The 55736-nt window shown below is 73.3% G+C and carries 54 protein-coding genes (1 of these 54 running past the window's edge); 21 read left to right on the top strand and 33 right to left on the bottom strand.

Annotation, left to right across the window (positions count from 1 at the left end):
- Together ACME2J_RS03040 and ACME2J_RS03035 are read left to right on the top strand one after the other, a co-directional pair.
- On the top strand, window positions 1-879 hold the 3' portion of the coding sequence (locus tag ACME2J_RS03040) for a pyruvate, phosphate dikinase (RefSeq protein ID WP_495543396.1). 714 nt of this gene lie to the left of the window's left edge; 879 of the gene's 1593 nt are visible here — the last part of the coding sequence; the start codon falls outside the window, past its left edge; the stop codon is at window positions 877-879.
- Window positions 876-1961, top strand: a complete 1086-nt coding sequence (locus tag ACME2J_RS03035; protein WP_495543395.1) for a TIGR03857 family LLM class F420-dependent oxidoreductase — start codon at window positions 876-878, stop codon at window positions 1959-1961. The genes ACME2J_RS03040 and ACME2J_RS03035 overlap by 4 nt, the downstream gene beginning before the upstream one ends.
- Window positions 1962-1985: 24 nt before the next feature.
- Here the strand turns inward: ACME2J_RS03035 and ACME2J_RS03030 are convergent, their stop codons facing one another.
- Window positions 1986-3596 carry a GMC family oxidoreductase gene (locus ACME2J_RS03030; RefSeq protein ID WP_495543394.1) on the bottom strand — a complete coding sequence of 537 codons (1611 nt, stop codon included), beginning with the start codon at window positions 3594-3596 and terminating at the stop codon, window positions 1986-1988.
- A gap of 109 nt (window positions 3597-3705) precedes the next feature.
- Between ACME2J_RS03030 and ACME2J_RS03025 the strand changes: the two genes are divergently transcribed.
- The 3 genes from ACME2J_RS03025 to ACME2J_RS03015 all read left to right on the top strand — a co-directional run bounded on the left by ACME2J_RS03025 (window position 3706) and on the right by ACME2J_RS03015 (window position 7436).
- Window positions 3706-4992 (top strand): PucR family transcriptional regulator, encoded by a 1287-nt coding sequence (locus ACME2J_RS03025; protein WP_495543393.1) that lies wholly within the window; start codon window positions 3706-3708, stop codon window positions 4990-4992.
- 120 nt (window positions 4993-5112) lie between these two features.
- Window positions 5113-6372, top strand: a complete 1260-nt coding sequence (locus tag ACME2J_RS03020; RefSeq protein WP_495543392.1) for a cytochrome P450 — start codon at window positions 5113-5115, stop codon at window positions 6370-6372.
- A gap of 38 nt (window positions 6373-6410) precedes the next feature.
- Window positions 6411-7436: an LLM class flavin-dependent oxidoreductase gene (locus ACME2J_RS03015; protein WP_495543391.1), complete on the top strand. Its 1026-nt coding sequence runs from the start codon at window positions 6411-6413 to the stop codon at window positions 7434-7436.
- A gap of 45 nt (window positions 7437-7481) precedes the next feature.
- On the opposite strand, the gene ACME2J_RS03010 is transcribed toward ACME2J_RS03015, so the two are convergent.
- The 7 genes from ACME2J_RS03010 to ACME2J_RS02980 all read right to left on the bottom strand — a co-directional run bounded on the left by ACME2J_RS03010 (window position 7482) and on the right by ACME2J_RS02980 (window position 15419).
- Complete coding sequence (locus ACME2J_RS03010; RefSeq protein WP_495543390.1) at window positions 7482-8402, bottom strand: DUF7064 domain-containing protein; 921 nt, start codon at window positions 8400-8402, stop codon at window positions 7482-7484.
- A complete protein-coding gene (locus ACME2J_RS03005; protein WP_495543389.1) occupies window positions 8402-10186 on the bottom strand; it encodes a PEP-utilizing enzyme in 1785 nt (594 codons plus the stop codon). Before ACME2J_RS03005 ends, ACME2J_RS03010 begins: the two co-directional genes overlap by 1 nt.
- A complete protein-coding gene (locus ACME2J_RS03000) occupies window positions 10183-10800 on the bottom strand; it encodes an HAD-IA family hydrolase (RefSeq protein ID WP_495543388.1) in 618 nt (205 codons plus the stop codon). The genes ACME2J_RS03005 and ACME2J_RS03000 overlap by 4 nt, the downstream gene beginning before the upstream one ends.
- Complete coding sequence (locus ACME2J_RS02995; RefSeq protein ID WP_495543387.1) at window positions 10797-11906, bottom strand: Rv3169 family protein; 1110 nt, start codon at window positions 11904-11906, stop codon at window positions 10797-10799. The genes ACME2J_RS03000 and ACME2J_RS02995 overlap by 4 nt, the downstream gene beginning before the upstream one ends.
- An 84-nt stretch (window positions 11907-11990) precedes the next feature.
- Window positions 11991-12764, bottom strand: a complete 774-nt coding sequence (locus ACME2J_RS02990) for an SDR family oxidoreductase (RefSeq protein ID WP_495543386.1) — start codon at window positions 12762-12764, stop codon at window positions 11991-11993.
- On the bottom strand, window positions 12757-14199 hold the full coding sequence (locus tag ACME2J_RS02985; RefSeq protein WP_495543385.1) for an aldehyde dehydrogenase family protein: 1443 nt from the start codon (window positions 14197-14199) through the stop codon (window positions 12757-12759). Before ACME2J_RS02985 ends, ACME2J_RS02990 begins: the two co-directional genes overlap by 8 nt.
- On the bottom strand, window positions 14196-15419 hold the full coding sequence (locus tag ACME2J_RS02980) for a cytochrome P450 (RefSeq protein WP_495543384.1): 1224 nt from the start codon (window positions 15417-15419) through the stop codon (window positions 14196-14198). Before ACME2J_RS02980 ends, ACME2J_RS02985 begins: the two co-directional genes overlap by 4 nt.
- A 118-nt stretch (window positions 15420-15537) precedes the next feature.
- Here ACME2J_RS02980 and ACME2J_RS02975 point away from each other — a divergent pair, with 118 nt between their 5' ends.
- Entirely contained in the window at window positions 15538-17070 is a 1533-nt protein-coding gene (locus ACME2J_RS02975; RefSeq protein WP_495543383.1) for an AMP-binding protein, read from the top strand.
- Window positions 17071-17106: 36 nt separating this feature from the next.
- Entirely contained in the window at window positions 17107-18405 is a 1299-nt protein-coding gene (locus ACME2J_RS02970; protein WP_495543382.1) for a PucR family transcriptional regulator, read from the top strand.
- Window positions 18406-18472: 67 nt separating this feature from the next.
- Here the strand turns inward: ACME2J_RS02970 and ACME2J_RS02965 are convergent, their stop codons facing one another.
- Window positions 18473-19177 carry a glutathione S-transferase family protein gene (locus ACME2J_RS02965; protein ID WP_495543381.1) on the bottom strand — a complete coding sequence of 235 codons (705 nt, stop codon included), beginning with the start codon at window positions 19175-19177 and terminating at the stop codon, window positions 18473-18475.
- A gap of 141 nt (window positions 19178-19318) precedes the next feature.
- Here ACME2J_RS02965 and ACME2J_RS02960 point away from each other — a divergent pair, with 141 nt between their 5' ends.
- Together ACME2J_RS02960 and ACME2J_RS02955 are read left to right on the top strand one after the other, a co-directional pair.
- Window positions 19319-19954 (top strand): hypothetical protein, encoded by a 636-nt coding sequence (locus tag ACME2J_RS02960; protein WP_495543380.1) that lies wholly within the window; start codon window positions 19319-19321, stop codon window positions 19952-19954.
- 99 nt (window positions 19955-20053) lie between these two features.
- Window positions 20054-21607: a DUF11 domain-containing protein gene (locus ACME2J_RS02955; RefSeq protein ID WP_495543379.1), complete on the top strand. Its 1554-nt coding sequence runs from the start codon at window positions 20054-20056 to the stop codon at window positions 21605-21607.
- A 163-nt stretch (window positions 21608-21770) separates the two neighbouring features.
- On the opposite strand, the gene ACME2J_RS02950 is transcribed toward ACME2J_RS02955, so the two are convergent.
- The 11 genes from ACME2J_RS02950 to ACME2J_RS02900 form a co-directional block, all read right to left on the bottom strand.
- Window positions 21771-22571 carry a hypothetical protein gene (locus ACME2J_RS02950; RefSeq protein ID WP_495543378.1) on the bottom strand — a complete coding sequence of 267 codons (801 nt, stop codon included), beginning with the start codon at window positions 22569-22571 and terminating at the stop codon, window positions 21771-21773.
- Window positions 22571-24133 (bottom strand): AMP-binding protein, encoded by a 1563-nt coding sequence (locus ACME2J_RS02945; RefSeq protein WP_495543377.1) that lies wholly within the window; start codon window positions 24131-24133, stop codon window positions 22571-22573. The genes ACME2J_RS02950 and ACME2J_RS02945 overlap by 1 nt, the downstream gene beginning before the upstream one ends.
- Window positions 24134-24136: 3 nt before the next feature.
- A complete protein-coding gene (locus ACME2J_RS02940; protein ID WP_495543376.1) occupies window positions 24137-24913 on the bottom strand; it encodes a nitroreductase family protein in 777 nt (258 codons plus the stop codon).
- On the bottom strand, window positions 24910-27069 hold the full coding sequence (locus tag ACME2J_RS02935; protein ID WP_495543375.1) for a hydantoinase B/oxoprolinase family protein: 2160 nt from the start codon (window positions 27067-27069) through the stop codon (window positions 24910-24912). Before ACME2J_RS02935 ends, ACME2J_RS02940 begins: the two co-directional genes overlap by 4 nt.
- Window positions 27066-29198 (bottom strand): hydantoinase/oxoprolinase family protein, encoded by a 2133-nt coding sequence (locus ACME2J_RS02930; protein WP_495543374.1) that lies wholly within the window; start codon window positions 29196-29198, stop codon window positions 27066-27068. Before ACME2J_RS02930 ends, ACME2J_RS02935 begins: the two co-directional genes overlap by 4 nt.
- On the bottom strand, window positions 29198-29581 hold the full coding sequence (locus ACME2J_RS02925; RefSeq protein WP_495543373.1) for an acetone carboxylase subunit gamma: 384 nt from the start codon (window positions 29579-29581) through the stop codon (window positions 29198-29200). The genes ACME2J_RS02930 and ACME2J_RS02925 overlap by 1 nt, the downstream gene beginning before the upstream one ends.
- 16 nt (window positions 29582-29597) lie before the next feature.
- Entirely contained in the window at window positions 29598-31403 is a 1806-nt protein-coding gene (locus tag ACME2J_RS02920; protein ID WP_495543372.1) for a hydantoinase/oxoprolinase family protein, read from the bottom strand.
- 195 nt (window positions 31404-31598) lie between these two features.
- Window positions 31599-32219 carry an HAD family hydrolase gene (locus ACME2J_RS02915; protein ID WP_495543371.1) on the bottom strand — a complete coding sequence of 207 codons (621 nt, stop codon included), beginning with the start codon at window positions 32217-32219 and terminating at the stop codon, window positions 31599-31601.
- Window positions 32206-33300, bottom strand: coding sequence for a phosphotransferase family protein (locus ACME2J_RS02910; RefSeq protein ID WP_495543370.1), 1095 nt, complete (start codon window positions 33298-33300; stop codon window positions 32206-32208). The genes ACME2J_RS02915 and ACME2J_RS02910 overlap by 14 nt, the downstream gene beginning before the upstream one ends.
- Window positions 33300-34556 (bottom strand): acyl-CoA dehydrogenase family protein, encoded by a 1257-nt coding sequence (locus tag ACME2J_RS02905; RefSeq protein ID WP_495543369.1) that lies wholly within the window; start codon window positions 34554-34556, stop codon window positions 33300-33302. The genes ACME2J_RS02910 and ACME2J_RS02905 overlap by 1 nt, the downstream gene beginning before the upstream one ends.
- On the bottom strand, window positions 34553-35161 hold the full coding sequence (locus ACME2J_RS02900; RefSeq protein ID WP_495543368.1) for a TetR/AcrR family transcriptional regulator: 609 nt from the start codon (window positions 35159-35161) through the stop codon (window positions 34553-34555). The genes ACME2J_RS02905 and ACME2J_RS02900 overlap by 4 nt, the downstream gene beginning before the upstream one ends.
- A gap of 90 nt (window positions 35162-35251) precedes the next feature.
- Between ACME2J_RS02900 and ACME2J_RS02895 the strand changes: the two genes are divergently transcribed.
- Both ACME2J_RS02895 and ACME2J_RS02890 read left to right on the top strand, forming a co-directional pair.
- Complete coding sequence (locus ACME2J_RS02895) at window positions 35252-35731, top strand: SixA phosphatase family protein (RefSeq protein WP_495543367.1); 480 nt, start codon at window positions 35252-35254, stop codon at window positions 35729-35731.
- Window positions 35724-36590: a DNA-formamidopyrimidine glycosylase family protein gene (locus ACME2J_RS02890; RefSeq protein WP_495543366.1), complete on the top strand. Its 867-nt coding sequence runs from the start codon at window positions 35724-35726 to the stop codon at window positions 36588-36590. The genes ACME2J_RS02895 and ACME2J_RS02890 overlap by 8 nt, the downstream gene beginning before the upstream one ends.
- 148 nt (window positions 36591-36738) lie before the next feature.
- Here ACME2J_RS02890 and ACME2J_RS02885 read toward each other — a convergent pair whose 3' ends face one another.
- Together ACME2J_RS02885 and ACME2J_RS02880 are read right to left on the bottom strand one after the other, a co-directional pair.
- The gene (locus ACME2J_RS02885; RefSeq protein ID WP_495543365.1) at window positions 36739-36933 is read right to left on the bottom strand and encodes a type II toxin-antitoxin system HicA family toxin; all 195 of its coding nucleotides are present in this window, start codon (window positions 36931-36933) and stop codon (window positions 36739-36741) included.
- Window positions 36930-37157, bottom strand: coding sequence for a type II toxin-antitoxin system HicB family antitoxin (locus ACME2J_RS02880; protein WP_495543364.1), 228 nt, complete (start codon window positions 37155-37157; stop codon window positions 36930-36932). Before ACME2J_RS02880 ends, ACME2J_RS02885 begins: the two co-directional genes overlap by 4 nt.
- Window positions 37158-37201: 44 nt before the next feature.
- Here ACME2J_RS02880 and bcp point away from each other — a divergent pair, with 44 nt between their 5' ends.
- Window positions 37202-37666, top strand: coding sequence for a thioredoxin-dependent thiol peroxidase (gene bcp / locus ACME2J_RS02875; protein WP_495543363.1), 465 nt, complete (start codon window positions 37202-37204; stop codon window positions 37664-37666).
- Here the strand turns inward: bcp and ACME2J_RS02870 are convergent.
- Genes ACME2J_RS02870 through ACME2J_RS02850 form a run of 5 tightly spaced genes read right to left on the bottom strand, consistent with a single transcriptional unit; the run spans window position 37663 to window position 42457 of the window.
- Entirely contained in the window at window positions 37663-38670 is a 1008-nt protein-coding gene (locus ACME2J_RS02870; protein ID WP_495543362.1) for a Gfo/Idh/MocA family protein, read from the bottom strand. The genes bcp and ACME2J_RS02870 overlap by 4 nt on opposite strands.
- Window positions 38671-38701: 31 nt before the next feature.
- Window positions 38702-39967: an organoarsenical effux MFS transporter ArsJ gene (gene arsJ, locus ACME2J_RS02865; RefSeq protein ID WP_495543361.1), complete on the bottom strand. Its 1266-nt coding sequence runs from the start codon at window positions 39965-39967 to the stop codon at window positions 38702-38704.
- Complete coding sequence (locus ACME2J_RS02860) at window positions 39967-40989, bottom strand: ArsJ-associated glyceraldehyde-3-phosphate dehydrogenase (protein WP_495543360.1); 1023 nt, start codon at window positions 40987-40989, stop codon at window positions 39967-39969. Before ACME2J_RS02860 ends, arsJ begins: the two co-directional genes overlap by 1 nt.
- Window positions 40986-42095: an ACR3 family arsenite efflux transporter gene (arsB, locus tag ACME2J_RS02855; protein WP_495543359.1), complete on the bottom strand. Its 1110-nt coding sequence runs from the start codon at window positions 42093-42095 to the stop codon at window positions 40986-40988. Before arsB ends, ACME2J_RS02860 begins: the two co-directional genes overlap by 4 nt.
- Entirely contained in the window at window positions 42092-42457 is a 366-nt protein-coding gene (locus tag ACME2J_RS02850) for an ArsR/SmtB family transcription factor (protein WP_495543358.1), read from the bottom strand. Before ACME2J_RS02850 ends, arsB begins: the two co-directional genes overlap by 4 nt.
- A gap of 120 nt (window positions 42458-42577) precedes the next feature.
- On the opposite strand from ACME2J_RS02850, the gene ACME2J_RS02845 reads away from it, so the two are divergent.
- The 5 genes from ACME2J_RS02845 to ACME2J_RS02825 are packed head-to-tail and all read left to right on the top strand — an operon-like array spanning window position 42578 to window position 45906.
- On the top strand, window positions 42578-42877 hold the full coding sequence (locus tag ACME2J_RS02845) for a hypothetical protein (RefSeq protein ID WP_495543357.1): 300 nt from the start codon (window positions 42578-42580) through the stop codon (window positions 42875-42877).
- A 36-nt stretch (window positions 42878-42913) separates the two neighbouring features.
- A complete protein-coding gene (locus ACME2J_RS02840) occupies window positions 42914-43549 on the top strand; it encodes an iron transporter (protein ID WP_495543356.1) in 636 nt (211 codons plus the stop codon).
- Window positions 43546-44763, top strand: coding sequence for a DUF7405 family protein (locus tag ACME2J_RS02835; RefSeq protein WP_495543355.1), 1218 nt, complete (start codon window positions 43546-43548; stop codon window positions 44761-44763). Before ACME2J_RS02840 ends, ACME2J_RS02835 begins: the two co-directional genes overlap by 4 nt.
- Complete coding sequence (locus ACME2J_RS02830; protein ID WP_495543354.1) at window positions 44760-45260, top strand: hypothetical protein; 501 nt, start codon at window positions 44760-44762, stop codon at window positions 45258-45260. Before ACME2J_RS02835 ends, ACME2J_RS02830 begins: the two co-directional genes overlap by 4 nt.
- A gap of 13 nt (window positions 45261-45273) precedes the next feature.
- Window positions 45274-45906, top strand: a complete 633-nt coding sequence (locus tag ACME2J_RS02825) for a hypothetical protein (RefSeq protein WP_495543353.1) — start codon at window positions 45274-45276, stop codon at window positions 45904-45906.
- A gap of 71 nt (window positions 45907-45977) precedes the next feature.
- Here the strand turns inward: ACME2J_RS02825 and ACME2J_RS02820 are convergent, their stop codons facing one another.
- From ACME2J_RS02820 to trkA, 4 genes are read right to left on the bottom strand one after another with little or no spacing between them, the layout of a single operon-like run.
- Window positions 45978-47012 (bottom strand): chymotrypsin family serine protease, encoded by a 1035-nt coding sequence (locus ACME2J_RS02820; protein WP_495543352.1) that lies wholly within the window; start codon window positions 47010-47012, stop codon window positions 45978-45980.
- Between the two features lie 36 nt (window positions 47013-47048).
- Window positions 47049-47774, bottom strand: coding sequence for a class I SAM-dependent methyltransferase (locus tag ACME2J_RS02815; RefSeq protein WP_495543351.1), 726 nt, complete (start codon window positions 47772-47774; stop codon window positions 47049-47051).
- Window positions 47771-49264 carry a TrkH family potassium uptake protein gene (locus ACME2J_RS02810; RefSeq protein WP_495543350.1) on the bottom strand — a complete coding sequence of 498 codons (1494 nt, stop codon included), beginning with the start codon at window positions 49262-49264 and terminating at the stop codon, window positions 47771-47773. The genes ACME2J_RS02815 and ACME2J_RS02810 overlap by 4 nt, the downstream gene beginning before the upstream one ends.
- Window positions 49261-50592, bottom strand: a complete 1332-nt coding sequence (gene trkA / locus ACME2J_RS02805; protein ID WP_495543349.1) for a Trk system potassium transporter TrkA — start codon at window positions 50590-50592, stop codon at window positions 49261-49263. The genes ACME2J_RS02810 and trkA overlap by 4 nt, the downstream gene beginning before the upstream one ends.
- A gap of 68 nt (window positions 50593-50660) precedes the next feature.
- Between trkA and ACME2J_RS02800 the strand changes: the two genes are divergently transcribed.
- A complete protein-coding gene (locus ACME2J_RS02800) occupies window positions 50661-51371 on the top strand; it encodes an HAD family hydrolase (RefSeq protein ID WP_495543348.1) in 711 nt (236 codons plus the stop codon).
- Here ACME2J_RS02800 and purT read toward each other — a convergent pair.
- On the bottom strand, window positions 51355-52578 hold the full coding sequence (purT, locus tag ACME2J_RS02795; RefSeq protein WP_495543347.1) for a formate-dependent phosphoribosylglycinamide formyltransferase: 1224 nt from the start codon (window positions 52576-52578) through the stop codon (window positions 51355-51357). The two genes, ACME2J_RS02800 and purT, sit on opposite strands and share 17 nt — an antisense overlap.
- Window positions 52579-52625: 47 nt before the next feature.
- Between purT and ACME2J_RS02790 the strand changes: the two genes are divergently transcribed.
- Window positions 52626-53723: a lysylphosphatidylglycerol synthase transmembrane domain-containing protein gene (locus ACME2J_RS02790; protein ID WP_495543346.1), complete on the top strand. Its 1098-nt coding sequence runs from the start codon at window positions 52626-52628 to the stop codon at window positions 53721-53723.
- A gap of 16 nt (window positions 53724-53739) precedes the next feature.
- On the opposite strand, the gene ACME2J_RS02785 is transcribed toward ACME2J_RS02790, so the two are convergent.
- The gene (locus ACME2J_RS02785) at window positions 53740-54006 is read right to left on the bottom strand and encodes a hypothetical protein (RefSeq protein ID WP_495543345.1); all 267 of its coding nucleotides are present in this window, start codon (window positions 54004-54006) and stop codon (window positions 53740-53742) included.
- Between ACME2J_RS02785 and ACME2J_RS02780 the strand changes: the two genes are divergently transcribed.
- Window positions 54005-54787 carry an SGNH/GDSL hydrolase family protein gene (locus ACME2J_RS02780; RefSeq protein ID WP_495543344.1) on the top strand — a complete coding sequence of 261 codons (783 nt, stop codon included), beginning with the start codon at window positions 54005-54007 and terminating at the stop codon, window positions 54785-54787. The genes ACME2J_RS02785 and ACME2J_RS02780 overlap by 2 nt on opposite strands.
- Window positions 54788-54816: 29 nt before the next feature.
- On the top strand, window positions 54817-55593 hold the full coding sequence (locus tag ACME2J_RS02775; RefSeq protein ID WP_495543343.1) for an SGNH/GDSL hydrolase family protein: 777 nt from the start codon (window positions 54817-54819) through the stop codon (window positions 55591-55593).
- Window positions 55594-55736: the final 143 nt, after the last annotated feature.

Genomic DNA, 55736 nt, shown 5'->3' with positions numbered 1-55736 from the left:
GTCTTCGGCAACCGCGGCCCGACCTCGGGGAGCGGCGTCGCGTTCTCGCGCGATCCGTCGACGGGCGAGCCGGGCGTCTACGGCGACGTCCTCTTCGACGCCCAGGGCGAGGACGTCGTCGCCGGCACGGCCGACCCGGTCCCGGTCGCCGAGCTCGAGGGGCGCCTCCCGGAGGTCGCGCGCGACCTCCACGACGCGATCGCGACGCTCGAGCGCGAGCAGGGCGACCTCATCGAGTGCGAGTTCACGATCGAGGAGGGCCGGCTCTGGATCCTCCAGTACCGCGCCGCGCAGCGCAGCGGCCGCGCCGCGGTGCGGGTCGCCGTCGACCTCGTCGACGAGGGCGTCATCGACGAGGCGACCGCCGCCTCGCACCTCACCGACGAGCAGCTCGACAGCGCGCGGGCGCCCCGCTTCGCGGAGCCTGCCGCCGAGGAGGACGTCGTCGCGCGCGGCCTCGCCGCCTCGCCGGGCGCGAGCGTCGGCAAGGCGGTCTTCGACGCGAGCCGCGCGCAGGCGCTGCGGGAGCAGGGCGACGACGCCGTCCTCGTGCGCCCGACGACCTCGCCCGCGGACATCCACGGCTTCATCGCGAGCGTCGCCGTCGTGACGGGCCGCGGAGGGCGCACGTCGCACGCGGCCGTCGTCGCCCGCGGGATGGACCGCGTCGCGGTCTGCGGGGTCGGCGAGGTGCGCTTCTCCGCCGGGCCCGACGGCGTCCCCGTCGCGACGATCGGCGACGCCGAGGTCCGGGAGGGCGACCTCCTCGCCGTCGACGGCGACCGCGGGATCGTGAGCCGCACCGCGCCGCCGCTCGCCTCGGCCGAGGACGACGAGCGCTTGCAGCGGCTGATCGCCTGGCGGGGCGCGCGCCCGTGAGCGCGGCGGCGGGGGCGGGTGGGCCGGATCTCCCCGAGCTCGGCTGCTACCTCCTCGCGGGAGCAGCGCCGTCGGCCCGCGCGATCGTCGACGAGGCCCGCGAGGCCGACGGGCTCGGCCTCGGGACGGCGTTCGTCAGCGAGCGCTGGAACGTGAAGGAGGCCGCGACCCTGTGCGGCGCCGCGGGCGCCGTCACCGAGCGGATCCGGATCGCGACGGGCGCCACGCACCACTCGACGCGCCACCCGCTCGTCACGACGTCGTTCGCGTCGACGATGCACTCGCTCACCGACGGTCGCTTCATGCTCGGGCTCGGCCGCGGCGTCAAGCTCATGTTCGACACCTTCGGACTCCCGGGCATCACGAGCGCCCAGATGGAGGACTTCGCGAGCGTCGCCCGGCGGCTGTGGAAGGGCGAGACGATCGTCGGGCACGACGGTCCCATCGGCCGGCATCCCCTCCTGCAGCTCGACAGCAGGTTCGACCTCGACATCCCGCTCGCCCTCATGGCGTTCGGCCCGAAGACGCTCGCGCTCGGCGGCCGCGTCTTCGACGAGGTCGTCCTCCACACGTTCTTCACCGACGAGACGCTCCAGCGCTGCGTGCGGACGGTGAAGGAGGCTGCCGAGCAGGCGGGCCGCGACCCCGACGCGGTGAAGGTGTGGTCGGTCTTCGCGACCGTGGCCGACAGCGTCCCGCCCGACGAGCAGCTCCTGAAGATGGTCGGGCGTCTCGCGACCTACCTCCAGCTGTACGGCGACCTCATGGTCCGCACGAACGACTGGGACCCCGCCGTCCTCGCGCAGTTCCGGGAGGACGACGTCGTCGCGTCGTTCGGCCGCCAGTTCATCGACGGCGTCGCGACGACCGACCAGCTCGAGCACATCGCGGCCCTCCTTCCCGACGAGTGGCTCGCGCCCGCGGCGACCGGCACCCCGCAGGAGTGCGCGGCCGCCGCGCGCCGCCAGCTCGACCTCGGCGCGGACGGCGTCGTCCTCCACGGCGTCGCGCCGCGCGAGCTGCGCGGGGTCGTCGGGGCGTGGCGCGAGACCTCCGCGCCCGCCGACCCGACGACCCGCTGACGCTCGGAGCCCGTCGAGGGGCTCTCAGCCCGCGACCTGGGCGCCGCGCCTGTGCGGGACGCGCGTCTGCGACGCCTCGTCGCGGATGAAGGCCGCGCAGCGCTCGCCCATGAGGATCGCCGGCCCGTTCGTGTTCGCGCGCGTGATCCGCGGGAGCGCGCTCGCATCGGCGACGCGGAGGTTCTCGACGCCGTGGACGCGCATCTCGTGGTCGAGGACCGCCTCGCCCTCGGCGCCCATCCGCGCCGTGCACGACGGGTGGTAGGTCGTCTCGACGTGCCGGCGCACCCAGCGCTCGAGGTCCTCGTCGCTCTGGACCGACGCGCCCGGGGTGATCTCGAGGCTCACCATGTCGCGCAGCGGGGCCTGCTCGACGATCTCGCGGGTGCGGCGGATGCCGCGCACCATCGCCTCGACGTCGCTGCGCTCGGTGAGCATGCCGAGCTGCACGGCGGGCTTCGCCCGCGGGTCGGGCGAGACCGCCTTCACCCACCCGGTCGACTCCGGCGTCCAGTAGGACTGCGCGATCGCGAAGGCCGGCCGCGGATGGTCGCCCTCCCCGTTCTCCCAGAAGTAGACGGGGGCGTGGACGAGCTGCATGTCCGGAGCCGGCAGGTCGTCGCGCGTGCGGATGTGGGCGAGCGCCTCGGCGACGTTGCTCGCGAGCTTGCCGCGGCGCGAGAGGAGCCAGCGCAGCACCTCGGCGGGCTTGTCCGCGCCCATGAGGCCCGTGTGCGGGTCGCGCAGCTCGAAGTTGCAGAACGTGAACGGGTGCTCCTGGAGGTGCCGGCCCACGGCGGGGCTCTCGACGACGGGGGTGACCCCCGCCTCGCGCAGGTCCTCCGCGGCGCCGATGCCCGAGAGCTGGAGGAGGTGCGGCGTGTTGAACGCGCCGGCGCTGAGGACGATGTCCCGCGTCGACGTGAACTCGCGGAGCTGCCCCTTGTGCTCGACCTCGACGCCGACGGCCCGGCCCTCCCGGAGGACGACCCGGTGCACGAGGGCGTTCGTGAGGACGGTCAGGTTGCTCCGGCGACGCGCGGTGTCGAGGTAGGCGCGCACCGTGCTCCAGCGCCGGCCGGCGTCGGTCGTCGTCGGGGAGAGGTTGACGCCGTCGAGGTCCGGCCCGCTGAGGTCCTCGGTCGGCGCGACGCCCGCGGCGACGGCGGAGGCCACGAAGGCCTTCGCGACCGGGTTCGGGTCGCGAAGGCGCCGCACCCGCACCGGCCCGCCGTGGCCGTGGTCGGGACCGGGGAGGAAGTGGTCCTCGATCTTCTTGTAGAAGGGCTCGACCTCCTCCCACGACCAGCCGGGGAGACCCCAGCCGTCGAAGTCGAGCGCGCTGCCGCGGATCCACAGCATCGCGTTCATCGTCGAGCAGCCGCCGAGGACCTTCCCCCGGGGCGAGAAGATGCGCCGCCGATCGCAGCCGGGCTCCGGCTCCGTGTAGTAGTCCCAGTCGGCCTTGCCGTGGAACTGCTCGGGGAAGCCCGCGGGCGCCCTGGCCTCGAGCCGGAGGTCGGAGCCGCCGGCCTCGATGAGGAGGACGCGCCGCGCGGGGTCCTCGCTGAGGCGCGCGGCGACCGCGCACCCCGCGGACCCGGCGCCGACGACGATGTGGTCGTAGATCGGCATGGCGTGATGCTCACGGACCCGCGGACCGCCGTCATCGTGGCGACCGCGAACGAGGCGCGACACGCTTCGTGGGTCCCACAAACCCGCGGCGATGTGGGAGGCTCCGCAGGTGCCCGACGCTCCGCGCTCGCTCCCCCTCGGCGCCGTCCCGGCGCGCTCGGCGGGGTGCGAGGAGCTCATCACGCGGACCGCGACGCGGATCGAGCCGCGGGTCGAGGAGATCGCGGGTCTCCTCATCGACCGCGTCACCGGCGAGATGGGGTTCGACCCGGCGGACGAGGAGCTCCGCGAGCAGCTCCTCGCGGCCGCACGGGGCAGCGTCGCGCTCATCACCGTCATGGCGCGGTCGTGGACCGACGCCCGCATCGTCCCGCCGCCGCACGATGCGCTCGTGTGGGCGCGCGGCCTCGTCTCGCGCGGGCTCACGATCGACGCCCTCCTGCGCGTCTACCGCATCGGCCAGTCCGGGTACGAGGCGATCTGGTTCCGCGAGCTCGCGGAGAGCGGCGCCGAGCACGACGTCGTCATCGAGGCGATCACCGCCGTGAGCGCGTTCATCGCGACGTGGATCGACGCGATCTCGACCCCGCTCGTCGAGGCCTACGAGGACGAGCGCGCGCGCCGCTCCGGCGGCTCGTCCGCGATCCGGCTGGAGACCATCGAGCGGATCCTCGACGGCCAGCCGATCGACATCCCGGTCGCGAGCGCGAGGCTCGGCTACGACCTCGACCGCCGGCACGTCGCCCTCGTCGGATGGGCGTCCGACGAGGGGGTCGACACGAGCGACGGGTCGCTCGACGCGCGCGTCGGCGAGGTCGCCGCCACCCTCGAGGCCGAGGGCGGCCGGCCGCTCGTCGTGCGCCTCGGCCCGCAGGTCGCGGCGGCCTGGGTGGCCGGCGACGAGCCGCCCGAGGACGTGCTCGCCGAAGCGCGCACGCGCGCGGGCGCGCTCGGCCTCCGCGTGGCGCTCGGCGGCGGTGGACTCGGCCTCGAGGGGTTCCGCCGCGGCCACGACCACGCGCTCCGCGCGCGGCGCGTCGCGCGCCTCCTGCGGCGCACGAGCCCGCTCACGCGCTACGCCGACGTCGCCGTCCTCGACCTCCTCACGCGCGATCCCGCGGCGGCGAGGGAGTTCGCCTCGGCGACGCTCGGGCCGCTCGCGCGCGACGACGACGGCGCGCGGCGCCTCGTGGCGACGCTGCGGGTGTTCCTCGACGAGAGCCAGAACTACGCGCGTGCCGCTCGCCGCCTCGGCGTCCACGAGAACACGGTCGCCTACCGCGTGCGACGAGCGCTGGAGATCTCCGGCTCCTCGGAGTCCGACGCCCATGCGCTCCGCACGGCGATCGCGCTCGCGCCGCTCCTCTCCGGCGGCGCGACCGGCGCCGACGACTGACCTCCGCAGGATGGTTGTGGAGTCCCCAAACGGGCTCGGATCGCCGGCGAGGAATGCCCGATGACACGGTGTCGAGTCCGTGGCATCGTGGGAGGCGTCCACGAGTGAGGAGACGTGACGATGTCGACGACCACAGACCGCATCCCGATCGCCGCGAAGGCCTTCTGGGCCCAGCACCCCGACGTCCGCGACGAGGAGTTCGCGCGGCTGCGCGCGGAGACGCCGGTGTTCTGGAGCGGACCCGCGGAGTCGGACCTCCTCCCGCCCGAGGAGAACACGCGCGGCTTCTGGTCCCTCACGAAGTACGAGGACATCCAGAAGGCGAGCCGCACGCCCAAGGTGTTCTCCTCCGCCGACGGCATCACGATGGAGGATTTCGGTCCCGAGATGACCGAGATCGCCCAGTCGTTCATCGCCATGGACGCGCCGCGCCACACGCAGCTGCGCGGCATCACGATGGACGCCTTCAAGCCCGGCAACATGCGCAAGCTCGAGGGCTGGGTCCGCGGCCACGCCCGCGACCTCATCGACGAGATGGCGCAGCTCGGGAAGGGCGACTTCGTCGAGCTCGTCTCCGAGCCGCTGCCCGGCCGCATCTTCGGCAGCTTCTTCGGCCTGCACGAGGGCGAGCAGCACCAGGAGACGATCCGCGCCGCGCAGGATCTCCTCGCCTGGACGGACCCCGCGGTCTGCAAGGGCCTCGAGCCGCTCGAGCACTTCGCCAACTGCGTCATGACGCTGCGTCTCACGGCCGCCGAGCTCGCGGAGGAGCGCCGGGAGAACCCGGGCGAGGACCTCATGACCTGGCTCGTCCAGGCCGAGTGGGAGGGCGAGAAGATGAGCGACGACGAGATCGGCGCGTTCTTCGTGCTCCTCGCCGTCGCCGCTAACGACACGACCCGCCACGCCTCCGCCGGCGCGATCCACGCGATGACGCGCTTCCCGGACCAGCGCCGCCTCCTCATGGAGGACATGGACGGCCGCATCGAGGGCGCGGTCGAGGAGGTCCTGCGCTGGGTCTCGCCGCTCATCCACATGCGCCGCACGGCGACGACGGACTTCGAGGTCCGGGGCGAGCAGATCAAGGCCGGCGACAAGGTCGTCCTCTGGTACTGCTCGAGCAACCGCGACGAGGAGTACTGGACCAACCCGTTCGACTTCGACATCTTCCGCAGCCCGAACCGCCACCAGGCGTTCGGCGGCGGCGGCCCGCACTACTGCCTCGGCGCCGCCCTCGCGCGCACGATGCTCAAGTCGCTCCTCACCGAGGTCTACACGCGGATCCCGGACATCGAGGCGCCCGAGCCCGACTGGCTCGTCGCGAACTTCATCAACGGCATCAAGGCGCTCCCCTGCGAGTGGACGCCCGAGAAGCGCTGACCCAGCCGGCCGTCTGAACGGTCGATAAGGTCCGGGCCATGCGGATCGGCATCTCCCTCGCCTACTGGCCCTGGTTCACCTACGAGGAGCAGATCATGCTCGCGCGCCTCGCCGACGAGGCGCGCCTCGACAGCGTGTGGGTGAGCGAGGCGTGGGGGCAGGACGTCGTGTCGATGCTCGGTCTCCTCGCGGGACAGACCGAGCACGTCGACCTCGGCACGGCGATCATGCAGATGCCGGCGCGCACGCCGACCGCGGCGGCGATGGCCGCCGCGACCGTCGACGTCATGTCGGGCGGGCGGCTGCGCCTCGGCCTCGGGCCGAGCGGCCCGCAGGTCTCCGAGGGGTGGTACGGCGTCGCGTTCGACAAGCCGCTGAAGCGGACGCGCGAGTACGTCGAGACGATCCGCACCGCGATCTCCGGGCAGCCCGTCCCCGTGCAGGTGCCCGAGGGCGTGGGCACCGGGCTCGGCAAGTCGCTGCGCCTCCTCGCGAAGCCGGTCCGCAAGGAGATCCCCATCTACCTCGGCGCGACCGGCCCGAAGGCGCTCGAGCAGTGCGGCGAGATCGCCGACGGCTGGATCGGGGCGTTCGTCGACCCGTCGCGGCCAGAGGTCGGCCTGCGCCCGGTCCTCGACGCCCTCGAGAAGGCGGGTCGCGCGCGGGAGGACTTCGACGCGTGCGCGCTCATCCCCGCGTGCGTCGCGGACACCGAGGAGGAGGCCCTCGACGCGGTCCGCGACTGGATCGCCTTCTACCTCGGCGCGATGGGCGCGAAGGGCAAGAACTTCTACGTCGAGATGGCCGCCCGCGCCGGCTTCGGCGCCGAGGCCGAGAAGGTGCAGGACCTCTACCTGGGCGGCGACCGCGCCGGCGCCGCCGAGGCGCTCCCCGTCGAGTTCCTGCGCGGCGTGACCATCGCGGTCACCGAGGACGGGCTCGACGCGCGCCTCGCCGAGTTCGCCGATGCGGGCGTCGACACGGTCATCGCGATCCCGAGCGGCGATCGCCGCCGCACCGTCGAGCACCTCGGCGCAGCGGCGACGGCCACCCCGTCCGCGTGAGTGTCGCTCCACCCCGCCTCGGCGTGGGTGGATCGACGCTCACCGTCAGGCCACGGCGCCCGCCGCCTCCGTGTACTGCTTCACGTAGGCCTGCGGCCAGCCGAGCTCGACGTGCGCGACCGCGCTCGCGCCGTCGATCTCCGCGTGCATGCCGATCTCGTTCATGAAGAGGTGCTCGACCGGCACCTGCCAGCCCGCGGCGTACGTCGCCTCGAGCCGCGTCTCGCGACCCTCGGCGTCGGTGATGACCGCGCGCACGACGCGGTGGACGAGGCGGTCGTCCAGCTCGACCGAGACGTCGATGTCCTCGATGAGGCTGACCTCGCCGCCGCGGTTCACGTACCCGAGGATCTGCCGGTTGCCGAGCGCGAGCGAGTCCCAGGCGTGCAGCGAGACCTCGCCGTCGTCGGTCGCGGCGTTCATCCACTTCCAGTGCTGCAGCGCGCGCCAGTCGCGCGTCCCCCACGAGTGGTCGCGGTGGCCGTGGCCGGCGATCGTCACGTCGCGGCCGGCGACGCGGAGCCGCCCCTCGGTCGCGACGGACTGCTCGTAGCGGTCGTCGGCCGCCCACGCCGGGCAGCCGCCGCGGTTCTCGTGCCACGAGAACGGCGCGTGCAGGCCGGTGAAGCGGCACGCGTAGTCGACGTCGTCGGACGCGAAGGCGACCTCGGCGACCGTCAGCGGCTCCGGCTGGCGGATGCGCAGCCCGCCGACGACGCAGTCGTCGAGGTCCTCCCCCTCGAGCGCGAGGCCGTCGTCGAAGGCGAGCGCGAGCGGCCGGTCGATGTCCTCCCCGCCGACGGCGAGGAGCCGGCCCCAGTCGCCCGTGTCCGCGTGGCGCCACGCGTAGGCGAAGACGAGGAGCTTCTCGTCGGGGATCGGCGAGGTCCAGAGGAGGCTCTCCCGGCCGTGCGGGGAGCCGCTGATGTCGTGAAGGAGATCGTCCTGCGGCGTGAAGCGCGACATCAGGCCGTCACGCCCGCATCGAGCGACGTGATCTCCGGGAAGCCCTGGCCGGTGAGGAAGAGCTGCGGGACGAGCTTCATCGCCGTCCCGTCCTTCACGAGCTCGTAGTAGGCCTCCGAGGCCTTCGGGTGCAGCTCGTGGAAGTCGAGCTCGTCGACGAGCCGGTCCCACACCCCGGCGAGCCTCGCCACGGGGAGGATGAAGTCCGTCCAGTAGACCTGGGCGCCGGACATGATCTTCTCCCGCTTCGGCATCCCCGCGATCCGCTTGTAGAGACGGGAGGTCGCCGCGTCGCAGCGGTCGAGGATCTCCTGCATCCCCTCGCGGTCGAGGACGCGGAGGTCCTCCATCGGCGTGTCCCAGCGGTCCCTCGCGAACACCGCGACCTCGCTCAGGTGCTGGAGGTAGTTCGCCGGCTGCGTGAAGAGCGTCCCGATGTCGACGAGCTGCGTCGCGAGCGGCGCGGTCGGCCGGAACACCATCACCTCCGTCACGCAGTGCGGCAGCCCCTCGGCGACGTCGGCCCAGTGGTAGACCTCGTCGTAGAGGAAGTGGTCGCGGACGATCGCGAAGGCGCCGTCGTCCCCGATCGGGTACGGCCCGGTGTCCGACAGCCCCGACCGGTTGTCGAAGTGCATGAGGAAGCCGAGCATCTCCGTGCTCGCGTTGAAGCGCTGGAACAGCGTCCGGTCCTCCGGCGTCTCGAACGCGCGGACCTCGCCGAGCAGCCGGTCGAGGACGTCGTCGTCGAGGATCTCGGCGCGGTATCCGCGCATCGAGGTGAACATGCCGCCACCGGGCTCGGACCAGAGCCCCGCGTAGAGCCGGCGCATGAACTGCCAGCCCTCCGCGACGTCCTCGCCGCGCTCCGACGGGTCGGTCTGCCCGAGGCCGATCGAGACGCCGCGCCCGAACGCGATCGCGAAGCCGGTCGCCCAGGCCCGCAGGATGTTCATCTTCGTGCCGACCTCGCGACGCGCGGTCGCCCCGATCTCGATGAGACCGTCCGCGCCCACCTCGCGGGTGATGAGGCGCACGACCTCGGGGTACTTCTCCCAGATCTGGATGAAGGAGACCGACTCGTACTCCTGCCGCGGGATGAGCCCCGACTCGCCCTCGGTCGCCCGCGCGGCGAGGCAGTCCCACATGTTCCAGCCGGCGTACCTCGAGAGGTCGTTGCACTCCTCGACCGTGAGGTCGCGGTGCAGGGACGCCTCGTCGAGGTGGAGCACCTGGGTGGAGAGTCCCGCGCGGAACTGCGCGTCCCCCTCGCTGCCGTGCGGGACCTCTCCGCCGAACTTCGTGAGGAGGAGCTGGATCTGCTCCATCTCCTCCGGGCTCATGGCGGGGGCGGCCGTCGGCGCGTCGTCGCCCGCGACGGGAGCGCCCGGCTCGATCGCGACCCTGCCCTTGGGCGAGGAGTCGAGGTGGAGGCGGACCCGCGCCCCGTCGGCGGGGATCACCTCGCCGCGCGCGCTCCGCATCCCCTCCTCGAACTGCACGCCCATGAGGCACGGGATGCCGTACTCGCGGGACAGGATGCCGAGGTGGCTCTCGGGCGCGCCCTGGAGGGTCATGATCCCCTTCACCCCTGCGGTGAGGGCGGGCGTGAGGAAGGTCGTCGTCCCTCCGCGGACGAGGACGATCGTCCCGGCGACGTCTCCGGAGGCGACGAACTCGAGCACCTCCTGCGGCGAGTCGAGCCAGCGCACCGGCCCCTCGACCGGCTCGGCGACCTCGAAGACGACGAGACCCTCGCCGACCGTGCGGTACTCCTCGCTCATGTCCTGCTCCTCTCCGGGGTGAACAGCTCGTCGAGCGCGGCGACCGTCGCCGCGCGATCCGTGTGGTGGACGACGTGGATGCCGAGCTCGCGGGCGGGCGCGAGGTTGCGCTCCTGGTCGTCGACGAACACGCACTCGTGCGGGGCGACCCCTGCGGCCTCGACGGCGACCGGGTAGATCTCCGGCTCCGGCTTGCGGGCGCCGACGACCTCGCTCAGGACCTCGGCGTCGAACGCCGCGCGGACCTCGGGGTCGTAGATCTCGAGGCCCCACGAGTTCGAGAAGAGGACGGTCCGCGCCCCGGCCGCCCGGACGCGCGCGACGGCGTCGACGACGTCGTGGGCGAGCGGCACGTCCGCGAAGACGCGCTGGAGGACGCCCTCGTGATCCTCGATCCCGAGCGTGCCGGCGAAGACGGGGGCGAACTCGTCGGTGCTCAGCCGGCCGCACTCGTACTCGGCCGCCGCCGCATGGAGGTCGCCGCCCGGCAGGTAGGCCTCCATGAGCCGGCCCTCCGGCAGGCCCTCGCGCGCGCAGAACGCGCTCATGATCTTGGCCATGTCCGCGGTGAGGACGCCCGCGTAGTCGCAGAGGAGGGCGCGGGGCCGGCTCATGGCGCGGGGTCGAGGACGCCGGTGAGGCCGAGCGGCGCGTACTCGCCGATGAAGAGCTGCTCGAGGACCGCGACGACCGTCTCGTCGGGACGGCCCTCCTCCTCGACGGTCACCTCGCACACCGCCTGGATGTGCGTGTCGTGCGGCCTGGGCGGATCGGCGTCGGCGAGCGCGATGTCCTCGCGCTCGACGGCGAGGACGCCGTGGTTCGTGCCGTGCGACCACGTCGGGTGGCTGTAGCCGATCCCCCGCATGAGGAACGGGAAGAGCGGCCGGTACGTCGCCCGGATCCCCGGGGCGCCGACCGGTTCGACGGCGAGCGCCGCGGATTCCGCCCACCGCGTCCCCGACCGCATCTCGATCTCCATGCGCGGCATCGCGACCTCGGTCATCTCCTCGGGGCCTGCGGCGCCGTCGGGGCAGATGACGGACCGCCGGTTCCACGGCCGCCCCTCCGCATCGTCGTTGGTGTGGAAGTAGAGGCCCCGGTCCGCGAGGTTGACCGGGCTCCACATCCAGAAGAACTGGGGCGGCGGCGGGACCGGCAGCGGCTGCGGCTCGGGTGCCCCGACCGGACGGATCCCCCACGAGCGGTCGCGCGTCCCGACCGACCCGGCGGCGAGGTCGCGGCGATCGCCGTCCACCGACACCCAGCCCGAGCAGCGGACGTTCTGGCTGAGGCGGGTCGAGTCCATCCAGATCTTCGGCCCGACGCGGTGGATGAAGCGCGGCTCCTCGATGGGGAACGCGCGGCCCTCGAACGTGATGTCGAGCGCGAGCCCGTCGGTGTCGTCGACCGTCACCCGCACGCGCTGCAGCGGCTCGAGCACCTCGATCGCGATCGGGCCGACGCGGAGGTCGAGCCGCTCGGAGGCGAGGTGGCGTGAGGCGTGCAGGCACGTCTCCGCCCCGTCGCGGACGACGGCGACGTGCGCGTCGGCGACGTCGAGGTTGGGATACATCCCGAACGCGATCGCGAGGTACTGCGAGGCGTCCGGGGCGAGGACGCTGAAGAAGTAGCGGTCGTAGAAGTTGCGGTCGCTCATCGCGTGGGCGACCGGCTCGGGGGTCTGATGGACGGGGAAGTCGTCGGCGCGGGTCAGCATCGGCGCGAGCCTCTCCCGCCCGGGCGCCCGCCGCCAGTTCCCGTCGGGATAGCCGTGCGTCCCCTCATGTCCTCCGGCGGCAGGTCACGCCGCCACCTCGGGGGCGAGCCGCGTCGCGATGAGCCCTCCGTCGACGCGGACGTCGACGCCGTTGACCCAGCGGGCGGCGTCGGAGAGGAGGAACGCGACGACCCCCGCGACGTCGTCGGGCGTCGCGTGCCGCCCGACCGCGGCCTCGGCCGCGGCGACGCGGTCCTCGCCCATCGTCGCGGCGAAGTCGGCGAGGATCGGCGTGTCGGTCGTCCCCGGGCTCACGCTCACCGAGCGCACGCGGTGCGGGAGGAAGCGGCCGACGTGCAGGAGCGTGAGCGCGACGAGGGCCTTCTTCGAGAAGTCGTAGGCCTGCGTGCCGTCGAGACCGGCGTCGGCGAGCCACGTCAGGGCGTCGTCGTCGTCGAGGCCCAGCACGGTCGCGACGTCCTCGTCGCCGCGGTCGCTGCGCAGCGCGGCGACCGATGCGATGTCGACGACGGCGCCCCCCGGCGCGATCGCGGCGACGAGCGCGCGGGAGAGCCGCCGGGGCGCGAGGAGGTTCACCGCGAGGACGCGGTCCGGCGGGTGGGTGCCGGGCAGGCCCGCGCAGTTGACGAGACCGCCGAGCGCGCGGCCGGCGAGCCCGGCCGCGAGTCCGTCGACCGCGGACCCGTCGGCGAGATCGCAGACGAGCGGCTCGGCGCCCTCGACGTCCGTCTCGCGCAGGTCGACCCCGAGGACCGGCGTGCCGCGCGCGACGAGCGTCTCGGCGACCGCCCGGCCGATGCCGGACGCGGCGCCGGTGACGACGACGGTCTCAGGCACCGAGCACCGCCTTCACCTCGAGGAACTCCTCGATGCCGAAGCGGCCGAGCTCGCGGCCGACCCCCGACAGGCCGCGGCCGCCGAACGGCGCGTCGAGCGTGTCGCGGGTGCGGACCCCGTTGAGCTTCACCTGGCCGGCGCGGAGTCGCCGCGCGACGCGCTGCGCGCGCTCGTGGTCCCGAGTCCACAGCTCGGCCGCGAGCCCGTAGGGCGTGTCGTTCGCGAGCGCGACCGCGTCGTCCTCGCCGTCGTGGCCGAAGAGGCAGAGGACCGGGCCGAAGACCTCCTCGCGCGCGATCCGCGCGTCGCGCGGGACGTCCGAGAAGAGCGTCGGCGCGACGAACGCGCCGCGGTCGAGGCCCGTCGGCCGCTCCGGTCCGCCGCACACGAGCCGCGCGCCCGCGGCGAGGCCGTCCTCGATGAAGCCGAGGACCCGGTCGCGCTGCGCGTCGGAGACGACCGGCCCCATCGTCACGCCGTCGGCGAACGCGGGACCGACGACGATCGACGAGGCGGCGGCGGCGGCGATCTCCTCCGCCTCGGCGAGCCGCTCGGCCGGGACGAGGACGCGCGTCGAGGCGTTGCACGCCTGCCCCGAGTTGAGCATCCCGCGGGTCACCGCGTCGCGGACCGCCTCCTCGAGGTCCGCGTCGTCGAGGACGACGCTCGGCGACTTGCCGCCGAGCTCGAGGCACACGCGCTTCACGCCCTCGCCGGCGAGCGCGCCGACGCGGCGGCCGGCGCGCAGCGAGCCGGTGAACGAGACGACGTCGACCGCTGGATGGGCGACGAGCGCCTCGCCCGCCTGCGGGCCCGTGCCGGTGACGAGCCCGAGGACCCCGGGCGGGACGCCGGCCCGCGCCGCGAGATCGGCGAAGAGGAACGCGTTGAACGGCGCCACCTCGCTCGGCTTGAGGACGACCGCACAGCCCGCGGCGAGGGCGGGGGCGACCTTCGCCGCGATCTGGTGGAGCGGGAAGTTCCACGGGGTGATCGCCGCGACGACGCCCGCCGGCTCGCGCAGCACGGTCGCGGCGCCGACCTCCTCGGCGAACGGCAGCTCGCGCGCGGCGCGGACGGTGAGCCGCAGATCGGCGACCGGGAGCGCCGCCTGGATCGACGTCGCCTGCGCGACCGGCATGCCGACCTCGTGGGCGATGACGTCGCCGATCTCCTCGGCCGCCGCCTCGACGAGGTCGGCGAGGCGCTCGAGGACGGCGCAGCGCTCGTCGAGGGCGGTCGCGCCCCACGCGTCCTGCGCGCGGCGAGCGGCGCGGACGGCGACGTCGACGCCCTCGGCGGTGACGTCGGGGACGTGGCCGAGCGTCGCCTCCGTGCTCGGGTCGACGACCGCGATCGTCCCGTCGGACTGCAGGGTCACCCACTCCCCGCCGACGAAGAGGTCCGTGCGGTCCCCGAGCGCCCCGGCGATCATGCTCCACCCCTCTCCGTCACCCGCACGGGCAGGCGCTTGATGCCGCGGAAGAAGTTCGACCGCAGGCGGTCGGGCGGGCCGAGCACCTCGATGTCGATGCCGCGCTCGATGATGCGCGTGAAGAGCAGTTCGGTCTCGAGCCGGGCGAGATGGGACCCGAGGCAGAAGTGCCGCCCCCACCCGAACGCGACGTGGCGGTTCGGCGAGCGCGTGATGTCGAAGCGGTCAGGGTCGTCGAACGCCTCGGGGTCACGGCAGGCCGCCGTCCACCACAGGACGACCTTGTCCCCCTCGCGGATCGTCCGGCCGTGGAGGTCGATGTCCCGCGTCGCGACGCGGCGCATGCAGTAGACGGGCGTCGCGTAGCGCAGCAGCTCCTCGATCGCGTCCGAGACGCGGCCCGCCGGATCCTCGCGCAGCAGCTCCCACTGGTCGGGGTGACGGTCGAACTCGTGGACGCCCCAGCTCACGAGGTTGCGCGTCGTGTCGTTGCCGGCGAACGCGAGGAGCTGGTACGTCGGGAGCCGGCGCGCCTCGAGGCTGAGCGGCCGGCCGTCGACCTCGGCGTTCGCGAAGAGGCTCACGAGGTCGTCGCGGGGCTCGGCGCGGCGACGGACGTCGAGCTCGGTGAAGTACGCGAAGAGGCCGGCGCGCGCCTGCTCCATCGCCTCCGGCGTCGGCGCGTACTCGGGGTCCTCCTGGCCGCCGATGACGTTCACCCAGTCGACGATGCGCGACAGGTCCTCGCGCTCGACGCCGAGCCACGTCCCGAACACGAGGAGGGGGAGCTGCACGGAGACCGTCTCGACCCAGTCGCACTCGCCCGCCGCGACGGCGCGGTCGAGGAGGTCGTCGACGACCTCGCGGGCGCGCCGGGACGACGCCGACTCGACGTGCGCACGCGTGAAGTGGTCCACGAAGATCTGCCGGATCTTCTTGTGCTCGGGGTCGTCGAGGTTGATCATCGATCGCGCCTCGCCCTCCCCCTCGGCGCGGCGGCTCTGGATCTGCGTGCCCTGCGAGCTCGAGAGGAGGCCGTCCTTGTCCTGGCCGGCCCAGCGGACGTCGTCGTAGCGCGTGAGCGACCAGAAGCCTGGGCCGCCCGCGGGCTCGTCGTTCCAGTGGAGCGGGTCCTCCGCGCGCAGGCGGGCGAAGATCTCGTGCTCGCGGCCCTCGACGAAGGCGTCGAGGTCCATGAGGTCGATGGTCGCTGCGGACATGGGGTGAGACTCGCCGGGGCGGCGCGGCGCGGCAAGCTCCGCACGGGACAACGCGCGGCGCCTCCCCGCTCCGGGACGGCTATGGCGACCGCGCGACCGACGACGCAGAGTGCGTCACGTGCATCCCGGAGTCCACGCCACGTCACGCCCGGACCATCCGGCGCTCGTCATGAGCGACGGGAGCCGGACGACCTACGCCGAGCTCGACCGCGACTCGCGACGACTCGCGCGGCTGCTGCGCGCGCGGGGCGTCGCGCACGGGGACACGCTCGCGATCGTCATGGAGAACCGCGTCGAGTGGGGCGCGGCGCTGTGGGCGGGGATGCGGTCGGGCCTCTTCGTCGCCCCGCTCAACTCGCATCTCACGGCGGGCGAGCTGTCGTACCTGCTCGCCGACTCGGGCGCGACGGCGGTGCTCACGTCGGCGTCGCGCGAGGACGCGGTCGCGGAGGCGATCGACGAGGCGGGCGTCACGCCGCGGGTCGCGCTCACCGCGGACGGGGCGGGCCGACTCGAGCGCTGGGAGGACGCGGTCGCGGGCGTCGACGACGGGCCGCTCGACGGCGAGCGCCTCGGCGCGCGGATGCTCTACAGCTCGGGGACGACCGGCCGGCCGAAGGGCATCCGCCAGCCGCTGCGCGACCTCCATCCCGCCGACGCGCCGCCGAGGCTCGGACCGCTCATGGAGCGCCTGCGGGTCGACGGCGACACGGTGTTCCTCTCGCCGGCGCCCAACTACCACGCCGCGCCGTTCACCTTCATGCTCGTCGTCCACATGCTCGGCGGGACGCTCGTCTCGATGCCGAGGTTCGACGCCGGGGAGGTCCTCGCGGCGATCGAGCGCGAGCGCTGCACGCACGCGCAGTTCGTCCCGACGATGCTCTCGCGGCTCCTGCGGCTGCCCGAGGAGGAGCGCACGCGGCACGACCTCTCCTCGCTGCAGGTGGCGATGACGTCCGGCGCGCCGTGCCCCGAGGCCGTGAAGCGCGGGGTCGTCGACTGGTGGGGACCCGTGCTCCACGAGTACTACGGTGCGAGCGAGGGCTACGGGCAGACGCACATCACCGCCGAGGAGTGGCTCGAGCGACCGGGCTCGGTCGGCCGGGCGCTCAAGGGGACGATCCACATCACCGACCCGGACAGCGGCGAGGAGCTGCCGACCGGCGAGGTGGGCCGCATCTGGTTCGAAGGCACCGACCCGGTCGCCTACCACGGCGACGAGGAGAAGTCCCGCCGGGCGCGCAACGAGCGCGGCTGGAGCACGGTCGGCGACCTCGGCCGGCTCGACGCCGACGGCTACCTCTTCCTCGCGGGCCGCGAGAGCCACACGATCATCTCGGGCGGGGTCAACGTCTACCCGCAGGAGATCGAGGACGTCCTCGCCTCGCACCCGGACGTCGCCGACGTCGCGGTCGTCGGCGTCCCCGACGACGACCTCGGCGAGGCCGTCCGGGCGGTCGTCGTGCCGTCCGCGGACGCCGACCGCGAGGCGCTCCCCGATGCGCTCGTCGCGCACTGCCGCGAGCGGCTCGCCGGGTTCAAGCGCCCGCGCGGCGTCGATCTCGTCGAGGAGCTGCCGCGCAACGCGGCGGGCAAGCTCCTCAAGGACGAGGTCCGCCGCGTCTACTGGCCTGCCGCACGCGCGGGCTGACGCGGTCCACCGGCCGGCGGGCTCGACGCCTGGACTATGCTCGTCACCGAGGAGATGGAGCCCACCGGGGTCGCAGCCACGGGCGCAGGGGCGCCCCGCATCGCGCTCGATGCGAGCGCGCGGTCCGCGACGCGCCTCCCGCCCGAGCTCGCGGCGCGGATGGAGCAGCTCGCGGTCATGCTGCTGCCGCACGCGGGCGAGATCGCCGACGTCGTCAACGCCCGCGCGATCGACACCGAGCCGGAGCTCGTCGACCCCGACGACCCGACGACGGTCGAGCCCGTCGCTCACTCGACGCACGCGAACGTCGGGGCGATCCTCTCGATGATCGCCTACGGCGTGCCGGGGTCGGCGTCGCGCCCGTCCGTCGGCGCCCTCGAGCTCTTCGAGCGGCTCGCCGACCGCGAGGACGGGCTCGCGGTCGTCCTGCGCGGCTACCGCATCGGCCTCGCGGAGCTGTGGCAGATCTGGGCGCGGCACGTCGCGGAGCACGTCGAGGACGCGGCCGAGCTCGCGGCGATCCTCGCGGCGAGCACGAGCCACATGTTCGACGCGGTCGACCGCGTCTGCCTCGAGCTCGCGGAGCAGTGGGCCGAGACGCACCGCCGGCGCAGCCGGGGCCTCGACGTCTCGCCCGACGAGCTCGTGCGAGCGGCGCTCGCGTCGGGTGACACCGCGGAGGAGGCGCTGGGCAAGCTCGGCTACGACGTCGGCGCGACGCACGTCGCGCTCGCGCTGCCGCCCGAGGTGGACGAGCGAGCGCTCGCGCAGCTCGCGAGCCGGCTGCGGACCGTCGCGCGCGCGTCGAGCGTGTCGATGCGCTCCGACGCCGGCTGCGTCGTGTGGCTCGCGCTCGAGGAGGCGCCGCCGGACGCGCCGCTCGACGCGATCACCGGCGCGCTCGACGTCGACGGCACCGTCGGGGTGAGCGACCCGCTCGCCGGGCCCGACGGCTTCCGCGCCGCCCACCGCCAGGCGCTCGACGCGCGTCGCGTCGGCGCGCTGCGCGGGTCCCACGCCGTCACCCGCCACGGCGACGTCGCGCTCCTCGCCGTCCTCTGCGCCGACACCGAGCGCGCACGCGCGCTCGTGCAGCGCGAGCTGGGCCCGCTCGCCGAGGACGACGAGGTGATGGAGCGGCTGCGGTCGACCCTCGTCGCCTACCTCGAGTGCGGCGAGAGCCACGTCGGCGCCTCGCAGACGCTCTACGTCCACCAGAAGACCGTCGCGTACCGGATCCGCCAGGCGGAGGGCATCCTCGGCCGTCGCATCTCCGACCGGCGCGTCGAGCTCGAGGCGGCGCTCCTGCTCCACCGCGCCTTCGCGGGCCCCTGACCGCGAGGTGTGTCGGAATGAGCCCGGCGCCCGGGCTCATTCCGACACACCTCGGCGCGCGGCGCCGTCAGGCCGGGATGCGCGGGTAGTCCGGGACGAGCCGGAGGGCCCACGAGGCCGCGGGCTCATGTCGCTCGACCTGCTCGCGCAGGCCGTCGAACCCGTGGAGCATCGCGACGGACGGCGCGATCTGGCAGTCCGCGGCGTTGACGTCCTCGCCGCCGATGACGCCCTCGGCGAGCAGCTCGTCGACGCGGGTGAGGAGGGCGTCGAGCTGCGCCCGGTCGGCCTCGGCCTGCGCCTTCGTGGCGCCGACCTGCCGGGCGAAGACCTGCGCGGCCACGGTGAGCGGGACCGCGGTGACGCGCGGCGCGGGGAACGGGCTCGCCACGTCGGCGAACCAGGCGCGGAGCGCATACGAGTCGCAGAGCGCGCGGCGGATCAGGCGCCGCGGGACCGGCTGGAGCTCCGCCTCACCCCACTCCTCGGCGGCCTCGACATCGGCGCGGGAGGCGGGATCGGCCGGGAAGAGAGGAGGGCCGTCGATCGCCTCGTCGACCGCGCGCGAGATCGCGAGCGTGCCCTGGACCTTGCGGTCGCCGAGCCTCAGCGCGGGGACGGTCTTCGGCTTGAAGCCGCTCAGCGCGAGCATCGGCGGGTGGAGGCCTCCGACGAGCATCTTCTCCTCGTAGGACACCCCCTTGCGATCGAGCATGAGCTTCGCGCTGATGACCGGATGCGACAGCGGAATGCCGTAGAGGGTGATGTCCATGACCCGCGACGCTACCCGACTGGGGGAAGTCGACCCATCTGGACGGATGTCCGGGTTCTCTTCCTGCGATTCGCGGTGCACAGTGCGTCGCCGCACGACAACCCGAACGCGGCTGGGGCGCGTCGATCACAGGAGCAGCTCATGCCGGTCCCACGTGGCGCCTCGGTGCGCCGGGTCTTGCCCATCGCCGTCCTCGCCCTCCTGGCGGTGCTCGTGCACGCCGCGAGCGCCTCGGCGGGCTACACCATCAAGCACGCCGCGGCCGACCCGCGGCCCGATCGCGGGCCGTACCTGCCGGTCTACGACCGGCTCGCCCCGGCCGACCTCGCGTGCCCGACGCCGAGCGGCTCCGCCGGTCGTGCGGCCGCGCCGCTCCCGCACGCCGTCGCCTACGCCGCGCCGCCGCTCTCGAGCAACTACGACGCCGTCACGTCGCTCGCCCCGCCGGACGTCACCCCGGGCCGCATCGTCCCCTTCGAGATCGAGGTCGTCGCGAGCGCTCCCGTCGACGGCGGCCTGCGCATCAACCCGTACTTCGCGACGAAGACGACCGCCGGCTCCGACTTCGGCTACGACCCGGCCTACGGCATCTACTGCGCCTTCATCGACACCGACGACCCCGGGACCGTCGAGTCCGGCGGCGACGCGCGCGTCTCGGCGTTCTCGCACACCATCACCGGCGCGGGCACGAGCAACGAGCAGATCGCCGGGCAGCTCGACATCGCGGGCGTCCAGGCCGGTGACCGCGTCATCGTCGAGGTCTGGGTCGTCCTCTAGCCCGCCGTCCCGGCCGGCGCGAGCGGCAACGTCCCCACCGGCCTGCTCGGAGCGACGCAGCAGCCGAGCGGGACGACGATCAACGTCGGCAACCAGACCGTGCCGCTGCTCCGCGTCGGTCAGATCGGGAGCACCGAGCCGGACCTCGCGATCACGAAGACCGCGAGCCCGTCGACCGCCGCCCCGGGCACCGACGTCACGTTCACGCTCGCCGTGAAGAACAACGGCGCGATCGCCGCCTCGGGCGTCGCGATCACCGACCCGCTGCCGGACGGCGTGTCGTTCGTCTCCGCCGACCCGGGCTGCACGTACGACGGCGGCACCCGCCAGGTGACGTGCCTCGTGCCGACGCTCGCGGCCGACGAGACCGTGACCCGGGAGATCGTCGTGCGCGTGAGCACGTCGTTCACGTTCCCGACGACCTCGCCGCACGACCACCAGATGACCGTGAACCGCGTCGAGCAGGTCCTCGACCTCGCTCCCGCCGAGGAGCAGACGGTCGCGCTCACGTGCCCCGGCGACGCGATCATGACCGACGGGAGCGCCTGGGTGCTGCAGGTGGACCAGGGCACCGGGACGCTCGCCGACGTGAAGGTGCTGACGACGCGGAGCACCGATCTCGACACCTACGAGTTCCGCGTCCGCAACGACAGCCTCGGACGCGCGCAGGTGAGGCTCGTCGGCACGTGCGCGGATCGCGAGCTGACGACCGCGGAAGGCCACTCGCACGAGCTCGTCGTCTCGCCCTCCTCCGGGCCGGCGACGACCCAGACGGTCGCCGCGCCGGGCGCCGGTCGCCACGAGTACACGTTCTCGTGTGACCCCGGCGAGATCCCGGTCGGCCCCGGGTTCACGTACGTCGGCGGCGAGGGACGCCTCGTCACCTGGGACATCGACGAGGACACCGGCACCTGGACCCTCGGCATCGAGACGGCCGGACCGGCCCTCCTCGAGATGTCCGCGCGCTGCCTCGACCGCGAGGCCTCGTTCGCCGAGGGGCACCGGCACGAGCTGTCGTTCACGCACCCGGAGGCGAACGTCGTCGTCCCGCCGACGGCCGACCGCTCGACGGTGTTCAAGCAGTCCTGCGGCGGTGAGGAGAAGGGCATCCTCGCGACGTACCGCCTCGGGCCCGGGCTCATCATCGTCGGCCACGTCCCCGTGCCGGTCGAGCGCGAGTTCCACCTCATGAACCCGACGGCGGCCCCGATCGAGGCGACGGTCGACCTCCTCTGCGTCGCGGTCCGGACCGGGGAGATCGTGCGGTCGGCGACGATCGAGAACACGGCGACGGTGTCGCACGACGGCGTCGACTCGGTGCCCGCCAACGACAGCGACTCCGCGACGATCACCGTGCAGCCCGGCCCGGGCCTCGCGGCGCTGCGGTTCACGTCCCGGCGGACCGACTCCCGTCCGACGGTGCGCTTCCGGCTCACCCGCTCGGCGACCGTCAAGGTCTACGTGCGGCGCCTCGAGGGCCGCAAGGTCATCGCCTCGGCCACGCGACGCGCGCGGCGCGGGACGAACCACGCGGCGCTGTCGCGCCGGCTGAAGCGCGGCAGCTACCGCATCACGGTGATCGCGCGCGACCGCAGCGGCCGTCGCAGCGGCGCGATCCGCCGCGAGTTCCGGGTGCTGCCGGCCCGCCGCTGAGGTCCCCGGGCCCCGCCGCGGGGTGCGTCGGTCCGACGTCGGAGTCCCGGCGCCGGACCGACGCGCCACCCGCGCGCGCGGGGGCGTGTCGGAATGCACCCGGCGTCCGGGCGCATTCCGACACACCTCCCCTCGCGGCGGCCCGTCCGCTGGACCGGGGACGTCAGGCGCGCTGGAGCCGCTCCAGCGCGAGCGAGCGCGGCAGCGGGCCGCCGGTGAGGACGAGCGCGCCCGCGGAGGCCGCGGCGCGCAGCGCGTCGTCGGCGGCGGCGAAGCCGGCCTCGTCGGGGTCCTCCCACAGCGACGGGTCGACGAGCGCGACCTCGGGGGCATCGGCCCCCGACGGCGCCCACGCGGTCGCCACCCGCGGGTAGCCGACCTCGGAGAGGTCCGCGTCGCCCGCGGCGGTCGCGACGAGCACCGCGTCGAGGGAGTGGTGCGCGACGACGCGGACGAGCGGCTTGTGCGCGTCGGCGCCCGGCGCCGCGACGTCCTCGACGACGAGGAGCAGCGTGGCCCCGGCCTCGGCGACCGCCCCGGCGAGATCGGCGAGCGCGTCGGCGGCGGTGTCGGCGATCTCCTCGAGATCGTCCCCGTCGGCGGCGAGCGCCGCGGCGACCGACGACGGCCCTCGCAGCGCGACGGCGATGCCCGGGCCGCCGGGGAAGAGGTCGCGCAGCGTGCCGACGAGCGCGGGCAGCGTGCCCGCCGGCTCGACCTCGCGCAGCGGCGGCGCGTCGTAGAGGGCGTCGACGAGGTCGTCCCCCGTCGCGCCGGCCGCGACGGAGCGCAGCGCCGAGGACTCGGCCTCGCCGCCCCACCCCACGACGATCGTGTCGGGCTTCGCGAGCGCGACGGCCTCGCGGATCGCGTAGGCCCACCGCGTCGGGTCCTCCCGGGCGACGGACGGATCGTCGCCCGAGAGGCGCGCGGCGAGCTCGTCGAGGACGAGAGCGAGCGGCATCAGACCGCGCGTCCCGCCTCTGCCCAGTACTCGTCGCGCAGCGCCCGCTTGAGCACCTTGCCCGCGGGCGACCGCGGCAGCTCGCGGAAGAACACCTTCTTCGGCGCCTTCACCGAGCCGAGCTTCGACTTGCAGAGGGCCTTCACGTCGTCCGGGTCGAGCTCCTCGTGCCCCGGCTTCATCTGGACGACCGCGGTGACGACCTCGCCCCACTGCTCGTCCGGCAGGCCGATGACCGCGACGTCGGCGACGCCGTCCATGGCGTGGACCGTCTGCTCGATCTCCGACGGCCAGACGTTGAAGCCGCCGGTGATGATCATGTCGCGGAGCCGGTCGACGATGTAGACGTAGCCGTCCTCGTCCATGCGGCCGACGTCGCTCGTCCCGTGCCACCCGCCCTTGCGGCGCGTCGACTCGCTCTGCTCGGCGTCCTTGAAGTAGCCGGGCATGACGAGCGAGGAGCGGACGACGATCTCGCCGGTCTCCCCGGGCGGCAGGATCTCGCCGTCCTCGCCCATGATCGCGACGTCGGCGACGAGCGACGGCCGGCCGGCGCTCGCGAGCCTCTCCGGGTGATGGGCGCGCGCCTCCTCGTGGTCCTGCGGCGACATCACCGTGCAGATCATCGGCGACTCCGCCTGGCCGAAGGTCTGCGTCATCACGGGCCCGAAGACGTCCATCGCCTCCTCGAGCTTGCTGACGCTCATCGGCGCGGCGGCGTAGATGAAGTGCCGCAGCGACGAGTAGTCGAACTCGCGGACGTTCTCCTGGGCGAGGAGCGCGTAGATGGCCGTCGGCGGGAGGAACATCCGCGTGACGCGGTGGTGCTCGATCGACCGCAGGAGCTCCTGGGGCTTCACGCCGTCGTGGACGACGATCGTCCCGCCCCGCGCGAAGACGGGGAAGCAGATGGGCCCGGCGGCGTGCGTCATCGGCGCCGCCATCGCCATCACCGGCGGCGACTCCGGCTCGGGCATGTGCCCCGCGAAGCCGAGGTTCATGAGCTCGGCCATGAGGTGCGTGATCTGCACCGCCTTCGAGCGCCCGGTCGTCCCGCCCGTCGGGAAGAGGATCGCCGGGGCCTGCGGGTCGTGCGGCGGCAGCGGGACGCGGGTGCCCTCCGGCGCCATCCAGTCCTCGAGGATCGGGTCCCCGTCGTGGCCGCCCTCGAGGAGCGCGACACCGAGCCGGATCTGCGGGAGCGCCGACCGGATCTCCTGCACCATGTCGTTGAGCGACGGGTGGTAGAAGAGCACCTCGCACTCGGTGAGCTCGAGCAGCGCGATGAGGTCCTTCGGGACCGCCCGCGTGTTGAGCGGCACCCACGACGCGTCCGCCCGGAGCGCGCCGAGGATGCACACGAACGCCATCGGCGCGTTCGGCGAGAGGACCCCCACCTTGCCGCCCTTGCCGATGCCCGCCTCGGCGAGCGAGGCCGCGATGCGGTGCGAGGCGTCCTGCACCTCGCGGTACGTCATCGTCTCCGCGTCGTCGGCGGTGATGAAGCAGAGCCCGTCGGGCGAGAACCGCACGCCCCGGTCGAAGGTGTCGATGAGGTGCATGCCTCAGTCTCCTGTATAGGACACGACGTCCTCCACGGGCCGGCGCACGACCGGCCCGAAGTGGCCTTGTGGCCACCCGACAGGGACGATCGCGTAGATCTTCGTCCGCCGCGAGAGCCCGAGCGCACGGCGCCACTCGGGCTCGTAGAGCGTGTGCCACGTCGTGAGGCACGCCGCGAGCCCGTTCGCCCGCGCCGCGAGGAGGAGGTTCTCCACCGACGGGTAGATCGACGCGCACTCCCCCGTGCGGAAGAACCGCGGCAGGTTCGGGAGCATCTTCAGCGTCTGCACCGGCCCGACCGCGAAGCAGCCGGCGAGCGTGTGTCGCAGCCCCTTGATCATCCGGGCGAGGACCTTGCCCGTGAAGTCGTAGGTGAAGACGACGAGCGCCGGCGTCTCGTCGAAGTGCTCGGCCTGGTGGCGCAGGGCGTCGTGGACCTTCGTCCACTTCTCCTGCGTCGTGTGCTCGGGCGGCAGCGGCTCCTGCGCGGCGGAGTAGAACTTCTGCGTCCGCCGCCAGATCTTGCCGCACTTCGCCATCGTCTCGCGGTCGTCGACGATGACGAAGCCGTACTCCTGGGTGTTGCCGCCGCTCGGCGCCCACGTCGCCGCCTCGACGAGCTTCAGCAGCAGCTCGCGGGGAACCGGCTCGGGCTTCAGCTTGCGCATCGCCCGCATCGTCGACATGACCTCCTCGAGCGAGGCGTCGGCGCCGACGGCGACACCGTGGCGCTCGGCGGCCGCCTGGGCCGCCGGGTGGACCTCCGCCGCGGTGCTCATGCCGTCTCCCCCTCCTCGTCCCACGCCCAGCCGCCGAGGAACTCGACGCCCTCCGGCGGCGTGTCCCGCCGCCACTTGGCGACGAACTCGTCGTACGGGAGGCTGCGCTCGATCCGGGCCTTGCGCTCGGCCTTGCGGGCCTCGTCCGTCGCCGCCCAGTCGACGAGCAGCGCGTCGTGGTCGTAGACGACCTTGTAGACGTTCTCCGCGCGCCAGTGGGAGATGCGCGACTCACGGAGGTCGCGCATGACGAGCTCGGGGTCGCGCTCGAGGACGTCGCCGTAGCCGCCGCCCCCGCCGACCTGCAGGATCCACATGTCGCCCGGCACGTTGAGGTCGGCCGACTGCGTGCAGCGCTTCGACTCGACCGTGCCCGGCAGGCCGCCCTCGTTGTGGAGCTCGTGCGCCGTGTACGGGACGTCGGCCCCGTTCTCCTTCAGCGCCTTGACGACCTCCTCCGACGAGGAGCCCTTGAACACCGTGAGGGGGTTCGCGCCCGAGCCGTAGCCGCCGAACAGGCCCGGCGTCGTCGGGAACTTCGAGCCCGTCCCCATGCACCCGTAGAAGAACTCGGGGACGCCCCACACCATGTACATGCACTCGACGCTCGAGCCGCCGCGGTGGCGGCCGGGGCCGTGGTTGTCGACCGTGAGCCGGCGGCCGAGCGTGAGGACCGGCAGCTCCGTCTCGCGGTCCTCGATCTCGCCGTAGTCGGCCATCGACGCGAAGAACGGCGCGCACGCGTGCTCGCCGTCGCGGTCGGCGTGCGCGCCGCCGCCCATCGAGTTGATGTCGATCATGAGGTTCGCGACCGGCGAGCCCCACTGGTTGAGGCCGCCGTAGTAGAGCGACTGCGTCATGCCGTACCACGGCGCGATGACCTCGATGTCGCCCGGCCGGTTGAAGGCCATCTTCGACATCGCCTGGTGCATCGTCGTCTGCCACGCGCAGGCGCCGATCATGCCGAGGCCGTTGGGGACCTCGCCCTCCGCGTTGGCGACCGTGCCGTCCTCGAACTCGAAGTCGAGCGCGGCGACGTAGCCGGCGTTGCGCGGCAGGTCGCTCCAGAAGAACATCTGGAGGTTGTTCATGAAGAGCGCGCGCGAGAACGTCGGCGCGGTGTTGATCGCCCGGTCGGGGATCATCGGCGCGTTGCCGATCGACCGGCAGATGATCTTCGTGCCGCGCTTCTCGACCTCGAGGCCGAACCGCAGGAGGCGGTCCTCGAGCAGCGTCGTGTCGACGAAGTGGTTCGCGCGGTAGATGCCGTCGGGCAGCTCGCTGAACCGCCGGCGGACCTCGGACTCGGTGTTCTCGAGCGCGCCGCGCAGGACCGAGACGACGAGGTCGCGGCCCTTCTCCTTCACGAGCTCCATCACCTGCGACTCGATGCGCATGCAGGCCGAGAGCTTCGCCCGCATGTCGATGAGCTGCATGAGCGGGTCGCGGACGTTGTTCTGCATGAGGTTCACGACGTCGCGACGGAACGTGTAGTTCTCGGCGACCTTGATCGGGCTGATCTTCAGCCCCTCGTCGTAGACGCTCATCGCCGAGGCGGACAGGCCGCCCGGCTCGGTCGCGCCGTTCTCGCCCTCGTGGATCGTCGAGCCCGCCCATCCGATGAGGACGTCCCCGACGAAGATCGGGATCCACATCGTCTGGTCGGCGTTGTGGACGCCGCCGTAGCGCGCGTCGTTGTGGTAGTAGACGTCGCCCGGCCGGACGCCGACCGTCGGCTCGCCCTGCCACTGCTTGACGATGTGCTTCAGCGGCGCCGAGGCGCAGGCGCTGAAGACGACGACGCCCGACGAGGACGCGAGGGCGAGGTCGCCGCTCGCGCTGTAGAGCCCGGTCGTGAGGTCGCCCCACTTCGCACCCGGCGCGGCGCCGGTCTGCTCGAGCATCTCCTTCGCCGACTCGAGGATGATCTCGAGTCGGTTCTGGGCGATCGTCGCGTCCACCTGGTCGACCCCGGAGCGCAGCGCCTCCTCCTCGAGCGGCGTGCGCGGCGAGAGGGCGTTGCCGCCCATGATCTCCGCGTCCGGCCCGTACATGACGGGGCGGGCGTGGAGGAGCTCCGAGAAGAAGCTCTCCGCGTCGATGTCGCGGACCTGCTGCTCCTCGGCGGAGCGGATGGCGGTCTCGGGCGGGTTCATGACGTCTCCTCCTGGTCCTTGCTCAGCATGAGAAAGGCGTGCTCGTTCATTCGCGCCGTCCACCCGGGGTTGACGACGACCGTGGTGTCGCGTCCCTCGAGGACGGCGGGGCCGTCGACGGCGTCACCGTCGCCGAGGGCGTCGTAGTCGTAGATCGGCGTGTCGACGAAGTCGAGGCCGGCCCACCAGCAGGGACGGCTGCCCTTGCGGGCGCCCTCCGCGCCGCCCTCGGACGGGCCGAGGGTCGGCGGCTCCCAGTGCGCCCGCGGCACGGAGGCCCGCAGCCGCAGCGTCTCGATCGAGACGCCGACCTCGCTCGTGAGGGCGAAGTCGCCGAAGCGGTCCGCGTACTCCTCGAAGTAGGCCTGGAGCACGGCGGCGAGGTCCTTCTTGTCCTCGATCCGCAGCACCGGGCTCTTGATCGTCGTCACGTAGAGCTGACCGCCGGACCGCAGGTCGAGCTCGAGCGAGTACTCGATCTCGTCGGCCCCGTGGCCCTCGTCGGCGAAGTCCGCCTCGGCCTGCGTCGAGAACTCGTCGAGGATCGCGTTGATCTGGTCGAAGCCCTCGAAGACGGTGCCGAAGAGCGGGTTGTAGAGCGCGAAGTGCTCCGAGCGCTCGTAGATGTGCAGGAGGTCGAGGCCGGCCGCGCCCGACGCCGAGAAGACCGGCGAGTGCGGCGGGACGACGACGCGCGGGATCTGCAGCACCTCGGCGTAGCCGCACGCGTGGAGCGGGCCGCCTCCGCCGAAGCTGAAGATCGTGAAGTCGCGGGGGTCGTACCCCTTGAGGACGACCTCCTTGAAGATCGCGTCGCCCATGTTGCTGTCGACGACCTGGCGGATCGCGGCGGCGGCCTCGGTGACCGAGACCCCCATCGGCCGCGCGACGCGTCGGTCGATCGCCCGCTCCGCGCGCTTGACGTCGAGCGCGAGCTCGCCGCCGTGGTAGTGGTCGGGGTTGAGGTACCCGAGGACGACGTTCGCGTCGGTCGTCGTCGGCTCCGTCCCGCCCGCTCCGTAGCACGCCGGGCCCGGGGTCGAGCCCGCCGACCGCGGCCCGACCTGGACGCCCTTGTACTCGTCGTAGCTCGCGATCGAGCCGCCGCCGGCGCCGACGGTCTTGAGGTCCATCATCGGCATCTGGACGAGCCAGCGGTCGATGACCGGGTTGAACTCGTAGAAGCGGACCGAGCCCTTCACGACGACGCCGATGTCGAACGAGGTCCCGCCCATGTCGGACGTGACGACCTTGTCGAAGTCGAACGCGTCGGCCATGTGCCGCGACCCGAAGAGGCCGGCGACGGGACCCGCGTGGATCGTCTTCAGCGGCGTCGTGCGGGCGAGGCCGCCCATGCCGCCCGAGTTGTGGACGAGGACGAGCGACCCGCGGTAGCCGCGGCTGCGCAGCTCGTCGCGCAGCTCGCTCATCTTGTCGCCCGTGTACTGGTGGAGGTAGGCGTCGAGGATCGACGTCGACGTCCGCACGTACTCGCCGGAGCGCTTGGAGACCTCGTGGGAGAGGATGACCGGGAAGCGCCCGAGGTACGCGCCGGGGAACTCCTCCTCGACGACGCGACGGACGAGCAGCTCGTGGTCGGGGTTCTTGAACGCCCACAGGAACGAGACGACGAACCCGCGCGCGCCGCGGTCGACGAGATCGAGGACGCGGTCGCGGACCTCGTCCTCGTCGAGCGGCATGACGACCTCGCCGTTGCAGTCGACGCGCTCGCGCAGGCCGACGATCATGTCGCGCGGGACGAGCGGCTCGGGCCGCTGGGCCTTCGCGAGGTTGCGGTTCTCCTGGATCGAGAGGCCCTCGCCGTAGCCGCGGCAGCGCGACACGGGGACGACGTCCTCGAAGCCCATCGTCGTGAGGAGCCCGAGACGCGGGCCCGTGCGCTCGATGAGCGCATTCGTCCCGAGCGTCGTCGCGTAGCGGATCGAGCTCGTGCGCTCGAGGAGCTCCTCGGGCGACGTCGCGAACGACGACGCGAGGTCGCCGACCGCGGTCATGAAGCCCTGGGCGAGGTCGTGGTGGGTCGTGAGCGCCTTCGCGCTCGCGATCTCACCGTCGGCCGTCGCGAAGCAGTCGGTGAACGTGCCACCGATGTCGACGTTGATCTCCATCACGCCTCCGTCCCGTCGTCGTTCGTCTGCGCCGCGGCCTGCTCGCGCTCGCGGCGCTCCTTCAGCCAGTCGACGTCGATCTCGATGTCCCGTGCCAGGGGGTGCCCCGGAGGCAGGTACTCCGCCTCGACCTGGGTGCCGCAGCCCGGGCAGCAGTACTCGACGATCCGGCACCACTCGGGGTCCGGCGCGTAGGAGTACTCCTTGTCGATCTTCGCCTCGTAGACCTCGCGCGGGTCGCGGTCGTGCAGCAGCAGGCCGCGCTTGTAGTTCTCGCGCGCCGGCCCGATGTCGTGGTCGCAGACCCGGCAGTGCCAGCGCTCCGCGTCGAGGTCGATCTCGAGGTACTCGGTGATGGGCTCGCGGCCCGTCGTCGTGCTCATGTCTCTCTCCTCCGGCTCAGCGCTCGTCGCGCAGTCGGCCGTTGCCGTACTCGTCGATCTCGAAGGTCCAGCCCGGCGAGACGGCGATCGTCGTGTCGCCGGCCTCGACGACCGCCGGCCCCTCGATGCGCACGCCCGGCGTGAGCGACGAGAGCTCGTGGATCGCGGTCGCGAGCGCGCCGTGGTCCGGCCAGCGGACCTCGCGGCTCGTCGCCTGCGGCGCGGTCGCCCCGTTCGGCGAGGCCTTCGTGAACGTGTGGTGGGCGAGCCGCGCGAGCGCGGTCACCTGGAGGCGCTCGGCGTCGTGCCGGCGCACCTCGGAGACGTCGATCTCGACATCGTCCGGCGAGAAGCCCTCACCGCGCATGTCCCGCATCGCCCGCGCCCGCAGGCGGTCCTCGACGCCCTCGCCGGGCGCCTCCGCGTAGACGTGCGTGACGTCGGCGGACTGCGCGCCGAACGCGGAGAAGACCGCGCTGAACGGGAGCGTGATGACGTCCTTGATGCCGATCCGCTCGGCGACGCCCGTCGCGTGCGTCGGGCCCGCCCCGCCGTAGGCGAGCAGCGTCGTCCCCGCGGGGTCGACGCCCCGCTTGCCCATCTCCTCGGCGATGCGGTCGCCCATGTTCGCGTGCAGGCGGGCGCGGACCGCCTCGGCGGCCTCCTCCGGGGAGCCCGCCCCGAGCGTGTCGAGCGCCGAGCGCGCCTTGTCGCCGTCGAGCGCCATCGCGCCGCCGAGGAAGCCGGCGGGGTCGATGATCCCGAGGACGACGTCGGCGTCGGTGACGGTCGGGGCGGTCCCGCCGAGGCCGAAGCACGCCGGTCCCGGCCGGGCGCCCGCGCTCTGCGGGCCGACCTCGATCGTGCCGTCCTCGAGGCGGTGGGCGATCGAGCCGCCGCCGGCGCCGAGGACGTGGAGGTCCGGCATCGGGAACGAGAGCTCGATGCCCTCGACCGTGCCGTGCTCCTGCATCGGCGCCGTGCCGTCGGTGAGGAAGCCGACGTCGAGCGACGTGCCGCCGACGTCGAAGGTGACGAGCGAGTCGATGCCGTAGAGGTCCGCGAGGATCTCCGCGCCCATGAGGCCGGCCGTCGGGCCGGAGTTGTACGTCTTGCCGGCGATCGTCTTCGCGACGCGGGCGCAGCCGCCGTCGTTGTGGACGACGAGGAGGGGCGCGCGGTAGCCCTGGGACCGCAGCCAGTCCTCGCAGCGGTGCAGGTAGCGAGCGACCTCCGGGTGGAGGTAGGCGTTGAAGAGCGCGGTCGCCGTGCGACGCCTGTCCTCGGGGTCGTCGTCGACCTCGTGGGAGAGGAGGAGCGGCACCGCGTCGAGGCAGTGCTTCGGGTAGTGGCGCTCGAAGCCGGCGCGGACCTCGCGCTCGTCCTCGACGCCGCCGCCCGGGAGCGAGCAGACGAGCGCGCGCGCCGAGCGGTTGAGGAGCTCCTTCGTCGCCGACACGAGGTCGGCGTCGCCGATCCCGGTCGCCGCGATCATGTCCTCGTCCACGAACGTGCCGCGCGCGCCGTCGGCGGAGTCGGCCTCGGCGCCGGGGGCCACGAGGAGCCCGAGACGCGGGCCCGTCCTCTGGATGACGGTGTTCGTGCCGACGGTCGTCGCGTAGCGGACGCAGCGCGTCTCGCGCAGCAGCGTGGGGACGTCGAGGCCGAGCTCGTCGGCGGCCTTCTCGACGACCTCGCGGAAGCAGACGGCGAGGTCGTGCGGCGTCGTGGGGACCTTCACCGCCCGCGGCTCTCCGTCTCGGACGACGAAGGCGTCGGTGAACGTGCCACCGGTGTCGATGTCGATGGTCGTGCCCTTCACGGGCCTCTCCTCTCTTGCGGACTGCCATCGCCCTCCTGCGGCGATGTGCGAGGACGACCGTAGGCCGAGAGAGGCGCCCGGCGCTCGGGAAGGCCGGCCAGTCGCGGAGGGCGCCGTTGTGGAGGTGCCACAACCGCCCTCCGACCTGACGTTCCTCACGCCTGGCGTGAGGAACGTCAGGAGGAGGAGAGGGGGTCAGCGCACGCTGACGCCGAGGGCGTCCTCGAGCGCGGGGATCGTCTCCTCCGCGCTCGTGTGGAGGATCGTGTGGACGCCCATCGCGCGGGGCGGCTTGAGGTTGCCGCCGATGTCGTCGACGAACACGATCTCCTGCGCCGGCATCGCCATGCGCGCGATCGCGATCTCGTAGATGCGCGGGTCGGGCTTGCGCACGCCCTCCTCGCCGCTGATGACGAGGACGTCGAAGAGCACGTCGAACCGCGAGCGGTCGTAGGTGTTCTCGCTCCACGAGTTCGACAGGAGCCCGGTCCGCACGCCGGCCGCCCGGAAGCGCTCGACCGCGCCCATCATCGCCTCGTCGGGACCCATCCGCGAGAAGAGGCGCAGCGCGAGCCCCTCGTGCTCGCCGACGCCGAGGACGGCGGCGAACCGCTCCTCGAAGGCGGGGATGTCGCACCGGCCGCACTCGAGGTCGTCGAGGGCGGCGCGCGCCTCCGGGTCGGTCCGGAACGCCGTCTTCACCGTCCCGACCGGAAGGCCCTCCGCCTCGTCGAACGCGTCGAACGAGGCGAAGAGGCTCGTCGTCATGACGCCGCCCCAGTCGACGAGGAGCCCGCGGCGCTCAGAGCTTCCCATGGAGCGCGACCTCCTCGGCCCGCCGGGCGAGCTCGACGACGCCGTCGCCGAAGCTCTTGAGGAACTCGTTGTCCGTCGCACCCGACACCGCGCGCTTGTAGTTGCCCTCCATGAAGACGATCGCCTTCCACAGCGCGAGCGCCGTGTACCAGCGGATGTCCGTCATCGCGCGGCCGCTGCGCTCCTCGTAGCGCGCGACGAGCTCGGCGCGCGTCGGGAAGCCCTCGGCACGCGTCACCCGGTTGAGGTCGAACATCCCGCCCTCGGGGTCGGAGGCCTCCGTCCACATCATGTTGAGGTAGCCGACGTCCGCGAGCGGATCGCCGATCGTCGACATCTCCCAGTCGAAGATCGCGGTGACGATGGGCTCCCGCGGGTCGATCATCACGTTGCCGAGCCGGTAGTCGCCGTGGACGATCGTCGCCGCCGACTGCTCCGGCATGTTGTCCCGCAGCCAGCCCCCGACGTGCTCGACCTCCGGGATCTCGCGGGTCTTGTTGTGCTCCCACAGGCCGACGAAGCGCTTGAGCTGGCGCTCGAGATAGCCGCTCGGCTTGCCGAAGTCGCCGAGGCCGACGGCCTGCGGGTCGACGGCGTGCAGCTCGACGAGCGCGTCGACGAGCGAGTGCGCGATCGCGCGGCGCGACGCGGGGTGGTCGAAGACCTCGGGCACCGTGTCGGTGATGACGTGCCCCTCGACCTTCTCCATGACGTAGAAGTGGACGCCGATGACGTCCGTCCGCTCGCAGACGGCGAGGATCCGCGGGGAGGGGACGGGCGTCGGCTCGATCGCGCTCAGCACCCGCGCCTCGCGCATCATGTCGTGCGCGCTCGGCGGGAGCGGTCCGCGCGGCGGCCGGCGCAGGATGAACTCGTCGCCGCCGCGCCGAAGAGCGAACGTGTGGTTCGAGTGGCCCTCCCCGATCGGCTCGACATCGATCTCCCGCACGCCCGCCCCGAGGCCGTGCTCGTCGAGGAACGCGCGCAGCGGCTCGAGGACGAGGAGCGGCTCGCGCTCGGCTCCCTCGGCCTCGGCGAAGGTCTCGACGACGTCGTCGTCCGCGAGCTTGACCGACGGCATCAGAACAGGTCTCCCGTCGCCTTCTTCGTGGACTCGCCCTTCATCGCGAGCTTGAGGCACTCGCGGGCGATCGTCATGCGGTGGACCTCGCTCGCGCCGTCGTAGATGCGCGCCGCGCGGGCGTCGGTGTACCAGCCCGCGATCGGGAGCTCCATCGCGATCCCGGCCGCGCCGTGGATCTGGACGGCGCGGTCGGCGACCCGCCCGAAGGCCTCGCTCACGAACGTCTTCACCATCGCGATCTCCTGGCGGTGCGGGAGGCCGTTCTCGACCTTCCACGCGGCGTGGAGGACCATGAGCCGCGAGGCGTAGAGGTCCATCGCGCTGTCGGCGATCATGAACTGGAGGCCCTGCTGGCGCGCGAGCTCCTTGCCGAACGCCTTGCGCTCGAGGAGGCGCTGCGAGGTGAGGTCGAGCGCGCGCTGCGCGACGCCGATCCAGCGCATCGCGTGGGCCAGGCGGCCGCCGGCGAGGCGCTTCTGCGCGATGACGAAGCCCTCGCCCTCGTTGCCGAGGAGGTTCCCCACCGGGACGCGGACGTCGGTCATCCGGATGTAGGGGTGCCCGCCGACGAGGTGCGCGCCCATCCACTCCGGGTCGTCCTCGACCTCCCAGCCGGGTGTGTCGGTCGGGACGAGGATGAGCGAGTAGTTGCGGTGGCCGGCGCTCTCGTCCGTCCCGGTCTTCGCGACGACGATCGCGATGGACGCGCCGATCGCGCCCGTGATGCACCACTTGCGCCCGTTGATGACCCACTCGTCCCCGTCCCGGACCGCGGTCGTCTCGAGGTTCGTCGGGTCGGAGGAGGCGACGTCCGGCTCGGTCATCGCGAAGCACGAGCGGATCTCGCCCGCGGCGAGGGGGCGCAGCCAGCGCTCCTTCTGCTCCTCGTTCCCGGCGATGAGGAAGGTGTGCATGTTCCCCTCGTCGGGGGCCATCGCGTTGAGGCCGAGCGACGCGAGGCCGCTCACCCCGCACTCCTGCGAGACGAGCGACATCGCGAGGACGCCGAGCCCGAGGCCGCCGTACTCCTCCGGGAGGTGAGGGGTGTAGATGCCGCGCTCGCGCGCGCGGTCGCGGAGGCGCTCGACGACGTGCCAGCTCTTCAGCACGTCGGTGACGTCCTCGATCTCGGACTCCGCGGGGAGGACGTCCTCCTCGATGTAGGTGCGCACGCGCTGCAGGACGTCCTCGACGTCGGGCGGGACCCGGAAGTCGATCGTCCCGACGGAGCCGGTGGGGGTGGTGGTCGTCATCGCGAGAGGAGGCCTTCCATGAGGGATCGGAACTTCGCTACCCAGCGCTGCTGGGTCGCCTGTGAGTCGAAGGTGTGGACGAGGAGTCCGTGGAGAGCGGCGTTCACGGTGAGCCCGACGGCTTCCGCGTCGACCGACGAGGCGATGGACCCGTCCTCCTGACCGGCGCGGACGAGGCCGATCATGTACTCGCGCTGGCGGTCCTGCACGCGGCGCGCGATCCCGGCGAGCTGCGGCGAGCGCGTCGCCGCCTCGACGTGGAGATGCAGGAGGAGCGAGTAGAAGGGCGTCCGCGAGGTGTAGAGGCGCGTGCTCTCGTCGATGAGGCGGAAGAGGCGCGTGCGGCCGTCGCCCTCGCTCGAGGCGGCGATCACCTGGTCGGCGTGACGGCGGATCGCCTCGCGGTAGACGGCCTCGACGAGACCGTCCTTGGAGCCGAAGTGGTGGTAGAGGGCGCCCTTCGTCACTCCGGCGTCGGCGGCGATGACGTCGAAGCGCGCGCCGAGCCCGTCGGCGGCGAAGCGCTCGATCGCGGCGTCGACGAGCCGCTCGCGCGTCGCCCGAGCGGAGCGGGCTCTCGGAGTCGAGGCGGCGGGCGAACTCACATACCCAAGGGTATGCGAAGTGGCCATGCCCCGTCAACCGCCGGCCACCCCCTCGGAGGGGGTTCTCGCGTCGGCTAGGCTCCCCGCGAGATGCCGCGTCAGCTCTGGCTGCTTCGTCACGGCGAGGCCGAACCGCACGGCGTCCGCCCCGACGCGGAGCGCCGGCTCACTCCCCGTGGTCAGGAGCAGGCGCGCCTCGCCGGCGAGGCGATGGCCGCCCTCGAGCTCGAGCCTGCGCTCGCCTTCACGAGCCCCAAGGTCCGGGCGCGCGAGACGGCCGACGGCGCCTGCGCCGTGCTCGGCGTCGAGCCGGTCGTCCACGACGCGATCGTCGGGCTCGACGCCGGCGAGGCCCTCGCGCTCGCCGCGGCGGTCGGGGACCGCGATCGCATCCTCCTCGTCGGCCACGAGCCCGACCTCTCGCAGCTCGTCCACGACCTCACCGGCGCGCGCATCGACATGAAGAAGGGCGGCATCGCCGTCATCCGCCTCGAGTCGTCGCGGGGTGAGCTCGCCGTCCTCCTGAGGCCGCGCGAGATCCGCGCGATCGCCGGCGCGAGCGATGCCTGAGCTGCCCGAGGTCGAGATCACCGCGCGGCTCCTCGGGGCGGAGCTCGCCGGCGCGCGCATCGAGTCCACGATGGCGCCGGGCCTCAACACGCTGAAGACGTTCGACCCGCCGCTCCACGCGCTCGACGGCGGGGCGATCCGAGGCCTGCGGCGGATCGGCAAGCACCTCGTCGTCGACGTCGAGACCGGGGCGCACGGCGACCTCGCGGTCCTCGTCCACCTCATGTCGGCGGGCCGGCTGCAGCTCTTCGACAAGCGCGCCGGGATGCGCGACCGCACGTCGCGGCTCCTCCTGCGCCTCGAGGGCGGTCGCGAGCTGCGCCTCCGTGAGTTCGGCACGCGCCAGTCCGCCTGGGCGAAGGTCCTCCCCGCGGACGCGGTCGGAGCCGACGAGGCGATCGCGACGCTCGGCCCCGAGGCGTGGCCCGACCCGCCGGAGGACCTCGCGACGATCCTCGCGCCGCAGGGCGCGAGGCCGATCCAGGCGGTCCTGCGCGACCAGCGGGTCATCGCGGGCATCGGGCGCTCGTGGGTCGACGAGATCCTGTGGGAGGCCCGCCTCTCCCCGTTCGCGCGCGCGAAGGACGTCACCGGCGAGCAGGCGGCCGCGCTGCGCGAGGCGATCGTCGACCGTCTCGGCGCCGCGCTCGCCACGTACGAGGAGTCCCTCTCGCTCCCGCTGCCGGACAAGCTCCCCCTCCCGCTCCTCGTCCACCGCCGTCACGGCGAGCCGTGCCCGCGCTGCGGCACGACGATCGAGGCGATCCACTACGAGGAGCAGGTCCTCTGCTACTGCCCGCAGTGCCAGACCGGGGGGCGCGTCCTCAAGGACCGCCGCCTGTCGCGCCTGCTGAAGTGAGGTGCCGGCCGGCGACCCGACGAGGTGTGACGGATGAACCTCGGAATCCGGTGTTCATCCGTCGCACCTCGCTGGCCATCGCAGTCGTTGCCGTCACCCCAAAGCCGACACGCCGGGGTGCACGACGCAGTAGTCGCTCAGACGCGCGTCACGAGCCTGCCGGCGGAGCGATGTCGAGCTGCCGGCAGATGCCGCGCGCGGTGGGGGTCTTGATCTCACGATGTCGCGGCACCGTCGTCCGGCGACCCGTCGCAGGGTTCTCCCACATCTCGTGCTTGGCGCCCTCGCGGACGAGTCGGCACCCCTGGGCGGTCAGGTGGCGATCGAGATCACGCTTCTTCACGCAGCGACTTCGACGGACTCGACGACCGCCCACCCCGGGGTCGGCAACGGCTCTCCGCGCTCCCGGCGGTCGGCGAGGACGAGCTCGATCGCGTCACGGACCATCGCGCGCGCGTCATCGAGGTCGGCACCCTGCGTCTGCACCTCGGGCAGCTCGGGCACGTGAGCGTAGACCGACCCGTCTCCAGCCGCCTCGAACACCACGCTGAAGGTCAATGCGCCCATGCGGACACGGTACAACGCCCGCACGTCGCTGCGAAGATGACCGCATGCTCGAACCCGGCACCCCCGCCCCCGACTTCACCCTCCCCGACCAGGACGGCGAGGACGTCTCGCTCTCCGGCCTCAAGGGCCGGACGGTCGTCCTCTATTTTTATCCGAAGGCCGACACGCCGGGGTGCACGACGCAGGCCTGCAGCATCCGCGACAACTGGGACGAGTACACCTCGCGCGACGTCGTCGTGCTCGGCGTCTCGCCCGACCCCGTCGACAAGGTGAAGAAGTTCCACGAGAAGCAGTCGCTGCCGTTCACGCTCCTCGCCGACGAGGATCACGCGGTCTGCGACCTCTACGGCACCTGGGTCGAGAAGTCGATGTACGGCAAGACGTACTGGGGCGCGCAGCGCGCGACGTTCATCATCGACCCGGACGGCACGATCGCGCACGTCTTCCCGAAGGTGCAGCCGAAGAAGCACGACGACCTCGTGCTGAAGGCGCTCGGGGCGCCCGCCTAGCGCGCAACGTCGATCCAGGCGCCGGCGTCGCGGGAGGCGTAGGCGGCCTCGAGCACGGCGGTCGTCGCCGCCGCGTCGTCGGCGTCGACGAGCGGGAGCGCCGGCTCGCGGCCGCAGACCGCGTCGAGGAAGAGCGTGAAGGCGTGAGGGGCGTCGGGCGGGAGGTCCGTCACCTCTTCGCCCGCGTCGTCCTCCCCTGGCCGGCCGCCCGCCCGGTGCAGCCGCCGGCCGGCGACCCAGGCGTGACCCTCGGTGCCCCAGGCCTCGACCTCGACCGGGTCGCCGCCCTCGACCCAGCCGGCCCCGACCGTGGCGAGCACGCCATCGTCGAGGACGAGGAGCGCCTCACCCGTCTCGTCGACGCTCCCGAGTCGGCCGTCGACCCCGGCGCGGGTCGCGAGGACGACGCGCTGCACCTCGCGACCGCTCAGCCAGCGCAGGAGGTCGACGGCGTGTGCGCCCTCGTCGCCCCACGCGCCGACGCCGGACCGCGCGGGGTCGGCCATCCACGCGGCGTCGTCGAGCCAGCCGAGGAGCACCGAAGGATTCGCGTTGTGCACGCGCACGCGGGTGAGGCGCCCGAGCGCACCGCCGCGGACGAGGTCGCGCAGCACGCGGTGCCGCGGATCGCCGCGCAGGAAGTAGCCGGTCTGGAAGGTGACGCCGGCCGCGCGGACGGCGTCGGCGATCGCACGCGCGTCCGCGCCGGTCACTCCCACCGGCTTCTCCACGAACACGGCCTTGCCGGCCTGCGCGGCGGCGACGGCGAGGTCGCGGTGGCGCACGGTCTCTGACGTGACCATCACCGCGTCGACGCCCGGATCGCCGAGCGCGTCGCCGGGTGCCGAGAGCACGGCGGTCCCGGCGCGCTCGGCCGCCGCACGCGCCCGCGCGGCGTCGTGGTCGTGGACGCCCGCGAGCTCGATCCCTCCGTGGTCGCCGAGCAGGTCGAGGAACTCCGGCGTGTGGACGTGCGCGGCGCCGAGGACGGCGAGGGACGGCATGTCGGGGCGCTACCCGGGCGCCGGACGCGCCCTACGCCGGCACGCCGGACGCGCCGACCGCCGGCGTCGTCGGCGCGGGCGGCGCGGCGCCCTTGGGGAGGAGCCGGGCGAGAAGGGCCGCCCCGAGGACGAACACCACCGACGCCCACAGGCACGCCTCGAGCCCGCCCCACACGTAGAGCGCCCCGGAGAGGACCGTCCCCGCGAGCCGTCCACCCGCGTTCGCCATGTAGTAGAAGCCGACGTTCATCGACACGCGGTCGTTCTCGGCGTAGGCGAGGATGAGATACGAGTGCACCGCCGAGTTCGCGGCGAAGACGATCCCGAAGACGATGAGGCCTCCGACGAGGACGACCGTCGGATCGACCGACGTCGCGAGGGCGATCGCGATGCCCGCCGGGAACGCCGCGAGGAGGAACGCGAGCCACGTCGCCGTCCCCCCGTCGGGGTTCGCCCCCTCGCCCCGCCCGCGGATGAAGCGCGGCGCCGAGGCCTGGACGATCCCGTACCCGATGACCCACACGGCGAGGAACGTCCCGACCTGCCAGAACGTCCAGCCGAGCTCGGCGCGCAGGTAGACGGGGACGCCGACGACGAACCACACGTCGCGGCTCGCGAACAGGAAGACCCGCGCGCCGGCGAGGACGTTCACCGCGCGGCTCTGGGAGAACATCTGGCGGAAGCGCGCCCCGGCCGTCGGGCTGCCGAGGTCCCCGCGCATGAGCGCGAGCGTCCCCACGAGCGCCGAGGCGACGAGGCCGGCGAGGATCCCGAGCGCGGTCTGGAAGCCGACCGTCGAGAGCAGCACGCCGCCGACGAAGAAGCCGACGCCCTTCAGCGCGTTCTTCGAGCCGGTGAGGACGGCGACCCACGTGTAGAGGGCGCCCGGCGCGTCCTTCGGGACGACGAGCTTCACCGCGCTCTTCGAGCTCATCTTCGTGAGGTCCTTCGCGATGCCCGAGAGGGCCTGAGCGACCATGACGTAGGCGACGACGAGGAGGTCCTCGGGCGCGAGCGCGAGCATCCCGAGCGCCGTGATCTGGGTCGCGAGCCCGGCGAGGAGCGTCACCTTGAGGCCGAGCCGCGCGGCGACGTAGCCGCCGACGAGGTTCGTGACGATCCCGAAGATCTCGTAGAAGAGGAAGAGGGACGCGACCTCGAACGGGCTGTAGCCCAGCTCGTAGAAGTAGAAGAGGACGAGGACGCGGATCGCCCCGTCGGCGATCGTGTCCGCCCAGTAGGCGCCGGTGACGACGGCGTAGTTGCGCAGGTCGCCCCGCCGCGCCGTCGCCTCCATCAGCCCGCGCCCACCGCGAGGGACCGCCCGACCGACTCGGCGAGCTCGACGAGGCGGTTCGCGTAGCCCCACTCGTTGTCGTACCAGGCGAGGACCTTCACCTGCGTCGAGTCGGTGACCATCGTCGAGGGGGCGTCGACGATCGCCGACCGCGGGTCGTCGGTGTAGTCGACGGAGACGAGCGGGCGGGTCTCGTAGCCGAGGATGCCCGCGAGCGGGCCCTCCGCCGCGTCGCGGAGAAGCCCGTTCACCTCGTCGACGGTCGTCGGCCGGTCGACCTCGAAGACGGCGTCGGTGAGGGAGGCGTTGAGGAGCGGGACGCGGACCGCGAGGCCGTCGAGGCGACCCTGCAGCTCGGGGAAGATGAGCCCGATCGCCGTCGCCGAGCCGGTCGTCGTCGGGATGAGCGACATGCCCGCCGCTCGCGCGCGCCGGAGGTCCTTGTGCGGCGCGTCGACGATCACCTGGGTGTTCGTGAGGTCGTGGAGGGTCGTGATCGACCCGCGGGAGATGCCGATCCCCTCGTGGATCACCTTCACGACCGGGGCGAGGCAGTTCGTCGTGCAGGACGCCGCCGTCACGACGTCGTGCCGGTCGGGGTCGTAGCGGTCGTCGTTGACGCCGACGACGACGTTGAGCGCGCGGTCGTCCTTCACCGGGGCGGCGACGACGACCTTGCGGACGCCGCGGTCGGCGTACGGCGCGAGCTTCTCCATCGTGCGGAACGCGCCCGTGCACTCGAGGACGACGTCGACGCCGTGCTCGTCCCACGGGACGCCACCGGGGGTCGCCTCCTGCGTGAACGCGATCTCGGTCCCGTCGATCGCGAGCGCAGCCCCTGCGGCCCCCACGTCCCGGTCCCAGCGGCCGTGGACCGAGTCGAAGGTGAGGAGGTGCGCCGCGGCGGCGGCGTCGCCGTGCAGCTCGTTGACGTGGACGATGTCGAGGTCGCGGGCGCCCCACGCCGCGCGGACGGCGAGCCGCCCCATGCGGCCGAAGCCGTTGATGCCGATGCGGGTCATGCGGTCCTCTCGGTCGTGCGCGCCGGCCGGCGCAGCGGGTGGCCGTCGGGGGTGAACCAGCGCCGCCCGAGGGCGAGCGCGACGTAGACGAGCCCGACGAGGACGGGGACCTCGATGAGAGGCCCGACGACGCCGGCGAGCGCCTGCCCCGAGGTCGCTCCGAAGACGCCGATCGAGACGGCGATCGCGAGCTCGAAGTTGTTCGACGCGGCGGTGAAGGCGAGCGTCGCCGTCCGCGCGTAGCCGAGGCCGAGCCGGTGGCCGAGCGCGAAGCTCGCGAAGAACATGAGGAGGAAGTAGGCGAGGAGCGGGACGGCGATGAGCGCCACGTCGAGCGGCTCGTCGGTGATCGCCTCGCCCTGGATCGCGAAGAGCATGACGATCGTGAAGAGGAGGCCGTACAGCGCGAGCGGGCCGATGCGCGGGAGGAACGACTCGCGGTACCACGCCTCGCCACGGCGCCGGATGCCGACCCGTCGCGTGAGGAACCCGGCGACGAGCGGGATGCCGAGGAAGATGAGCACCGTCCGCGCGACCTCCCAGATCGAGACGTCGAGCCCCTGGGTCTCGAGGCCGAGGAGGTCCGGCAGCCCGGTGAGGTAGAGCCACGCGAGGAGCGAGAAGGCGGCGATCTGGAAGAGCGAGTTGATGGCGACGAGGAGCGCCGTCGCCTCGGTGTCCGCCTTCGCGAGGTCCGACCAGATGAGGACCATCGCGATGCACCGCGCGAGCCCGACGATGATGAGGCCGGTGCGGTACTCGGGGTGGTCGGAGAGGAAGAGCCACGCGAGCCCGAACATGAGGAGCGGGCCGACGATCCAGTTGAGGATCAGCGAGGCCCAGATCATCCGCCGCTCGCCGGTGATGTGGCCGAGCTCCTCGTAGCGGACCTTCGCGAGGACCGGATACATCATGAGCAGGAGCCCGATCGCGATGGGGAGCGACACGGTGCCGATCCGCAGCTCGTCGAGGGCGTCGTCCAGGCCCGGGATGAGCGAGCCGAGCGCGAGGCCACCGGCCATCGCCACGGCGATCCAGAGCGGGAGGAAGCGGTCGAGGGTCGAGAGTCGCTCGACGACCGCCTCGCGGGGCGCCGGGACGCTCACGCGCCGGGCTCCGTCGGCGCCAGCCAGCCCGCGAGCTCGTCGAGCGGCCCGGGGACGACGTAGTAGAACGACCAGAGCCCCTGCTTCTCCGACGCGACGAGACCCGCCTCCCGCAGGACCCTGAGGTGATGGCTGACGGTCGGCTGCGAGACGTCGAAGAGCGGGACGAGCTCGCACACGCACACCCTCCCGGGGTGCTTGCGCAGGACGTCGAGAAGCTGGACGCGGATCGGGTCGGCGAGGGCCTTCGCCGCGCGGGCGAGCCGCTCGGCGGCGTCGGGACCGACGTCCGGGCGGACGAGGGGCTCCTGGCAGCTGTCCCCCTTCGCGCGCTTCGCCTTCGGCGTGAGCTGAAGCTCCATAGACGGAAATCTATCCAATGACCACGGACACTCGATCGACAGGCGTCAATGTAGGGACGAGCGCGCCCGTCTCTGTGAACGAGCGGTGACCACGCGCCGGTCGCTGCTACCTTCACCGACGTGCGGCTCCACCGCCCAGGCGCGCGACTCGCGCTCCTCGCTCCGACGGCCGTTCTCGCGACGGCCCTGCTCGGCCCTGCGGCGGTCCCGCTCCTCGTCTGCCTCGGCTTCCTCCTCGCGGGCTGGTACCCGGGCGAGGACGCGATCGAGCGGCTCCGCGACGGCCGCCGCCCGGCGGCGCGCCTCGCGCGGCCGACCGACGACGCCGCCCCGCACCTCCCGCGCGTGCGCATCGCGCGCCCCGGCCTCACCCTCGGCGGCGGTCTCGTCCGCCGTGGTCCGCCGGTGCTCGTCGCCTGACGACACCGACACGACCACGAAGACAAGGAGACCCACATGCGCACGACGACCCGTGCGACCCTCGCCGCCTGCGCCTGCCTCGCGCTCGGCGGCCTCGCCGCCGGCTGCGGCGACGACGACGAGACGCCCGAGGCGCAGTCCGCCGCGCCCGTGGCGGCGACGACCGGCGACATGCCGATGGACCACGGCGACATGGCCGCCGACGACGACATGGCCGCCGCGATGGCGTCGATGGCCGAGCTCGGGATGACGAAGACCGAGGACATGACGATCGCGCTCATGGCGTCGTCCGCCGAGCGGTTCTTCGTCGCCGAGGGCGACGAGCTGCGCGAGCAGACGCCGAGCCCCGACGACGACGCGCACCTCATGGTCGCGCTCACCGACACGGAGTCGGGCATCCGCCTCCCCGACGCGACCGTGACCGCCCGCATCACCGACGAGGACGGCGGGACCGTGTTCGAGGGACCGCTCTACCCGATGATCGGGCGCGGGATGGGCATGCACTACGGCGAGAACGTCGACGTCGGCGAGGCCGGGACCTACGAGGTCTCGCTCGTCGTCGGCTCGCCGCGCGTCGGCCGCCACCGCTCGCTCGAGAAGGCGTGGACCGGGACCCAGCGCACGCGGTTCCGCATCGCCTACGACGGGACGACGTTCACCCCCGCGCCGTGAGCGACGCCGACACCCCGCGCCTCACCCGCCGCCGGCTGCTCGTCGCAGCCGGCGGCGGCGCCGTCGCGCTCGGCACCAGCGGCCTCCTCCTCGCCGGCTCCGGCGACGAGGAGGCCGTGCCCGCGGTCGTGCCCGACCCCGGAGGCCGGCCCGAGCGCCAGCACGCCTGGGACGACGTCCTCACCGCCGACGGCCACGGCAACCGGACGGCGCCGCGTCATCAGCGACTCCTCCATCTCGTCCTCGACGACGAGCCCACCGTCGCCGCCGCCGTCCGCCTCGAGAACGCGCTGCGCGCCGTCGAGCAGCGATTCCCCGCCGGGCCCGCCGGCGTCCTGCTCCTCTCCGGCTGGGGGCCGGCGTGGTTCGACGCCGTCGGCATCCGGTCGCCCGTCCCGGCGCCCGCCCCGCTCTCCGACTCCGAGGCGCCCGACCTGGACGCGTTCGCCGGCTGCCTGCACCTCGCCTCGGACTCCCCCCGCCGGCTCGACGAGGCCGAGCGACTCGTCCGTGCCGGGCTCCGCGGGCCCCTCCGCCTCGCGGACCGCCGCACGGGGTTCGTCGGACCGGGCCTCCCGCGGCGCATCGGCCGTGGGGCCAACGGCATCCCCGCCGGCCGGCCGTCGCGCGACGCGCCGCTCTTCATGGGCTTCGCCTCGGGCTTCCGCCGCAACCAGGCCCGCGAGGACGACATCACGATCACCGAGGGTCCGTGGGCGGGCGCGACGACGATGCACGTGAGCACGATCGCGCTCGCGCTGCAGACGTGGTTCGGCAGCCTCGACGACGAGCAGCGGGTCGCGCGGATGTTCGCCCCGCAGGTGCGCGCCGCGGACGTCCGTGACCCAGGCGCCGGCATCGACCCGCCCGGCGACGTCGAGGGCACGGCCCGCCGGCACGGGCTCGTGGGCCACGCGCAGGCCGCCGCCGCCGCGCGCCGCGACGGACGGCCGATCATCCTCCGTCGCGACTTCGACGGTCTCGACGGACGACAGCCCGTCGTCCACTTCGTCGCGCTCCAGCGGTCGATCGACGACTTCGTCGCGACACGGCGGGCGATGGACGCCTCGCGCGCCGTCGCAGCGAACCCCGGCATCACCCCGCACGTCAACAACGGGATCAACGAGTGGCTCAGCGTGCGGCGGCGCGGGAACTACCTCGTCCCGCCCCGCTCGCGGCGCACGTGCCCCGGCCTCGAGGGGTGGGACGCATGAGGCGGGTGCTCCCCGTGCTCCTCGCCGCCGCGCTCGTCGTGCCGGCCGCCGCGCACGCGCACGGCGGCGCGCTCGTGGCGAGCGGGGCCGACGAGGCGTACACGGTCACGGTCGAGGCGTCCGAGGTCCGTGGCGAGGACGGCGGGCGGGCGCTCGACCTCACCGCCTACCCGATCCGCAACGCCAACGGGGCCCTCGACACCGCCGCGGAGGTGACGTTCTCGCTCGGGGACGGGCGGACGGTGCGCGCCGAGCCGACCCCCGACGGCCTCGAGGCGATCGTCCCGCTCGAGGCGCGCGGCGAGTGGCGGGGGTGGACGATCACCGCGACCGTGCGGGGCGAGGCGGGCACGCTCGTCGTGCGGGGCGAGCCGGTCGCGGCCGACGACGGCTCCTCGACACCGGGCTGGCTCTGGCCCGCGAGCGCCGTCACGCTCCTCGGCGCCGCCGCGCTCGTCGTCGTCGCGCGCCGCCGCCGGGCCGGCGCGACCGCTTGAGACAATGCGCGTCATGCGTCGCCTCCTCCCCGCCCTCGCCCTGCTCCTCGCGTTCCCCGTCTCGGCCTCCGCCCACGGCGGCTCGATCGTCGCGAGCGGGAGCGACGACGCCTACGACGTGACCGTCCAGATCGCCGACATCACGCAGGACGGCGAGCCGGCGGCCGACGTCACCGTGTACCCGATCGCGTCGTCGAGCGGCTCGATCGACCTCGAGGCCACGACGACCGTGTCGATCGACGGCGAGACCTACGAGACGGAGGTCTCCGGCGAGGCCTACGAGGTCGTCGTGCCCGTCGACGAGCGGGGCGGCTGGCGGGACTGGCAGGTCGGCGCGCGCGTCGCCGGCGACGACGGCACGACGACGGTCGGCGACTTCCCCGCCGAGCCGGCCGCGGACGAGCCCACCGACACGACGGGCGCCACCGGCTCACCGGGCGGCGTCACCGCCCCGCCCGCGGGCGAGGCCGCGCCGACGACGACGCCCGACGACGACCCGGCCGACGCGGCGCCCGCCTCCGAGGAGGGGGACGACGACGACGCGCCGGGCTGGCTCATCCCGGTCTCGGGCGTCCTCCTCGCCGCGGCCGTCGCGCTCGTCGTCCAGCGCCGCCGCGCGATGCGCGGCGACAACCCCGTCACCTGACCCGACCGCCGAACCGGATTCCTGTGGCGTCATAGCGCCACAGGAATCCGGTTCGGCCGGTGGAGCGGCGGTCAGTCCTCGGTGACGAGGCGGGCCTTCATCTCCTTCAGCACCGGCGAGATCGGCGTGAAGCACATCTTCTGGAACGGCCCGACGACGAGCGTGACGATGCCGATCGCGTAGGTCGTCCCGTTCTTGCGCGGCTTCGTGTAGACGGGGCCGCCGCTGTCGCCGGAGCGCGCGGTGATCGTCGTGCACCGCACGCGCAGGCCGGCCTCCTCGCTGAGGAACTCCTCGGCGTCGGCGGCGCCCTTGCCGCGAAGGCGGCCGCAGCGGTCGGGGCCGCTCGTGCGGCCGGTGAAGCACACCTCGCGGCCGGGGATGAGCTTCGCCGTCCCGGCGACGACCCACGGCGGGCTGCCGGTGCCGCGGTCGACGATCGGCAGGCGCGAGCGCCCGGCGCCGCTCGGGATGGGGAGGGCGAGCGCGTCGAGAGGCTCGCTGCGGGTGAGCATCCGCTGCACGCGGCCGAGCACGATCCCCGGCTGCGGCGGACGACGCAGCGCGGCGTTGCGCCGGTTCGTGAGGTTCTTGCGGGTGAGTCCCGCGCAGTGCGCAGCGCTGAGCCCGCCGAAGCGGTCGTTGCTGCGGAAGCGGACGAGGAACGCCGACGTGCACGAGCTCGTGTCGTCGGGTGGCCGCTCCCCGCCCACGAGCGTGCGGCGCGAGAAGAGGAGCTCGCGACCCGCGGTCCACCCGTCGAGATCGGGGGCCGGGCCGGGCCGGCGGATCGCGACGGCCGCGCGCCTGCGCATCGCGACGAGATCGTGGACGCCGTCGCGCACCTCCGAGTCCTTCGCCCGGACCGCGGTCCATCCGATGCGGTCGAGGACGGCCTCGGCGTCGGCCGCGGGACCCGCAGCGACGACCGCCGCGACGCTCCGCGCGACATCGCAGTCCTCGCGGGCGACCGCGACGACGCTCGTGCCCGGAACGGGCTCGCAGCGCTCGTATGAGTCGTCGGCGCGTGCCGCGCCGGGGACGGCGAGGAGCAGCGCGGCGAGCGTCGCTGCGGGCGTGAGCTGGCGCAGGCGAAGAGCGAGCATCTCTCTACACCGTACGAAACCGGCCCTCCCGGCCGATCAGCGTCGGCGACGCGCGGCGTAGAACGTGACGCCGGGGAGCGTCGCGCCCGCGTAGCCGCCGGGGAGCGTCCGCGCGGAGAAGCCACGCGCGCGGAGGAGCGCGAGGACGCGCGCCGGCCGATGGACGGAGAGGAGATGCGTCTCCTCCGACCGCCGCCAGCCCGCGTCCCTCTCGCGGAAGGTGACGATGCGGCGGCGCACGCCCTCCTCGTCCTCGGCGGCGTCGACGAGGACGGCCCAGCCCTCGCCCTCCGACCAGGTTCGCTGGGTGCCGCCCGCGATGCGTCCGGGACGCGGGAGGTCGAAGAGGAAGAGCCCGCCGGGGCGCAGCGCGCCCGCGACCCGCTCGACGACGTCCGCGAGCGCCGCCTCGCCGCCCGCGCGCTCGTCGAGTCGGTACGCGAGGACCTCCCCCGCCGCGAGCACCGCGTCGTGCGGGCCGCCGAGCGGCACGTCGAGCGACGACCCGACGAGGAAGGTCGACCGGGGCGTCCTCGCGCGGGCGAGGGCGATCATCGCCGGGGAGATGTCGATGCCGCGCACGACGTGGCCGCCGGTCGACAGCGCCGCCGCCGTCGTGCCGTCGCCGCAGCCGAGCTCGAGGATCGAGGCCGGCCGGGTGAACCGGGCCGCGAGCTCGCGCGCGGCCCCCTCGGCGAGGAAGGTGAAGCCGGAGGCGTGGATCGCGGCGAGGTCCGCCGCGTACCCGCCGACCCCGTTCACGCGACGTTGCGCCGGTAGAACGCGGGCGTGAGGAGGACGAGGACGGTGAAGACCTCGAGGCGGCCGGCGAGCATCAGGAACGAGAGGATCGCGCGCCCGGGCTCGGAGACCGCCTGGTAGTTCTCGGAGGCCCCGACCTCTCCCATGCCGGGGCCGAGGAGGGTGAGCATCGCCGCGGCGCTCGACACCGCGGTGAGGAGGTCGAGGCCGGTGACGAGCATGGCGAGCGTCCCCGCGAGCGCGACGAGCATGTAGACGACGACGAAGCCGAGCACGCCGCGGCGGACGTCCTCGCTGAAGACGCGTCCGCGCGTACGCAGGACGAGCACGGCCCGCGGGCGCAGTTGCCGCTGGAGCTCCTGGGTGGCGGTCTTCGCGAGGAGCATGATGCGGAGGACCTTGAGCCCGCCCGACGTCGAGCCGGCGCACGCGCCGACGAACATGATGATGAGGAGGTGGACGCGGGCGTAGTCGTTCCACAGGTCGAAGTCGGCCGTCGTGAGCCCGGTGCCCGTCGAGACCGTCGTCACCGTGAACGCCGCGTCGCGCAGGTTCTCCCAGCCGCCACCCGGGTGGTCGTTGAGGACCAGGCTGAGCGTGACGAGGCCCATGCTCCCGAGGACGATCAGCAGGAACGCGCGGACCTCGGCGGCCTGCGGCCACATCGGCCCGCCGCGCAGCGCGAGCCAGTAGAAGGCGAAGTTGATCCCGCCGAGCACCATGAACACGATCGCGACGACCTCGACCGCGACGGAGTCGAAGGCGCCGAGGGACGCGTTCCGCGTCGAGAACCCGCCGGTCGAGAGCGTCGTGAAGATGTGGTTCACCGCGTCGAACGGCCCGAGCCCCGCGACGAGGAACGCGCCGAGCCCCGCGGCCGTGAGGACGAGATAGATGCCTGCGATGATCTTCGCCGTGTCCGCGATCCGCGGCGTGAGCCGCTCCGCGGTGACGCCCGAGGTCTCGGCGTAGAAGACGCGCTGCGTCGCGAGCCCGGTCGCCGGGGCGATCGCGACGACGAGCACGACGATGCCGATGCCGCCGATCCACTGGGAGAGGCTCCGCCAGAGGAGGATCGCGTCGGGCTGCGCCTCGATGTCGTCGAGGAGCGACGCACCGGTCGTCGTGAAGCCGCTCATGCTCTCGAAGAGCGCGTCGACGTACCGCGGGAAGACGCCCTCGATGACGAACGGGACGGCTCCCGCCATCGCGGAGAGGAGCCACGCGAGCGTCACCGCGAGGAAGCCGTCGCGGGCGCGCAGCGGGAGGCTGCGCAGGCGTCGCGACCCGAGGAGGCCCAGGATCGACAGCGGGACGAGGACGGCGGCGGGGATGCCGAAGGCCTCGGTGGCCCTGCCGTCGCCGATCGCCGCCGCGTACGCGAAGCACGCCGCCATCCCGAGGCCGACGGCGCCGAGAGCGCCGCACACCACCGGGACGATGATCCGCCAGTTGAACCCGGGGCCGATGCGGCGCGTCGATGGGCTCACGCGTCGAAGACGGCGGCGATCTCGCCGGCGCCGCGCCGGGCGTTGAACGTGACGAGGCGGTCGCCCGCCTGCACCCTCTCGTCGCGGCGGGGCACGACGACGCGGCCGTCGCGGACGATCGCGGCGACCCTGGTCGTCGCCATCGACTCGACCGACTCGACCCGCCGGCCGTCGGCGCGGCTGCCCGGGTCGACCTGCACGTCGAGGATCTCGGCGCCCCCGACGAGGAGGTGGACCGCCTCGACGTTGCCTCCCCGGACCGCGCGGAGGATCGCCTCCGCCGTCACGAGGCGGGGGGAGAAGGACGCGTCGAGTTGGAGCGCGTCGACGAGCGGCGTGTACTCCTCGCGCGAGACCACCGCGAGGCTGAGGTCGGTGCCGAGCTGCTTCGCGCCGAGCGCGGCGAGGAGGTTCGCGCGGTCGTCGCCCGCCGCCGCGATGAACGCGCCGGCCTGGTCGACCCCGTGCGCGAGGAGCGCCTCCTTGCCGATCCCCTCCTCGTGCAGGACCGTCGCGCGGCGGAGGACCTCCGCGATCTCCCGCGCTCGCTCGATGTCGCTCTCCATCACCGTCACCGAGTAGTGCGGCTCGAGGATCTGCGCGAGCGGCAGGCCGATCCGGCCGCCGCCGAAGATGACGACGTCGCGGACCTGGCGGGCCTGCCCGGCGAGGTACGCGACGACCGGGCCGATGTCATCGCTCGGCGCCGCGACGATGAGGTGGTCGCCCGCACGCGGCCGGTGCCCCGGGTCGGCCCCGATGACGCGGCCCTCCCGGATGATCCCGACGACCGTGTGCGGCTGGACGGGCCGGCGGTCGCCGATCGCGCGCCCGATGAGCGGCGACCGCGACGTGACGATGCACTCGGCCACCGCGACGAGACCGTCGCCGAAGCGCTCGACGTGGACGGCGCCCGGGAGCATGATCGCCTGACTGAGGTCCTCCGCCGTCGCGCGCTCGGGGTTGATGACGAAGTCGATGCCGAGGACGTCCCGCGAGAACGACGCGTCGCTGCCGAAGTAGTCGGGATCGCGGACGCGCGCGACCGTCTGCTGCGTGCCGAGCTGGTGGGCGGCGAGCGCGGCGATGACGTTCCCCTCGTCGCTGTTCGTCACCGCGCAGACGAGGTCGGCCTCGTCGGCGGCGAGCTCGGCGAGGAAGCGGGGCGAGGCGCCGTTTCCGACGACGACGAGGGCGTCGAGCTCACCCTGGAGGGCCTCGGCGCGCTCGGCGTCGCGCTCGATGACGGTGACGTCGTGGCGCTCGCCGCTGAGCGTGCGGGCGATGTGCTGGCCGACCTCGCCCAAGCCGACGACGATGACGCGCATCGGCGCATCGTCGCGCATCGGGCGCCCGGAACGTCTCCCTGACAGCCATCCGTCATCGTGTCGTGGTGATGACCGGCGCCCGTTCGGCCTCCGACCACCCGCGACTCGCCGCGCGCGGGACGACCCCCTCCGCGGTCGTCTTCGACAACGACGGCCTCCTGCTCGACACCGAGGTCGCGTGGACGCGCGCCGAGGTGACGCTGTTCGAGCGCCGCGGCCGCGTCTTCACCGAGGAGCACAAGCGCTACCTCATCGGATCGTCCCGTGCGGTCGCCGAGGAGAAGCTCGCCCGGATGCTGGACCGGCCGTTCGACGAGGGCGTCGCCCTCATGGACGAGCTCCACGAGCTCGTCATGGAGGAGGCGCTCGCCGGCTGCCCGCCGCGCCCCGGCGCGGTCGCGCTCCTCGACGCCCTCGCCCGCGCCGGGACCCCGATCGGCCTCGCCTCGAACTCCTCGCGGGAGTTCGTCGAGCGGACGCTCCACGTGAGCGGGCTGCGGGCGCGCTTCGAGGTCGTCGTGAGCGCGGAGGACGTCCACCGGCCGAAGCCCGCCCCCGACCTCTACCTCGAGGCCTGCACGCGCCTCGACGCCGACCCGCGGAAGGCCGTCGGGCTCGAGGACTCCCCGCCCGGCGTCGCCGCGGCGCACGCCGCCGGGCTCTTCGTCGTCGGCGTGCCCTACCTCGAGGGCACGCCGCTCCCGGAGGCGCACGTCCTCGCCGGCTCGCTCGCCGACGAGGACGTCCACCACGCCGTCGGGCTCATCGCGATCCGCTGACGAGCACGAGGCGGGCGGCCGCCTCGCGGGCGCGGCCGCGCGCCTCGTCCACGCTCGCCCCGCGCGCGAGGGCGACGCCCATGCGACGGCCGGGCCGCGCGTCGGGCTTGGCGAAGAGGCGGACGTCGACGTCCGCGGCGACCGCGAGAGCGTCGGCGAGACCCGCGACGGCGGGCGCGTCCATCTCCTCGCCGGCGAGGAGGACGGCGGAGGCGCCCGGATCGCGGAGCGGCACCTCGCCGTCCGGGACCGGGAGGCCGAGGACGGCGCGGACGTGGAGGGCGAACTCGCTGAGCGCCTGCGTCGCCATCGTCACCATCCCCGTGTCGTGCGGGCGGGGAGACACCTCGCTGAAGACGACGTCGTCCCCGACGACGAAGAGCTCGACGCCGAAGATCCCGTGCCCTCCGAGACCGTCGACGACCGCGCGCGCGACCTCGCGGGCGCGGGCGAGCGCGGCGTCAGACATCGGCTGGGGCTGCCAGCTCTCGCGGTAGTCGCCGTCGACCTGGACGTGCCCGATCGGCGCGCAGAACGCGACGCCGCCGGCGTGGCGGACCGTGAGGAGCGTGATCTCGTACTCGAAGTCGACGAACCCCTCCGCGATGACGCGCTGGCCCTTGATCCGGCCGCCGGTCTGGGCGTGGTCCCACGCGGCCCGGACGCCGTCGGGGGAGCGGACGACGGACTGCCCCTTCCCCGATGAGCTCATGACGGGCTTGACGACGCACGGCGTGCCGAGCGCGGCGACCGCCTGCTGCAGCTCCTCCTCCGTGTCGCAGAACCGGTACGGCGAGGTGGGGAGGCCCAGCTCCTCCGCGGCGAGGCGGCGGATGCCCTCCCGGTCCATCGTGAGGCGCGCCGCGCGGGCGGTCGGGACGACTCGGAGGCCGTCGGCCTCGAGCTCCTCGAGGACGGGCGTCGCGATCGCCTCGAGCTCCGGGACGACGTGGAGAGCCGCGCACGGACGGCCGCGCTCCTCCTCGAGCACGGCGCGAAGGGCGGCCGGGTCGGTCATGTCGACGACGTGCCGGCGCTGGGCGACCTGCATCGCGGGCGCGCCGTCGTAGCGGTCGACCGCGACGACCTCGGCGCCGAGCCGCATCGCCTCGATCGCGACCTCGCGGCCGAGCTCGCCGCTTCCGAGGAGGACGAGGCGCGTCGCGCCCGCGGTGAGGGGGGTGCCGATCGGCGGTGGAGTGCTCATCGCGGCGCGATCATGCCACCGGGGAGGCGGCGGGTACCCTGCCGGTCGTGCCGGTCGCGGCCCTCACGGACGACATCTCGACCTTCTTCGACGCGGTCGGCGAGTTCTTCTCGAACCTCGCCGAGGTCCAGTTCGGATCGCTGGCCATCGCGCTCGCGTGCTTCGGGATCTACCTCAGCCTGCGCGCCCGGGCGTTCTTCCACATCCTCCGCGCGGCGTATCCGACCGAGCGCATCGAGTTCCGCCGCATCTGGGGCGCCTACGTCGCCGCCTACGGCTTCAACAACGTCATCCCGGCCCGCGGCGGCGACGTCATCAAGCTCTACCTCTCGAAGACGTCGGTCCCGCGGTCCTCGTATCCGGCGGTGGGCGCCGGGTTCGCGGTGGAGAGCGTCTTCGACGCGACGATGGGCGTCTTCATCCTCACGTTCGCGTTCACCCAGGGCGTCTTCCCGAAGCCTCCGGACTTCTCGAAGCTCGGCGCGTTCGACCTCAGCTTCTTCGCCGCGAACCCGCGCTTCACGCTCTTCTTCCTCACCGCGCTCGGCGTCCTGTCGCTCGTCCTCTTCGCGGTCCTCTCGCGCCGGGTCCAGGCCTTCTGGGCGCGCGTGCGGCAGGGCCTCACGATCCTCTTCGACCGCCGTCGCTACTTCCGCGAGGTGTGGCTCGTCCAGTTCGTCGGCTGGCTCTTCCGCTTCACCGCGTTCTTCTTCATGCTCGAGGCGTTCAACATCGGAGGCTCGGTCCACAACGTCCTCCTCGTCCTCGGCGTCAACGCGGTCGCCGCGGTCGTGCCGTTCACGCCGGGCGGCGCGGGAGTGCAGCAGGCGTTCCTCGTGAAGGTGTTCGGCGGCGGCGCGGCCGCCTACTCGGTCGGCCAGCAGATCGCGATCGCGACGTTCAGCCTCACGCTCGGGTTCATCGCGCTCTTCACGATCTTCAAGTTCCGCTCGTTCCGCGAGGTCATCGACGCGGGCAAGGCCCACCGGGAGGCGGAGCGCAACGGCCTGGACCCCGAGGAGGCAGCGGAACGGGGGCTCGTCGTCTCGGGCGGCCCGGAGGCGGACGAGGGACGCAGCGCGCGCGAGGAGCGGCGCGCGCGGCGGGAGGAGCGACGGCGCCGGCGGACCGCCGGGCCGCGGTGATGAGGCGCGGGCCGGGCTACTGCAGGCCCTGACGGGCCTCGCGCACGAGGGCGACCGCCTCGGGGAAGACCGTCGCCATCACCTGGCGGATCTGCTCCGCCTGCTGCTCGGGCGTCCCCTGGATGTTCACGCGCTGGACAGCCGCTACCGTCATGTCGACGGCGAGCTTGATCGCGTTGTCGGCCCAGGCGAGCTTCTGCTGGCCCTGCGCCTGCTCCGCGAACTCGGCCATGCGGCGCATGAGCTCGTCGGGATCTCCGAAAAGGCCACCGAAACCTTCCATGCACAGATGGTCGCACACGCGGCGCCTCGTCTCGGCGCAGCGGGTCCTCGTCGCCGTCGTGGCCGCCGTCGTCGTCGCCGGCTGCGGGGACGACGACGGGGGCGCGCCCGGCGCCGCGACGACGCCGACGGCGCCCGCCGAGTCCGCGCCGGGCCTCCCGATCCACGTCGTCGAGGCGGTGGGGGGCGAGGATCCGCCGGTCGTCGTCGCGACGCTCGGCGACTCGATCACGGCGGGGATCCCGGGCTTCTCGCCGCTGCCCTCCGAGCGGGCGGGGATCCCCGGGGGCGCCGACCCGCGCTCCCAGTGGCAGTACTGGGCGGCGCGCGAGCTGCCGGGGACCCGGTACCGCAACTGCGGCGTCGGCGGCCAGCTCACCGAGCAGATCGCGGCGCGGCTCGACGCCTGCGCGCGCGGCGCCGACGTCCTCGTCGTGCAGGGCGGGACGAACGACGTCGTGCTCGGGCGCCGGCCGTGGCAGATCGCGTCGAACCTGCGCTCGATGGTGCGCCGCGGGAAGGCGCTCGGGCTCCGCGTCGTGCTCGTGACGATCCCGCCGCTCGACCGCGGGGAGGAGGCGCTCTCCCGCACGGTGGTGGGCGCCAACGCGCGCGTGCGGGAGCTCGCGGAGCGCGAGGACGTCCTCCTCGTCGACTGGCACGAGGCGCTCGAGGACCCCGCGGCGCCGGGACGGATGCCGGCGTCGCTCACCGCCGACGGCGTGCACCCGTCGGTCTCGGGGTACCGCCGGATCGGCGGGATCTTCCGGCTGCCCGACTGACGGGCTGCGGCACAATGTCCCGCTCGCCCATGGCCGCCCGCCACCCCGCTCGACGAGCGCTCCTGGCGCTCCTCCTCGTCCTCGCGCTCGCGTCCGGCTTCCTGGTCGGGGCGTGCGGCGGCGACGACGAGACGGCGACGCCGCCGACGATCCCGCAGCCGCCGACGGTGACCTCGCCCGCCGTGCCTGCGCACGTCGTCGGCCCGGTCGACGGAGCGCCGGACCCCGTCATCGTCGCGGCGATCGGCGACTCGATCACGGCGGGGGCGCCCGGCTTCGATCCCGACCCCGCGGTCCGGGCGCAGCTCGGCCGCGTCACCGAGCAGTCCCAGTGGCTCTTCTGGGCGGCGATCCGGATGCCCGGGGTCGCGTTCCGCAACTGCGGCGTCGGCGGCGACCGCACCGACGAGATCGCGCAGAGGCTCGACGGGTGCGCGCAAGGAGCGGACTACCTCGTCGTCCAGGGCGGCGTCAACGACATCGCGCAGGGCCGCGAGCCCGAGGAGGCGGCTGCGACCCTGCGGTCGATGGTGAGGCGCGGGAAGGCGCTCGGCCTCAAGGTCGCGATCGTCGAGCTCCTCCCCTGGAACAGCGGCGTCGAGGAGACGAAGGCGCCGATCCGCGAGCTGAACCGCCTCATCCGCGACATCGCCGAGGACGAGGACGTCCACCTCGTCGAGTGGTACGAGCTGCTCGAGGACCCGCGCGACCCGGATCGCATGCGCGCCGACCTCACCGCGGACGGCGCCCACCCCTCGGTCGCCGGCTACCAGGTCCTCGGCAACCTCTTCACGCTGCCGGAGTAGGGGGGCGGGGGCGGGGGCTGCGCAGGGGGGGCGCGGGGCGCGGGGGCGCGGGGCGCGGGGCGCGGGGCGCGGGGGGCGCGGGGGCGAAATCAACGCGCGTTCGATTGACCCCCACATAGGGGGCGAATCCAACGCGCGTTCGA

The sequence above is a fragment of the Paraconexibacter sp. genome, from assembly GCF_059438195.1.
This window is presented reverse-complemented; position numbering and strand designations above follow the sequence as displayed.

Bases quoted from the DNA above. Each gene is read 5' to 3' on its own strand.
- ACME2J_RS02970 (WP_495543382.1), top strand. From the start codon at position 17,107: ATGCTCGTCACCGAGGAGATGGAGCCCACCGGGGTCGCAGCCACGGGC.
- ACME2J_RS02985 (WP_495543385.1), bottom strand. From the start codon at position 14,199: ATGATCGCCGGGGCGCTCGGGGACCGCACGGACCTCTTCGTCGGCGGG.
- ACME2J_RS02850 (WP_495543358.1), bottom strand. From the start codon at position 42,457: ATGGAGCTTCAGCTCACGCCGAAGGCGAAGCGCGCGAAGGGGGACAGC.
- ACME2J_RS02800 (WP_495543348.1), top strand. From the start codon at position 50,661: ATGACCGGCGCCCGTTCGGCCTCCGACCACCCGCGACTCGCCGCGCGC.
- ACME2J_RS02995 (WP_495543387.1), bottom strand. From the start codon at position 11,906: ATGCTGACCCGCGCCGACGACTTCCCCGTCCATCAGACCCCCGAGCCG.
- ACME2J_RS03020 (WP_495543392.1), top strand. From the start codon at position 5,113: ATGTCGACGACCACAGACCGCATCCCGATCGCCGCGAAGGCCTTCTGG.
- ACME2J_RS02965 (WP_495543381.1), bottom strand. From the start codon at position 19,177: ATGGACATCACCCTCTACGGCATTCCGCTGTCGCATCCGGTCATCAGC.
- ACME2J_RS03010 (WP_495543390.1), bottom strand. From the start codon at position 8,402: ATGTCGCGCTTCACGCCGCAGGACGATCTCCTTCACGACATCAGCGGC.
- ACME2J_RS02940 (WP_495543376.1), bottom strand. From the start codon at position 24,913: ATGAGCACCGCGGCGGAGGTCCACCCGGCGGCCCAGGCGGCCGCCGAG.
- ACME2J_RS02935 (WP_495543375.1), bottom strand. From the start codon at position 27,069: ATGAACCCGCCCGAGACCGCCATCCGCTCCGCCGAGGAGCAGCAGGTC.
- bcp (WP_495543363.1), top strand. From the start codon at position 37,202: ATGCTCGAACCCGGCACCCCCGCCCCCGACTTCACCCTCCCCGACCAG.
- ACME2J_RS02780 (WP_495543344.1), top strand. From the start codon at position 54,005: ATGCACAGATGGTCGCACACGCGGCGCCTCGTCTCGGCGCAGCGGGTC.
- ACME2J_RS02880 (WP_495543364.1), bottom strand. From the start codon at position 37,157: ATGGGCGCATTGACCTTCAGCGTGGTGTTCGAGGCGGCTGGAGACGGG.
- ACME2J_RS02930 (WP_495543374.1), bottom strand. From the start codon at position 29,198: ATGGAGATCAACGTCGACATCGGTGGCACGTTCACCGACTGCTTCGCG.
- ACME2J_RS03000 (WP_495543388.1), bottom strand. From the start codon at position 10,800: ATGAGCCGGCCCCGCGCCCTCCTCTGCGACTACGCGGGCGTCCTCACC.
- ACME2J_RS02950 (WP_495543378.1), bottom strand. From the start codon at position 22,571: ATGCCGCTCGCTCTCGTCCTCGACGAGCTCGCCGCGCGCCTCTCGGGC.
- ACME2J_RS02980 (WP_495543384.1), bottom strand. From the start codon at position 15,419: ATGTCCGCAGCGACCATCGACCTCATGGACCTCGACGCCTTCGTCGAG.
- ACME2J_RS03015 (WP_495543391.1), top strand. From the start codon at position 6,411: ATGCGGATCGGCATCTCCCTCGCCTACTGGCCCTGGTTCACCTACGAG.
- ACME2J_RS02905 (WP_495543369.1), bottom strand. From the start codon at position 34,556: ATGACGACCACCACCCCCACCGGCTCCGTCGGGACGATCGACTTCCGG.
- arsJ (WP_495543361.1), bottom strand. From the start codon at position 39,967: ATGGAGGCGACGGCGCGGCGGGGCGACCTGCGCAACTACGCCGTCGTC.
- ACME2J_RS02820 (WP_495543352.1), bottom strand. From the start codon at position 47,012: ATGCTCGCTCTTCGCCTGCGCCAGCTCACGCCCGCAGCGACGCTCGCC.
- ACME2J_RS02840 (WP_495543356.1), top strand. From the start codon at position 42,914: ATGCGCACGACGACCCGTGCGACCCTCGCCGCCTGCGCCTGCCTCGCG.
- ACME2J_RS03005 (WP_495543389.1), bottom strand. From the start codon at position 10,186: ATGAGCGAGGAGTACCGCACGGTCGGCGAGGGTCTCGTCGTCTTCGAG.
- ACME2J_RS02945 (WP_495543377.1), bottom strand. From the start codon at position 24,133: ATGCACCTCATCGACACCTTCGACCGGGGCGTGCGGTTCTCGCCCGAC.
- ACME2J_RS02895 (WP_495543367.1), top strand. From the start codon at position 35,252: ATGCCGCGTCAGCTCTGGCTGCTTCGTCACGGCGAGGCCGAACCGCAC.
- ACME2J_RS03030 (WP_495543394.1), bottom strand. From the start codon at position 3,596: ATGCCGATCTACGACCACATCGTCGTCGGCGCCGGGTCCGCGGGGTGC.
- ACME2J_RS02785 (WP_495543345.1), bottom strand. From the start codon at position 54,006: ATGGAAGGTTTCGGTGGCCTTTTCGGAGATCCCGACGAGCTCATGCGC.
- ACME2J_RS02890 (WP_495543366.1), top strand. From the start codon at position 35,724: ATGCCTGAGCTGCCCGAGGTCGAGATCACCGCGCGGCTCCTCGGGGCG.
- ACME2J_RS02925 (WP_495543373.1), bottom strand. From the start codon at position 29,581: ATGAGCACGACGACGGGCCGCGAGCCCATCACCGAGTACCTCGAGATC.
- ACME2J_RS02860 (WP_495543360.1), bottom strand. From the start codon at position 40,989: ATGACCCGCATCGGCATCAACGGCTTCGGCCGCATGGGGCGGCTCGCC.
- ACME2J_RS02915 (WP_495543371.1), bottom strand. From the start codon at position 32,219: ATGGGAAGCTCTGAGCGCCGCGGGCTCCTCGTCGACTGGGGCGGCGTC.
- ACME2J_RS02825 (WP_495543353.1), top strand. From the start codon at position 45,274: ATGCGTCGCCTCCTCCCCGCCCTCGCCCTGCTCCTCGCGTTCCCCGTC.
- purT (WP_495543347.1), bottom strand. From the start codon at position 52,578: ATGAGCACTCCACCGCCGATCGGCACCCCCCTCACCGCGGGCGCGACG.
- ACME2J_RS02775 (WP_495543343.1), top strand. From the start codon at position 54,817: ATGGCCGCCCGCCACCCCGCTCGACGAGCGCTCCTGGCGCTCCTCCTC.
- trkA (WP_495543349.1), bottom strand. From the start codon at position 50,592: ATGCGCGTCATCGTCGTCGGCTTGGGCGAGGTCGGCCAGCACATCGCC.
- ACME2J_RS02910 (WP_495543370.1), bottom strand. From the start codon at position 33,300: ATGCCGTCGGTCAAGCTCGCGGACGACGACGTCGTCGAGACCTTCGCC.
- ACME2J_RS02870 (WP_495543362.1), bottom strand. From the start codon at position 38,670: ATGCCGTCCCTCGCCGTCCTCGGCGCCGCGCACGTCCACACGCCGGAG.
- ACME2J_RS02960 (WP_495543380.1), top strand. From the start codon at position 19,319: ATGCCGGTCCCACGTGGCGCCTCGGTGCGCCGGGTCTTGCCCATCGCC.
- ACME2J_RS02830 (WP_495543354.1), top strand. From the start codon at position 44,760: ATGAGGCGGGTGCTCCCCGTGCTCCTCGCCGCCGCGCTCGTCGTGCCG.